The following is a 52,339-nucleotide window of genomic DNA, read 5'->3' as shown; positions in this document are numbered from 1 at the left end:
ACCGACCAGAGACGGGCCGCGCGCAGAATGTCGAGAGCGATCACGGGCGTATCCAACCGCTGCGTGAACCTTCTCGCATCTGCCTCGACCAGTGGCTTGTCGTGCTCGTGGGTGGTGGTGTCGTCGTCCATGAAAGCCTCAAGAACTGTGGGTGTGCTCCCCAGAGATTGGAGCAATTCATGTCCGTAGTTTCAGAATACTTTTCCGCCGTGGCGGAATTCGATGCGTCTCACGCCACGCCAGAAACCGTGACGGGATATTGCAAGGCAATGGTCCGCACCATGAGCGAGCAGGACGCTCCGTCCGCTCCACAGAAAGAGAAATTCCACCGTCTCGCCCGGGCAACGGGTCTGACGGAAGGACAAGCAAAGCGGCTGTTTTACGGCGAGTGGTCGGCGATCCCGGCCCACGTCTTCCTGGCCGTCCAATCTGCCTATCGGCACCACCTCGACCGCGCCAGACGACGAGCCGAACACCAGGCCGCGCTGTACCGCGATCTTTCCGAAAGATGGGATAATGAATGCGCTGGCTCATCCTTCTCCACGCAAGCGAATTGCAGTGGATTGCCTGCATCCTCTTACGCGCCGCGCTCTCGCTGAAATGGGCGTCGGATCGCCTGAACAATATGGCGCTACGCCTGATGGCTTTCGCCGATCGAAAAGCGAGCCCGGCCAAAAATCTTCCACCGTCTGCTGATCCGGAGGGCTGAGATATGACTGTTTATCTTGCTCAAGGATGCGAGACGAAGCTTGTAAAAATCGGTTTCTCTCAACAGACATGGGAGCGTGTTCGCACAGTAACTTGTGCAGGAACAGACAAACTAACGCTCCTGCGTGTGATGCCCGGTGGTCGTGTCGCTGAGCAGTGGATGCATCGTGAGTTCAAGCACCTTCGGTGTCACGGTGAGTGGTTCTCCTTTGACAGCCGCATGATGACTGTCGAAATCCCTCATGAGCTCTCGCAGGACTCGGACCGCAACGAGTTTTCGCCGCGGTCACTGCGCATTGATGTCGAGAGTGAGATCTATTCTCTCCTCGCCGAACATTATCGACCCCTGCGAGGCGCGGCGTCAAAACTTGCCAGCGACGCAAACTCGACGTCGAGGGCAGCCAAAAACTGGCTCGACAGGCGGAATCTCCCCTCGGCTGAGGCGCTTCTCAATCTCATGTCTGAAAATCCCTCATTCGAGTGTGGGATCAAAGCAATCGTCGCAGATATCCGCCTCGAACACGAGGAGCAGCGCAAATGAGCCGCTCCAACCAGATCGACGAAATCGACGTGCTGCGAATAGTAAAAGACGCTGTTTACCGCGCCGGAAGCCAAGTCAGGTTTGCGGAAAAAGCCGGTGTCAGCAAGCAGACGCTGAATAGCCAAATCCATTCCCGCGATGATCGAAACTTTACTCCTGAAGTTCTCCGGGCCGCTGGCCTGCGCCGCGTCGTGACCGTCCATTACGAATTTATCGAGGGGGCGGAATGACGTGCGTGTCCTCTACAATGAATGGGACGAACCCACGGCAGCATGGCTGCGCGAACTCATCAATGGACGTCATCTGCCCTCCGGGGCGGTCGATACCCGGTCAATTGGAGATGTTCGGGCGAACGATCTGCGAGACTTCGACCAGTGCCATTTCTTCGCAGGGATCGGCGGGTGGCCCCTCGCCTTGCGCTGGGCTGGTCTTGAAGGAACACCAGGCGTTTGGACCGGATCACCGCCCTGCCAGCCCTTCTCCGTCGCTGGAAAAGGGCTTGGCCAGGCTGATGAACGGCACCTTGCCCCCGTCTGGCTCGACCTCATCCGCGAGCAAGAGCCTGTCCTCATTTTTGGGGAGCAGGTTGAAGCAGCAATTCGGGTCGGCTGGCTCGATGATCTATTCGATGCGCTGGAAGGATGCGGCTACGCCTGCGCTGCGGCAGTATTGCCAGCTTGTAGCGTCGGCGCGCCGCACATCCGCAAGCGACTGTTCTTCGGAGCAGTCAGGCTGGCCGACGCCCACCAAGACAGATTCACAGCGTGGCGAGAAATACGATCCATTCGCCCCGAATATGACGCTGAACATGGCGGTGCAGCGCGCGGGCTGGCCTACTCCCGCCGCTCGGGATTGGAAGTCGGAGAGTGCCTCGAAAGACTTCCTGGAGAGGCATATGGCCCATTCAAGAGGGAAAACGCTCCCGATGGTTGTGACGCAACTGGCAGCATGGACGATGCAGGACGGGCCGATACGGATCACGGCTTCTGGTCAGGTGCTGACTGGCTCGGATGCAGGGACGGCAAGTTCCGGCCAGTTGAACCCGGCACACAGCCGCTGGCTCATGGGATACCCGCCCGAGTGGGACGCCTGCGCGGTTACGGCAATGCAATCGTGCCCCAGGTCGCAGCGCAATTCATCACGGAATTCCTCGGCGCAATCGCCGACATGCAAGACGAAGGGCTGACCCCATGACCAACGCAACCGACATGACAGGCCACAACAGTGACGACGTGGGCGGGATTGCTGCCGATCGGCTCCGCTCGGTCATTGAGCGCGTGGAACGTTTGGAGTCCGAACGGGCCGCGCTCTCGTCCGACATCAAGGACATTTTCTCGGAGAGCAAATCGGCGGGTTTTGACGTACCGACGATCAAGCAGATCATCAAGATCCGCAAGCAAGACCCGGCGAAAGTGGAAGAGGCAGAGTCACTTCTCGACATCTACCGGAGGGCGCTCGGATGCTAGATTTCCTCTTCCCCCGTCTCCGCCGCTTAAAGGCCGAGAATGAGTGGCTGCGTCAGGAGCGCACAGAGGCCATGGCGAAGCTATGGGACGCTGCCGCCAACTCCAGAGCTGCTCAACGCGGCTCTGCCCGAACGCTGGCCCTCCTGGCAGCAAAAGACAAGGAAATTGACGAACTCAGAAAGACGGTTCGCACCCTCTGGCGGGAGCGGGACCGGGCCGGGAGGTTTACTCATGAAGCGCCCTGAGGACACCCTGCACGAAGCGGTATGGCTGGCGCTCAAGCTGGCCCTTCCGCCCGAAGCCGTAGCGATCAGCCACGAGAACCGACAGAACGGCCCGCGTGAAGGTGCCCGACGCAAGAAACGCGGCTGCCTGCCCGGCTGGCCAGATCTGGAGATCGTCCATGCCGGCCGCCATCACCTGATCGAGCTCAAGACGCCCGTAGGGACGCTGAGCAAGGCGCAACGCGAGATGCACGCTCGTCTGACGCAGGCTGGCGGGTCAGTGGCCGTCTGCCGGTCTGTGGATGCCGTGCTGGCGCATCTGGTGGCCTGTGGCGTGCCTGTGAGAGCGAGGGTGGCGGCATGAGCAAACCAGAACCCCTGACGCCCGAATATTGTGACCTACGCGGCTACGAATTTATGCCGCTTTTCGGTCACAAGCTATTCGCGAGCGAATTTTATACCGAGGCAAGCGCGGATGAATTCCGTGCTGGTCTGCGTTTGTGGTGGGCAGCATGGAACCAGGTGCCAGCCGGAAGCCTACCGAACAGTGATCGCGCACTCGCAACACTGGCCGATTTCGGGCGCGATATCGAGGCTTGGCAGGACGTAAAAGAACGCGCTCTGCACGGCTTTATCGAGTGCTCCGACGGGCGCCTTTATCACCCCATGATCTGCGCTGAAGCCATTGATTCATATGAGGAAAGGCTACGCAAGAGTAAGCGCCGGAGTGACGACAAGGAGCGCCTAAAACAGTGGCGTGAAATGCGCCGCAATCAGGAGCGAAACGAGTCTCATGCGGATGACACAGAGAGCAGTGAAACGGAAGTGAAACGCGTTTCAGGCGCATATCAAACCGAGGAACGAAACGCCTCCGTACAACGCGCCGCGCGGCGTGACAGGGACAGAGACAGTAATACCCCTATAGTCCCCACAGGGGACGAACCGACGCTCGACCTCGAAGCAGAAGACGCGAACGCAGGAAGCGAGACAGAGGGTCCGGCCAGGGACTTCGAAGCCTTCTGGGCGGCCTATCCTCGGAAAGACGGCAAGGCATCTGCTCGCAAGGCCTACGACAAGGCCCGGCGCAAGATTGGGCACGAGGCGATCATGCGGGCCGTCTCGGCGTGGCCCTTTGGCGAGAACGTCCGCAACGGGCAGGACTTCCGCCCTCACCCGGCCTCCTGGCTAAACGGCGAGCGGTGGAACGACGAGAGCGTGACCGCCGTGGTCGCGGCCAAGCCCACGGCCTCACAATACCCGCCCGAAGTCGAAGCGGCATTCGTGGCCGCTCGCCGGGAGTGGGCCCGAACTGGTTGCGAGGGAAGGCCGCCGATGCGTGATGATTTTCTTGGAGTGCCCAAGCCATGATCCCTCACATTGCCGAACCCTTCTTCACGAACCGGCAGCGCATGAACAGCACCTTCGCCGACGCGATCGTGCAAGGGGCCTTGAGCCGAGACGAGATCGAGGAAGAGATCCAGGCAACAGCCAGCGCCCTGCGCCTGATTGCCGACCTGCAGTTCGGGAGGAACGAGCGTGAGTGAATCGATCTTCCTGCCGCCCGTCCGATCGCTCGACACGTTCGAGGCTGAGTGCTCGGTACTCGCCGGCGTCCTGCTCAACAGCGCGATGCTCGAGCTCGTGGACGACATCCTCACTCCCGAGGCTTTCACCAGCGAGGCGGTAGGAGAGCTCTACCGGATTGCTCGTGATCGCGTCCGTGCCGGTCGCCCGTGTGATCCGATTACGATCAGGAGCGAGGCAGAGACGAACCCGAAGACCGCAGAGTTCTGGAAGGCGTCGGGCCCGAAGATCCTGACGGCTTTCGTCGGCAAGCCCGTGATGCGCGGTTATGCCCATGCGATCGCCGACGCGGCATTGCTTCGTTCGCTCAAAGACGAGGCTGAGAACCTGATCCTCGACGTGACCCATGCCGGAGACAAAACCGGCGCGGTCTTGGTTGAGGAATTGCAGGAGCGGATCGAGCGTCTCGCCCTGACTGGCGACACCGATCGGCCGATGAAGACCTCGGCAAACGCGATAGACATGCTCCTAGAGGCCACAGAAGCCTCGTGGAAGGCAGGTAACGCCCTCTCTGGTATCGATACCGGGTACGAGGGCTTGAACGGCCTCCTGAGCGGCCTGAAGCCGGGCGGTGTGTATGTCATCGCGGCACGACCGGGAGTCGGCAAGTCGTCCCTCATGCTCGGACTGGCGATGCGTGCAGCACAGACCTCTGGGCGGGGCCTGATCTGGTCCGGCGAAATGTCGGCCGAGGAACTGATGAGCAAGGCGATCGCGGGCAAGACTGGCCTGCCGGTCGATGTGGTCATGACAGGGCACTGGAAATTTCCGAATGGCGAGCGCCGGCCGGTATCGCGCGAGGAGATGGACCGGATCGTCGCGGCCGGAATGGCAGCCCGCGATATCCCGATGATGGTTGACGACCGCGAAGGCGCAACCGTTCAGCAGATCCTCACCCGGGCCCGGCGCATGAAGCGGCAGAAGCAGGGGCTCGCGTTCATCGCCCTCGACTATCTCCAACTCATGGAAGCAAGCGCAGCCGTGAAGCGATCGGGCAACCGCACGGCGGAAGTGACCGAAATCAGCCGAGACGTGGCACGCATGGCTCGCGAATTGAACGTTCCGGTGATCGCACTCTCCCAGCTCAACCGGCAGTCCGAGAACCGCGAAGACCGCCGCCCATCCCTTGCCGATATCCGCGACAGTGGCGCGATCGAGCAGGACGCTCGTTGCGTAATGGCGCTCTACCGCGAGGAAATGGCGCTCAGGCTACGCGTGGGGGCAGATGGGCAGGTGAGCCGGAACAGCGGCGAGAGCGATGCAGCCTACGAGAAACGCGCCGCCGAAGTGACCGAGCGCTTGGCCAAATCGGCGGGGACGGCCGAAGTGATCGTGCTTAAGAACCGAGGCGGCCGGACCGGCATCGTCGGGATGCAATTCGACGGACCCTCGACATGGTTCCGGGGCGACGACGAGCGCCGGAGTAGTGCGGCTTGGTAGGCATCGATTTTTGTTGAAAAGCGCTCAAGATCGCTGGGATAGTCCAGTCGTTCAAATTGAGAGGGTAGCGAATGCAGACGAAAACTTTGCGGAACGCAAAGCGCATTGGAACCGAGTGTCGGTTGATGGGCGGGGATAAAGTTTTCATCGATAAATATTCGGTAGGATTTCTCTCACATCAAGGCCAAAACGCCACATGTGTGGATAGTGCCTCCAGTAGTGCTATAACATTGCAATTAAATGATGGCGATGTAGTAACCGGATCAAGTAGGGGGCTTATACTTACCGGGTATTACACCGGAGCCGCACCTGACGGTAGTGTTGAGGCAGAATTCGATCTGCCGGAGTGACGCTATGCCGACGCTCATCGAGCGAACTTAGACCGCCTCCCCTTCCCCATCTGGCGCGACCTCGCCAGCACGCCGATACGCCACACGGAAATCGTCAAAGCCATGGCCGATTTTGATTGCAATCTGCGAACAAATTAACGCAGATTACCGATACAAAATCAGGATCATAAAAATGCCCAAAAATCAGATCCCTGCCATAGCACTGTTCTCCGTCTGCCTCGTGATCGTCAGCTTGCGAGCGATGGAGATCGAGGTCGATTATAGCACCGAGGCGATGCTCTACATGGCCGCCAGCCTCTTCAGCCTCGCCTGCATTCTCCAGTTGAGTTCACGGATCATCAAGGCGCATCGGCTTCGTAACCGGTATTAAGCGGCTAGAGCTTTCCGTAGCAGCAAGCCGAGAATACTGAGCAATTCGCGCTTGATACTTGCGGAGGGTGAGCGCTTTTCGTTGTACCTCGGGGGCGGTTTCTGCGATAATTCGGGTATGACGACAGCCCCAAAAATCCACGAAACTGTTGCTCAAATGGCGAGGCCGAAGACGGTCAAACGCCCTTCGCCCCCGAGGCTCGAAACGGGGCTCGTCGCGACAATCGAGCGGATGGCCAAGGACGATTATTTTGGCGCTCACGACGCTCGCAAAAGGTGTCGAAATCTATTCTCGCTGCGACAATCTGGCGATATCGACAGCGAAGGCGAAACCATGGCCGAGCGCTGGCGCAACGATTACGAATTCGCCGGGTTTGGCTATGCGGATTTCATGCGCGAGCCGATGGGCGCCGATTACGTGAAGGGTGACGCCATCACATTCGCGGTCTCACGCGGCATTGCGGGCGAGAGGGTAGCGATAGTGCGCGAAATCCTGGGCAATCCCGCGCACGGTTTGCTCGTTCGTCTCCTGCACCATGATCATTCCTTCGCAGCTATTGCCCGCGATCTGCTCCCTGCGGCGGACACAACCACTGCAAACAAGGCTATCCGACAGCGCGCCGTACAATTGCTTCAGATCCTGCCGGGCGCGTACAAGGCCGCCCGCAAGATGCAGAAAGACGGCAGAGTTGCCGTCCGCAAATAACGCTGTACATTGGCCAAACCGCGCGGTAGATCTGGATAAGCTTCCAGAAATGCGCGGTTCGTTATGCTCCCTCGGTCGGTTCGATTGGAGAGGGGCGACGTACTGCGCGTGAATGATGCCCGATTTATTGTGGTGGCGGTCAATGGCGACGACGCTGCCGGGTGCATAATCCTTGCAGATCCTGCGAACCGGCACCGCTCAGACATGCCGCTCCATTGGGTGCAGGCTTTCCGTCTGGGCATCCGTGGCGAGTGTGTCGTGCGATGCGCGCCTGAGATGATCAGGATGGCAGGCCAACAAGAGCGCATCGGAAAAGTGGCGCTCGTTGTTGCCGATCAGGTGGCGTCATTCGTGGCGCGTGAGATGCAGATACAGGCGAGAGAAGACGGATGGCGAAGCGACCGGGAAAGGTAGCTGGGCGGCCCTCGTCATATTCGGCGGCAATCGCCGATGAGATTTGCGACCGGATAATGGACGGCGAAAGCTTGCGGCAGATCTGCCGCGATCCTGGAATGCCTGGACAGCGCACCGTTTTCGAGTGGCTTGAGGCACCGACGAACGAAGATTTCCGCAGCAAGTATGCGCGCGCTCGTGCGCGTGCGGCAGAGGCCTTTGAAGACGAAATTATTGACGCGGCACGGGGCGCTACTCCTGAGGATGCGGCGGCTAGGAAAGTCCATATCACCACGATGCAATGGGTCATGAGCAAGCGCGCCCCGAAAGTCTACGGCGAAAAGGTGACGCAGGAACTGACGGGGGTGGATGGAGCGCCGTTGCAGATGCCGACGCTGGTGATCGCGCCTTTCCAATCAAGAGATGAGCCAGACGAGAATTGAAATCCCGCCTGCGTTCGGTGATTTCGGGCGCGGGTATCGTTACCGGGTCTGGTACGGCGGGCGCGGCTCGTCGAAATCATGGACCGTAGCGCGCGTTCTTGTGGCCTTGGCTGCAACCAGACCGATCCGGGTCTTGTGCGTTCGTGAGTTCCAGAACTCCATCAATGATTCGGTCAAGCGGCTCTTGGCCGACCAGATCGAGGCTCTGGGCCTGACGCCATGGTTTAAGGTGCAGGAAACGAGCATCTCATCCAAGGCGGGCGCGGAGTTTCTGTTCAAAGGCCTGGCCCGCAATATCCAGGGCATCAAGTCGACAGAAGGCGTTGATATTTGCTGGGTCGAGGAAGGCCAGACGGTCAGCCAGTCGTCACTCGATATCCTGATCCCGACGATCCGAAAGGCCGGATCCGAACTCTGGTTCACCTACAATCCTGAGCACGACGACGACCCCATGCACCGGCTTATGCTGATGCTGCAGGACGAGGACGGCGCGCTGGTCCGCAAGGTCGGCTGGCAGGATAACCCGTGGTTCCCGCCTGAACTGAACGCCGAACGGCAACTGCTGCTCAGGCACGACCCGGAGGCTTACGAGCATGTCTGGGAAGGAGAGTGCAGGACGATCAGCGAGGCGGTGGTGTTCCGTCATAGCGTATCGTTCGAGGAATTTGAGACGCCGGATGATGCCCGGCTCTATTTCGGGGCCGACTGGGGCTTCTCACAAGATCCAACGGCGCTCATCCGGGCATTCATTGATGATGACGTGCTTTACGTCGATCAGGAAGCGTTCGGTCTCGGTGTCGAAATGGATGAATTGCCATCCCTGTTTGATCGGGTGCCGGGGTCGCGTGACTGGCCGATCCTGGCCGACTGCGCGAGGCCAGAGACGATCAGCTACATGGCAAACCGGCATCGCTTTCGCATCATGCCGGCCGAGAAATGGAAAGGCAGCGTTGAAGACGGTATCGAGCGCATCAAGGCGTTTCGCAAGATCGTGGTGCATCCACGGTGCGAGCAGATCGCCAAGGAATTCCGCATGTATTCCTACAAGGTCGATCCCCGAGACGCGCGCCTGATCCTACCCAAGCTCGAGGATAAGTGGAACCACGGCATCGACGCCCTGCGCTATGCCCTATCGCCCTTGATCCAGAACCGCCGCAAGGCTCCCGACTTCTCCGCATTCAACGCCCTCCCCAACCGCAGACGATAGGCCCATTCATGGCAGCTTGGTTTACCCGCAAGGCCGCACCACCGGCAGTGCGAGTAGAGCCGCGTCCTGCCGAGAGAAAAGAGCCGCGCATTTCGTTCGCTGGGTTTGCTCAGGAGGCTCACCTTGCCGAACTGGCGCGGGTCGAGGCGGCCGCACAGTCGTTCCAGCCCTACCAGCCCCCGGCTGGCGTGCGTGGCGCCGATATCGCGATGGACGATGCCATGTCCCTTCCCGCCGGATTTGGCGCGTGGGTTGGCGAGAACATTGGGATCATCGAAGGCTACATAGCCGACGGCCTGAGTTTCCAGGGCTATCCATATCTTGCCCAGATGATGCAGCGGGCCGAATTCCGTAAGCCGGTCGATGTGCTGGTCAAAGAGTGCACCCGCGAGTGGATTAGATTTCGCAGCGAGAAGCAGACTGCCACGCCGGGCGACGACAAAGCCGCAGCCAAGCGCATTTCCGAGATCGAGACGGCCTTCAAGTCATTCAGCATCCGCGAGGTCATCCGCGAACAGATCCGGCACGGCCTCGGCTACGGCATTGGCCACGTCTGGGCTGATGTTGGTGATCTCGGTTATGGAGCGACGGATCAGGAAAAGCCCCTGCGCGTCAACAAGACCGGCATGGCCAAGGGCGCCCTTCGCAGATTTGCGAACGTAGAGCCGATCTGGACGACCCCGGCCAATTACAACGCCGATACGCCGCTGCGTGATGACTTCTACAAGCCCTCTGTCTGGTGGGTCCAGGGTTCGCGGGTCCATTCGTCCCGCATGAAGAGCATGGTGCCCTTCCCCGTCTCGCAGATGCTTGCTCCTGCCTTCAACTTCGGCGGCCTGTCGCTCACCCAACAGCTCAAGACCTACGTTCACAACTTCCTGCGCCTGCGCAACAGCGTGTCGAGCATTGCGGCCAACTTCTCGAAGCTGGTCCTGCTGACCGACATGTTCGGGAATATGGCCACGCCGCAGCACGCGGACTATGGCGATATCAATCCGGGTTCGCTGACCGGGCGCGCCAATCTGCTTCAGTCCATCTCGGATGGGCAGGACACGATTGTAGCGGACAAGGAGAAAGAGGACGCCAAGATCCTCGCCACACCGCTTGGCGGCCTGAACGAGCTACTGGCGCAGGCCATGGAGGCCATGGCGTCCATCCCCGGCATCCCGCTGGTGAAGCTGTTCGGCATCCAGCCTACCGGCCTGAACGCCTCGTCTGACGGCGAAATCCGCGTCTTCTACGACGAGATAGCGGCATGGCAGGCGGACCAGATCGAGCCCACGCTGCGGTGGATGTTCAACCTCGTTCAGATCCATCTCTGGGGCGATATCGACCCGGATATTGATTACGAGTTCGTTCACCTCTGGCAGATGGACGAGAAGCAGGCTGCCGAGGTCGAGAAGCTGAAGGCGGACACCGATGCCGTGAACATCGTCTCGGGCAAGATATCGCCTGACGAGGCCCGCGAACGCGAGGCGACGGACGACACCAGCATCTATCGCAACGTGAACCTGACAGGCCCCGCGCCCGAAAAGCCAGACGACGATCTGGATGACGGCAGCATGTCGGGTCTGCTGAGCAAGGCGGAGGGCGAAGAGTGACGAAACTCCGGTGCGACAGCGCGAAAGGGCGAACACTCGCCCCGCAGCGCCCGAACGCCGGAGTGGAAGCCGCTTATCGCAAGGCCCTGACTGATCTGGTCGAGGAAATGGCGGCGAGCGTCGATTACTGGGTCAAGGCGAACTACCGCAAGATTGAGCCGCAGGTGGCGCAGGACGCCTCCCCTGCCTCGGTGCTTCAGGGCATCATGAACAAGCTCACAGCGCGGTGGCGGACCCGGTTTAACGAGGTGGCAGACGAGTTGGCCCGTCGCTTCGTGAGGCAGGCTCAGGGCCACGCAGATCGGCAGTTGAGCCTCGACCTGCAGCGCAACGGGTTTGCGATCAAGTTCAAGCCGACGCAGGCAATGAAGCAGACGGCGGCTCTCTCGGCAGCCGAGAACGTGACGCTGATCAAGTCGATCCCTGAACAGTATCTCTCGCAGATCGAGGGGGCTGTAATGCGGTCGGCTCTGGCTGGCGGCGATCTCGGGACCCTGACGGCGGACCTCAAGCAGCGATACGGTATCACGCATCGGCGCGCTGCCTTCATCGCCCGCGACCAGAACCGCAAGGTGGGCGAGGCCATGACCCGCACCCGTCAGATGGGGCTTGGGATCACGGAAGCGATCTGGCAGCATTCACACGGCGGCAAGCACCCGCGAGAGAGCCACGTCAAGGCGGGACGCGACAAGCTGCGCTACCGGCTCGATAAGGGTGCCTACATCGACGGGCAGTGGATTTTCCCCGGCTCCGAGCCGAATTGCCGGTGCGTTTCCAAGCCGATCATCCCAGGATTTGATGACTGATGACAAAGCAGGTCATGGCCTTCGACCGATCCGTTCGACGGGTCGATGATGACGGCCATCTACACGTCGAGCGGTGCATTCTCAGCGCAGCGGTAGTCTCGCCCTATTGGGGCAGCGAGATCAAGGACGCCGAACGTCTCGGGCTCAAGCCTGACGTGCTGTATCAGGTCTATCGCGATGCCGATGCCCTGCGCGATGCCGCAGCGAGCATGAATGGCAAGCCGCTGATTGAGATCCACCAGCCGATCAGTGCCGACACTCACCCTCGCGAAATCACGGTGGGCGCAGTCAACAACGTCTCATTCGATGCGCCCGATCTGATTGGCGAATTGTCGATCTGGGACGGTGACGCAATCGCACGAATTCAGGACGGCTCCAAGCGCAGCGTATCCGCTGGATATGCCTACGATATCGTCCCTGAAAGCGGGTCCATCAACGGGCAGGAATACAGCCTGAAGATGGTCAATATCCGCTTCAACCATCTCGCCCTGGTCGAGAAACCCCGCGTTGACACCGCCATCATCGGCGACAGCGCATCCCCCACATTGGAGAGAAAGAGCATGGCTGGACACAAGCCCATGTCACCGGCGGCGAAGGTTTCAGCCGCTCTGAAGGCCGGTCGCCTCGCACTCGATGCCTCGGAAGAGGACGTGAAGAAGTGCATGGACGAGGAAGAGGACGACCGCAAGGAAGCCGAGGACGAGGAAGAGGAGGACAAGGACCGCAAGGCCGAAGACTCTGACGACACGGACGATGACGACGACGACACTGCCGAGGACGGTGAAGAGGACGACAAGGACGACCGCAAGGCCGCTGATGCCGCTCCCCGCATGATCTCGCTTGCCGACGCGCGCCGCATGGCTCGTGATGAAGCCGCCCGCGCCGTAGCCAAGCAGGAACAGAAGACCGCGGCCCTGCGCGTGGCCCTCGATGCCGTCCGCCCGGTTGTGGGCGACGTGCATGGCATGGACAGTGCCGCGTCGGTCTATCGCTATGCGCTCGCTGATCAGGGTGTGGCCTTTGACGGCGTTTCCGATGCCGCTGGTCTGGCCGCGATCTGGCGTGTCGTCACGCAGCGTCAGGCGGCCCCTCGCCGCATGGCCGCCGACAGCGCCGTTGCCACTGATTCCCCGATTGCGGGCAAGTCTGCTCGCATCAAGGCATAAGGAGCCTGACCGATGGGTTTCCCCAACAAGATCAATTACAACTGGGCGGTCGGCTTCCCTGGCGGCATTGCCTCGGCAAATCCCCGCCGTTCGGCCATCCCCGGCTCGCTCGGCTTCCGCGCTGGCTCGGCTGGCGTGGCGGTCGGCGCGTTCGGCTGGGTGCAGGCTGACGGCGTGACCGTGCTCAACAAGCCGGTCGGCTCCGAGGCCCCCACGGGCTTCGTTCTGCGCGATCAGCAGGCCCTCATCACCGCCTATCTGGCCGAGAGCACGATGCTCCTGCCGAGCGGCTTCAACGTGCAGCTCATGTCGGGCGGCGACTACTTCGCCGTTGCCTCGACCGCAGCGACGGCAGGTCAGTCCGTCTATGCCTCGACCACTGACGGCAGCCTTCAGACGGGTGCGGCTGGCTCGGCTCCGAGCGGCACTGTCGCTACGGGCTTCGTCGTCACGCAGGGCGGCGCTGCTGGCGCAACCATCATCATCTCCGGCGCCGTTGCGCCGATCTCCGGGAGCAACGAATAATGGCATCGTTTCGCGCTGAGGCCACTCGCCTTGCGATGGATTGGGGCATCAACCTTCGCGGCGTCACGCATTACACCGACGAAAAGGGCGTGGCGCTCGACGCTGCTCCCATGTTCGGTGCCGTAACCGCCCCGAACAGCGGCATCCCGGCGATCCTGAACACGACCGTCGATCCGCAGCTTATCCGCCAGCTCATCACTCCGACCAAATCCGAAGAGATTTACGGCTCGGAGAAGAAGGGCGACCGGACCAACAAGACCGTCATGTTCCCGGTCATCGAGTCCTCGGGCTACGCCGTGGCCTTTGGCGACTTCGAGGAAGGCGGCGACAGCAGCGCAAACGCCAACTGGGTGTCGCGCCAGTCCTTCCACTTCCAGACCTGGGCCAAGTACGGCGACCTTGAGTCGGAAATGATGGGCACGGCAAGCATCCCGTGGGTAGCTGAGCAGCGCACGGCTGGCGTGTCGGTCCTCTCCAAGCAGCAGAACCTCATCAACCTGTTCGGCGTCTCCGGCCTAGAGAACTACGGTGCGTTGAATGACCCGGCCCTGCCTGCCGCCATCACCGCATCGCTCAAGAGCGGCACGGCCACGTCATGGCTGAGCACCAGCGATCCGAACGCCGTCTATCAGGACTTCGTGAATCTGTTCGCGGCGCTCAACAAGGCGCTGATGGGCAACATCGACAATCAGACGCGCCTCAAGGTGGTCGTGCCGTCTGAACTGTCGGCAGTCATGACCTACACAAACAGCTTCGGCATCACCCTTGAGGACATGCTGAAGAAGTCATGGCCGAACATGGAGATCGTGTTCCTGCCGGAAGCAGGCGTCACCATGTCCGGCGGCTACACCAGCGCCAATGTCATGCAGATGTTCGCTCCCGAGATCGACGGCGTTGAGACGGTTTCGACCGCCTTCACCGAAAAGCTGACGATGCACCGCATCGAGCAGTATTCGACCAACGCGCGCCAGAAGATGAGCCGTGGCGGCTGGGGCACGATCTGGAAGCGTCCCATGGCTGTCGCGCAGATGGTGGGGATCTGATCATGGCTGATACCGTCACCGTTCTCTGCCGCCTCCCCCATGGCTTGGAACTGCGCATTACCCCCGTGGGCGATGTAGAGCGCCGCGCCAAACTCAGCGAGGCTGGCACGCCCGACCGCAGCCCGGTCGGCTACGTCAAGAGCGTCACCGTCAACGGTGCCAACCGTGCGCCGGACTACCACCCCAAGGATAATGTCCTGCTGGGTCGTGTCGGGCGAACGCAGGTCGAGAAATCGTTCTGGGACACCTGGCTCGCCCAGCACAAGGACAGCGACCTCGTGAAAAACCATTGCGTCTTTTCGGAAGTGACCGAGCGTGCCGCCGATGCGAAGGCCCGCGAGTTTGCGACCGAAAAGACCGGGTTCGAGGGCGTCAGCCCTGGGGATCTGAAGCGCAAGGGTATGGAAGCGGAGACCGCGACCCGATGACCGACACCACGCCGCAACCGGGCGTTGTCACGTTCGACTATGCGGCGTGGTCAGCGGCCTATCCTGAATTGGCGTCCTCGGTCACGGAGGCCGCCGCTCAGGCCCGGTTCGATATGGCAACCGCCATTCTCGATAACAGTGCCTACAGCCTCGAGCCGGACGTGACCAAGCGAACGCGTCTGCTCTACCTGCTGACGGCCCATATCGCGTTCCTGTTCCTGCCCCAGTCCCAGGGCGGGCGTGGGGCCGATAGCGTCGGACGGCTGGCCTCGGCCACTCGTGGCAGTGTCTCAGTCTCGTTCGACACCGGATCAACTGCGGCCAATCAGTCATGGTTCGCCCAGACGCAATATGGCCTCATGTTCTGGCAGGCGACGATCTATCTCAGACAGATGCGGTTCGTTCCTGGACGCTCCGCACGCGCAAGGAGCTGGCCCTGATGGCAAAGCAGGTACTCAGGGGCGGCGACAAGCTGCGCAAGGCTCTGGATGACCTCGCAAAGAAGGTGGCGCGTGGCGGCACTGTCGAGGCGGGGTTTATCGACGGTAGGACATACCCCGACGCCGCCAAAACCAGCGTCGCGCAGGTTGCACAATGGAACGAGTTCGGAACCGCGACCTCGCCCCCGCGCCCTTTCATGCGGCAAACGATCAACGATCACCAGAGCGGCTGGGGTAAGGCTCTCGCAAGCTCGCTCAAAGCGACAGATTATGACGTGCATCAATCCTTGGATTTCGTGGGCGAAATAATCGATGACCAGATCAGAACCAGCATAAGAGAAGGCAGCTTCGCGCCAATCTCGGAAAGAACCCTTGAAGCCCGTCTGGCGTCCTCCAAACGCACAGGCACACTCAAGTCGGTGAACATGGAGACTGCAAGCAAGCCGCTTGTGGACACGGGGCTCATGCTTGGCTCAGTCAGTCACGAGGTGTCCGATGATTGACGTGTTCGGCATCGCCTCTGGCGCGCTGGGGATCGTCAACCCCGCCACCACGGTTACGGTGACGTGCTCGGACGGGCAAACCATCGAGCCTGACGGATCGGTCACGCCCAAGACGTTCACCCTCACCGTGGAGGCCGACATTCAGGCGGTCTCGGCGGGTGACCTCGAGCATGTGGCCAGTATCAACCAGCAGGCTGATATGCGCGCCGTCTATATCCGGGGCGGCCTCAAAGGGCTTTCCCGTCCGCTGCAAGTTGGCGGCGATCTTCTCAATTTCTACGGCTCTGACTGGCTCGTGACGCAGCCGGTCGAGGAATGGGGTTTCGGCGAATGGTCCAAAGTGATTGTGACCCGGCAGACAGCGGCCCCCTGTCCCATGTGACGCTCTCTCCGACCGATCGAGAGATAAACACCGCGCTCCGGTCCTGGCTCCTGACGGTCGTGCCGAATGGTGTGCAGGTCATGCAGGGACAGCTTAACCGGGTGGCAGCCCCGCCCGGCCCTTTCATCGTCTTCACGCCGCTCTTTCGCCGGCGCATCGCTACCAACGCATCACGCTACACCAGCACGACGCGTGAAGTGGTCGAGCCGATGGAATGCACGGTCCAGGTATCGGCCTTCGGTTCGGTGTCTGGCGAGGCCGTGCAGCGTGTCGTCTCCCTCTGGCGGGACATGTACGCAGCGGACTGGCTGCGCAACGCCACAGGCGGCGCCATGGCCCCTCTCTACGCCTCGGAGCCGCGTCAGACCGGCTTCATCAACAGCGACAAGCAATACGAGGACAACTGGACGGCGGATCTGAAATTCCAGGTCAACTTCACCGTCTCGACCCCTCAGCAATTTGCAGAGTACATCACCGTCGATCTCCGCGAGGTCGATGCCTCTTTCCCCTCACCCAAGGAGTGAACGCCCGTGGCGGTCGGAACACCTATCTCCCTCGTCGTGTCGGTCGTGCCGGGCACAATCCCGGCAAACGGCACTCTCGATTTTCTCAATGGCCTGATCCTTACGACGAACGTCACGGCTATCCCTGACGGCACAGTGAAGGCGTTCACGACGCTTGCCGACGTGGGCGTGGCTTTCGGCACCGGCACGAACGAATACAAGATGGCGGCGGCCTATTTCACGGGTTACGACAACGCCTTCCAGCTCCCAGCCACGCTGTATTTCGCTGGCTTCGTGGATGGCACCGATACTCCGGCCACCTTCATGGACAAGATGGCCGCCGCCTCGCTTCAGTGGACCGGCTTCAGCACGGCGTTCGAGCCTTCCCTGACCGAGAAGCAGGGTTTCGCCACATGGACCGGAGCGCAGAATGCGAAATACTGGTACGTCCCCTGGGATACTGACCCGGCTGCATCGACGCAGGGCAGCACGGCGAGTTTTGGCGCGTGGCTGGTCGCGCAGGACCTCACCGGCACTTCTCCCGTTTACATGGACCCGGCTGCGGCGGGCGCTTTTCTGGGCTGGATGGCTGCCCTGAATTTCGATCAGGTGGACGGGCGCCATAACCTCGCCTTCACCTCGAACGGCCAGGTCACTCCTGCCACCTACAGCGCGGCAACGGCGCAGATCCTGCTCGCTAACGGATACAACTGGTACGGCCAGTTCAGCGGGCGCGCCGGGTCGTTCAACTGGGTCTATAACGGCAGCGTATCCGGTCCTTTCCTGTGGGCAGACAGCTACATCAACCAGATCTGGATCAATGCGCTCTTGCAGTATGCCGACGCCTCGACGCTGACGAATTTCGGCAACGTACCGTTCAATACGCAGGGCGATGCGATTATCTCGGCCGGGCGCAAGTCGGTCATCAGTCAGGCGCTCAGCTACGGCGCGATCCAGACCGGTGTTGCGATCAGCGACAGCCAGAAGCTCGCCATCAATCGCTTCTTCGGCGTGGATGGCGCTGCCGACGCAATTGTGAACCAGGGCTATTACGAGCAGCCCGGCGCTTCCACGGCCACGTCTGCCAACCGTGCGGCCCGCACCATTCCGGCGTCCAAGTTCGCCTATGCGGACGGCCAGTCCGTCCAAATGATCACCCTTCTATCCCGTGAGGTCATCTGATGTCCTTTATCACTTCGGCTGACGCCATCTTCATGCTCACGGTGCAGACGCTGTTCAATGCACCGGTACGCCTCGAAAACTGGTCGGCAGATCGTGCGTGGGAGGCCGCCGCGATCGAGCAGGCCGAAACCCGCATGTCGATCGACGGCAAGCTAAACGCCGGCTGGGTGCCGAACCCGGTCGAAATGACGCTGGGCCTTCAGCCAAATTCCGATAGCTGCATCATGTTCGAGGGCATCTCCACATCTCAGGCTGGCGCGCGCACCCTTTACAGCCTCGGCGGCGAGATCACGCTTCCGGGGCTGGGACGCAAATACACGCTCGTGACCGGCTATCTCGTTTCGGCCTCCCCCCTGCCGAGCGCCGGACGCCTGCTCGAAGAGCGCCAGTTCACCATTCGTTGGGAGCGGGTCTATCCCGTTGGTATCTGATGGCGCTACGAGAAACGACTTACACGATCCCTGACGGCGAGGACGCGGGCAAGGTATTCGTGATCACCCGTATGCCTGCCATGCAGGCCGACAAATGGGCGCGGCATCTGGTCAAAGCGCTGACCCGGGCGGGTATGGCCCTGCCCCCGGATGCGATGGAGATCGGCCTGTCGGGGTTGGGGGGCATGGCTCAGGCCATGTTCGGTCAACTCGAGGACGAGGCCGCCGACAAGGCGCTTGATGCCCTCATGGCAACGGTGAAGATCCAGCGTGACCCGGCAAACCCGGGCTCGCGTGGTCAGATCATCGATGCCGATCTGGAAGATCCCGAGACGCTGCCCCGCCTGCAAGCGGAGGCGTTCCGGATGCACCTGGGTTTTTTCAAAGCCGCCGCGTACCTCATTTCCCCGCTCGTGCAAATGCTGGTGCCTCAGGCGGCAAGCGACAAACCCCAGCCCGCTGTGTGAACGTGTCCCGCCCGATCGCTTATGTGGTCGGGTCGGGCCTCGCCACGCTGCACGAACTCAGCACCATCTACGACACCGAGGACATGCTTGACCTCATGGAGATCGGGATGGTGCGGGACTATAATGGAGGGTGAAGATGCAATCTGATAAACGTCAGATCGGCGTCAATCCAAGCGCCGCGTTTTGGCAAGAGCTTGCCAGTCTATGTCCAGACTTTGCGCCGCTTTCTGAAGATCGACCGCAAGCTTTCCTGCTGCTGCCGGCGTTAGAGAAACCCGAACCACTGTTGCCAGGTCAGTGCCACCAAGAGCCCCACAAGGGCAATCGAGCACTACTCCTCCTTCGGGGGTAAAAGCGACCTGCATTGTCTGGTCGAAATCGAACGCTATGACCGGTTGCCCAGATGCGGCCCGGTCATAGATGTCTTGAAGCTTCTTCTCAGTTGCGTCGCTCATCCCCCGACCTCAGCGCACCGGATCGAGTCCCGTCAACGGATTCAGTTGAAGGAGAGAAACCAGGACGCGACAGCTGGGATATTACCAAGGCCGAGCTCAACTACCTTACCCACAGCAGCCTTCAGCCCTTCCTCTTTCAGGCCCAACAGACGCTTCTTCGCTTCGGCCTTCTTTTCCTCAGGCTCAGAACTGGCGTCGATCTTGGCGGCGATGAGCGCCCTCAGCGTGTCCGCCTCAAAGCGTACCGTGACCACGTTCTGGATCGCGCTCAGGCCGCCGTCATCTTGGAGGAAGTCGAGGCCTCTTGTTGTGATTTTCAAATCATAGAAATGCTTACGGTTCGATATATTGAAGCCACCATCATTAGCAGATGTGCATAAACCACTATCGATAAGATAGCTCACGTTTCTATGCAAAAATAGAGTGTCAAGTCCGTCTTCTCCCCCACTGCTAAACTTTATAGAATTGGTGTACGCAGCGGCCATTTCGGTCAGTAGCTTGCGCTGATAGTCTCTATCCATCCATTCAATCATAACCCTCTCCTCAATTCAGATACTTCACCACAACGAAGGTCGGGGCGACCGTCTGCGCGCCTAGGACTTGAGTCTGTTAGCCTGTTGTGTGGTATAGCTCCAGCATGTCGAAGCGCTCCGTGTCCTTGGTCGTATTGTTGGCAGCTCTTTGTGGCGCTTACGAGCTCAATAAGAGCGACCAGCCCCCGACTGCTGCGGATGGCGGGGATGCGCACGAGACCTGCGAAAGTGATTGGCACGTGTGCAAGAGCGCAGAAGATCTAATAGAGCATAACCGCAAAGTCTCTTTCTACCGCGCCTCGTGCAAGATCAAAGCCAATGAAACGGCTGAATACGGGCCGCCGGAGTGGCAAAAGGGCTTCGGCATTTATCCCTTTTCTTCCTACTTCGCTGGCGACGATATTAAGGCCCTGGGGATCGTTTTGATCGAGGATCACGCCTTAGTGCCTAACAAATTTGGCGGCAAAGAGCGGTCGCGCATCTCCTGCCACTATGATTTGGCCAAAGACGAAGTATCAGAGGTAATGATTACACCTCTGGCTTCCATGCGGTAAAACAAGAACTATGGCACGCCGAAAAACATTTCTGGAGAAGATCACGGAGTGGGGCAAATTAATACCTCCCAACAACGATTATTCTTTCGTGGACTTCATCCCCATAGAAGACATAGACGCTGCAATCGACAAGCTACAACACATGCGTGTTTTTCATCCTGACAGTACAAACCAGAGTATTCAGTCCGAGATAGAACGGCAAAATAGTTTGTTAAAAGCCGCTCTTCCTTTGAGGCAATGGAAATGCAGTCTCCCAAGAAGATACGAAGCCGAGTGCATCGCAAGATTTTTAGAGAAAAATAACAAAAAATAGGGCTTAGAGCCACTTTGATGACTGAGATTCTACATTCACCAGGAGTTTGGGGAATTGTAGTTCATTCCTTGCGCTTCATACACAAGGTCGGCCCGGTTACTTTCGTAGAACGCCCGCGTGTAATTGTGCCATCTAGAGGTATGTTGAGCGTGTCTGCGCAGTTTTACTTGCGCCGGTAGGTGAATCGCTTTCCTAGCAATTTCATAACTGCCTCGTCGTCTGCCGATATTATGTACATTTCGGCAGCATCTAGATACGATTCATCCAACTCTTCTGGCGCCATAGGGGCGCTATCGTCCGAAAACGAAGCCTCCAGCCTCTGAACGATCTCGGCGTTCATCGAGTGCGAGCGGTCGTTCGCGGCCTGCTTCAGGCGCTGCGTGAGATCTCGCGTCATGCGAATCGAGACAGAAAGACGTTCTTCAGACATTCCCACGCAATAATCCATTTTAGGCGCACATTCCACTTGCATCCATTTTGGGCGCACCGTAAGAAGGGTGTGCGCTCATAATAGGCGCACACACGAGGAGCATATGGCAGACACAGCATCTCTCACAATCCGTGTCGATCGTGCGCTGTTACGGGCACTAAAGGTTCGTGCAGCACAGAATGACAGATCTGCAAACGGAGAGCTGACTTCGATTTTGCGGAATATTCTCCAAACAGAAAAGGCGTCGGACCAGCCTGGCAGCAATTCCGACGCCTCTGAACAATGCCCCTGAAAGGACACTGCGATGACCGCAGATAGCACAAACGCGCCTGTAATTGCCAGCGCCATCACGCCTCATATGCGGGACGGCGAAGCGCGCATTCTGGATATCGATCTTGCCGGCCGCTTGGGCTTCGCGAAGCCCGTAAAAATTCGCGACCTCATCAAGCGCCACATAGAGAATTTAGAAAAGCTCGGCACCCTCCCCACGGTGGGGAGGGTCATAAAGGGAGGCAATGCAAAGGAATACTACCTCAACAAGAAGCAGGCGATCTTCATCACCGCCAAATCGGAGACAGACGAGGCGACGGCGGTCACGATCGAGATCATCGAGCGCTTCGACGCTTACGAACGTGGTGAGGCCTATGCCCCCGCCCTCCCCAAAACCTACGCCCAAGCCCTCCTTGCGGCGGCTCATGCTGAGCAGGAGCGCGAGCGCCTGGCGGGGGAGAATGCTGTTCTCGCGCCCAAAGCCGAAGCCCTGGACAAGCTTGCAACACTCGATGGGGTGCATAACCTTCGCAGCGCGGCTCAACAGTGCGGCTGGCCTGAGAAGATCTTCATTTCTCGACTGATGGAGCTCAAGTGGCTCTACTCCCACACCGTCAGCGGTCGGAAGCTAGCTTATGCTGACAAGGTGAAGGCAGGGCTGATCGAGGTCAAAAACGTCGAGGTCAAGCGGACCGGCTACGTCGAAGGCGTGGGACAACCGATGATCACGCAGAAAGGCCTCTCTCAGCTTCGCATTCTGCTCGGCACCTATATCGCGCCCGGCAAGAGCGCCCCCGTCCCTTTCTCCCGCCCGAAGGAGGCAGCGTCATGAGCGCACTGTCACTTGCGGGTGCGGCGGGCTCGAACAACCACGTCAAGCGGATCGATCACATGGGGCTATTCCCGACGCTGCGCCGGGGCGACTATGTGATCTGGCAGGACGTGGCGGGCTTTGTCGAGGAAGGGCTCTATGTCGTCTCGGCTGGCGGCGCGGAGCAAGTCTATCAAGTGCAGAACTGCGGCGGACGGCTGCGGCTACTCTGGCCAGAACGCGATATTGACCCGAGAACGCGATCGCTGAAGCCAACCGCGAAGCCACAGGAGATCGAGATAGACGCGTTTGCGACGTGCTGCCTCGGCTTCGTGGTCGCCTCGGTCGCCGTTCACAAGGAGGCGGCGCTCATGGGGCGAGAAACGTTGACGCCGGTGCAGAGGAAGCGCCCTGCTCTCGCGTAATTCTTGCCCCACCCCGTTCCTCACGCTATCGTGAGGCGTCTGTGGTAGACATTCGCCCCCGCGTCATCCGCGGGGGCGTTTTGCGTTTTGGTTTAGTTCGTCGGGTTCTCGGGCGCATCCGGAAGCGGCACGTTCTCGCCCGGCTTGGGCTCAGGCGCCGGATGGCTGGGATCGTATGTCGGTGTCGGTTTCGAGGTCATGCGGGCTTCCCTCCGTCCTCGGGATGATCAGGGTGCTCGGGCGCGTCGTCCTGCTGCGGGCTCTTGTCGGGATATGGCTCAAATGGCTCGTCGCTCCCCGGCTTGGCTGGGTTCGGCTTGTTTGTCATCGTCGTTTTCCAGAGGTGAGATGACTCAAGGCAGGCGGGGCGCAGGAGTTCCGTTAGCCGCGTGAAAACCTGCATTTCCAACGATGTTGCTATTTTGTCCAATTCGAATCAGTGAATTCATTTGCCAAAATGGAAACATACGCCCATATCAGCGATAGATCGGAAACAAGCGACGCGGCCCTCGACGTGCGAGGTGTGTTCGCGTTTGTGCGAACGCTGATCATGTTTGAACCCTAGCCGGAGGAAAGAGCATGTCCAACGTGTTCAACCATAATCCCCGCGTGAAGGGGGTGTATGATGGCAGCATTTAAGGCGCGCCATGTCGCCAACTCCTTGTTGCAGAGAGGCTTCAAGGAAGCTCGTTCAGATATGTCGCCTATGAAAATTCAGAAGCTGATGTTCTATCTGAATGGTTGGCACCTTGCTATGCATGGCACCCGAGCGATAGATATCTCGTTCGAGCCGTGGCGTTTCGGTCCTGTGGTGCCGTTAATCTATGACGATTTGAAGTGTTTTGGTTCGTCGAGTGTCAATAGATACATCTCAGAGCATGACCCAGTGTCAGGCGAGATGAAACCTTATGTAGTAAATTCAGCGTGTGAAGCCTTCTACGAAGTGCTTGATATTGTGTGGGAGAAATACATCGGGATTAATGCAATCAATCTCTCTGCGATGACGCACGAGCCTGGATCTCCTTGGGACCAGGCTATCAAGGAGGGATTGTCGGAAATACCCGAAGATAAAACTCAAGCATATTTTGAAGCGCTTGCTCGAACCCCGTCATAAACCGACCGAGGCGCAGCATCCCGCTGGCGATACTCAACGCACGCTTGTCACTGCGGAGGATGCACGGCGTGCGAGTCCACAAATCAAGCCACCTGATGACTTGGCTTTGCAAGAATCCCAGCACGCCCATGCACAAAAAACTCTATGGGCGGAGCAAGGATGGATTGGACACTTTCTTGGATCGCGAACGGAAAAGCCCGGGAATGTTGCCGCGATCGTCATCATGCTGTGCTTTGTGCTTCTAGCTCTATCATTCCTATGCCTCAGGGGCGCGGACGGTAAAAACGACGATTTCTTCAAGTTCGCAGCCATGATAACTGGCATTATTGGCCTCGCGTTAGGCTACCTTTTCGGCTCCACGGGCAGCTCTAAGTAACATTCAACGCCGCTCACCCTTCTCCTTGCCCCGTTTGACCAAACTCCCTACTGTGATCTGGTCTGATGCCAGACTGACGCCCCCATGGTTCGCCCTGGGGGCTTTTTTCGTTTTGGAGCCCTGAAAATGTCCATCATTGATCGCCTCGTCATTCAGCTTGGCATGGACACGAAGGGGTTCTCGGGCGAAGCGCGCAAGTCGGTCGAGCAGTTGCGCGAAGTCGAGAAGCAGGCCCAGGCCACCGGGTCGGGCATGGAGCGCGATGGGGTCAAGGCCGCGTCGTTCTTCTCCGGCGTTCGGCGCGAGGCGCTGGCTATGTTCGCCGTGTTCACGGCTGGGAAAAGTCTTAAGGCGTTCATTGGCGACACAACCAAGGCGAACGCGCAACTCGATTACATGTCGCAGCGCCTCAATATGGATCCCGCTGGCCTGAACCGTCTCGAAACAGCGGCCAAGGCGGCGGGCGGGTCGTTTGGCGAGGTCACTCAGGCGTTCGGGACGCTTCAGCAGCGCATGACCGACCCGCAGGAACTTGCCAAGGTCTCGCAAGCCTTCGCACGTCTCGGCGTGTCTGACTTCATGGATAAGAGCGGCAATATCCAAGGCGATATCGTCGCCAGACTGAACCGCAGCGTTCATCAGAACCACATCAATAATCAGGTTGCGCTTGGCTACATGCGCGATCTGAACTTTGGCGAGGGGATGATCAATCAGGTTTTGATGGACCCGAAGAAGTTCGAGGATCTGCAACGGCAGCTTAAGAACATGCCCGCCCCCTCAAAGGCGGCAACCGAGGCATCCAGGCAGCTTTATCAAGATTGGAACATCCTCACCCAGCAGTCGGAAAATCTGACGAATGTCCTCACCGCCAAGCTAGCGCCCGGTCTGGATCAGGTCGTTCGTCGCCTGCTTGAGCTTGAACGCGATCACCCGGATATCGCCGGCGCGATTGGTGGGATCACCCTTGCTGTCGGAGAGTTATCAAAGGCGTTCGGCGGACTTGGCGGCATCCTGGCGGGCATGGCTGGGCTTAACATCATCAAGCGCCTGTTCGGCGGCGACGCCAAAGCTATGAGGGCCGCAATAGCCGAGTTGAAGGCCGCCCGAGAGGCAGCCGTTCTGCCAGAGGCCGTTGCAGCGGGCGGGCTTGGCGGCCGCGGCGTATTGGCTCGGTTAGGCCCTTGGGGTTTGGCTGTTGCTGCGGGTGCGGCAGTGATGGCTCCCGGCAAGACGAACGAGGGCGAAGCTGATGTCCTTGCACAAATGCGAGCGGAGGGACGTACAGGAACTCACTCCCGCGGTGTGGCCAGCAAGTCGCCTCTATTCGATCTCTATGCCAGCACGATAGCAGAGAAGGAAAGCGGCGGAGATTACGCCAAGGTCGGCGGCTACAACGGCGCGTACTCAGGCAAGTATCAGATGGGATCGAGTGCGATCAAAGACGCCGCAGCCTGGTTGCGCGAGCCCGTGCCTACACGAGAGACATTCCTTGCAGACCATGCGATGCAGGAACGTTTCTTCCGCGCCTTCACCGACAGTAACAACGCCGTTTTGAGCTCAAGTAGCGATGCATATGGCAAGCTGGTAGACCTTCAGCGCTTCGCGGCCCTCGGATACGCCCATAATCAGGGCGCAGGAGGCGCGGCGGACTGGCTAAAGACCGGAACCAGCAAGGCGGACGGGTTCGGGACTGACGCTCGAGACTACGCTTTGGCAGTGCTGAAGGCAGGAGCTTCGCAGGCTGGGCAGCTCGCCACGAACGTCGATGCTGCGCCAGATCGCCGCCCTTCCACCGTCCTGCGATACGATGCCCCCAAGGCAGCGCAAGACGCGGCAATCAAGCGGCTGATCGACACGCACACGGCCCTCAAAGATCAGATGGCGCAGGCCTCAAAAACGATAGGCACGGGCGGAGTGTCGAGAATGGCCGCGTCTGTGACCGCTGGCGATAGCCCCGGCTCTGTGTCGAAGACGACGAACAACACCACGCACAACGTCAATCTTCATGGTGACGTGATCATTCCGACCAACGCGACCGACGCCAAGGGTATCGCTCGTGATTTCCATGACAGTATGCGCCAGCAGTTGGCAGCCGTAAACGCGCCGGGAGTTCAGTGATGGCTTTCCCCGTTATCCCCCTGCCCTCCGTGTGGGATGTGCCGGTCATGGCTGGCGTGCCTGCCCTGCTCGGCCAGTCCATTGGAAATCGCGTCTCTGCATCTGTATCCAATCTGCTTGGGCAAGAAGTGGCGAACTGGCAGATCACCAGTGCAGCGGCGCAATGGGGTGTATTCCTCAATGGCACCCAGATACTGACAAGCGCGCACGTTCTCGGCGTCGAACATGAGGTCGTCTATCAGGTGCCGAGCGGGCCGACTGAAAACGGCGGCTTCGTATCGTACAACAAAGTCAAAATGCCATACGTCTCACGCATCCTTCTCGTTTGCGATGGTAGCGAGAGCGGCACAACGATCTCGGCGGGGCTCACGCAGGTTTTGGGGGCAATTACCGGATCAGGCCCAGCTTTCGTCAGGAAGGGCTTTTTCGACACGCTTGAGCAGGTCGTTGCTGACACGAACCTGTATGAGATCCACATGCCCGAGCGGAGCTACATGAGCGCCAATATCGTCGGCTATCGCTTCCGGCGAACAGAACGTGAGGGCATCACAATGCCCGTGGCGGAGATCATGCTCCAAGAAATCCGAAGCGGTGCGACGCAGGGGTATAAAAACACCTCCGCACAATCAGTCTCGGCCGCCGTGCCGGTTCAGTCCGGTCAGGTGCAGCTTCAGTCTCTCCCCAGCGGCGCGCCGGACCTCGCCGGGATCATGGATCGGATATCAGGCCTATGACCGGAGTCATTCCACTCACAGCAACCCCCTACCAGACGCTGAACATCGTGCTGGATGGCCAGAACATCCGTCTGGACGTGCAGCAACGCCGGACGGGCATCTATCTCAATGTCTGGCTTAATGATGTTCAAGTGGTGGCTGGCGCTCTTGCACTGACTGACACGTACATCGTGAGAGCGGCCTATCTTGGCCTTCCCGGAGACTTCGCTTTCATCGACCTGCAAGGCTCCGACGATCCTGATTACTCAGGCTTCGGGACCCGCTGGTTCCTGTTCTATTCGGGGGCGTGATGTCTGGTTCGCTCAGTTCCTACGCGAGTTATGGCGGCAGCTTGCCACGCAGCTTCACCAAGAAGAAAATCGACATCACATTCACGGTGCGCTCTGGCGGCCAGGCTGCGGGCGGCGTGGTCGATCAAGAAAAGCTCACCGGTTATCGGTGCCAGGTTGACGTGACCAATGCTGGATTGCGCATGGGATCGGCGGCGAACGTTCGCATCTACAATCTGCCGCTTCCCTTGATGAACCGCATGTCACTCATGCCGTCCCGGATTCCTGGCGTCCTGAGCGATCTGACGCGCACCACGCTAAACAGCATCATGATCGAGGCTGGCGACGATAAGGCCGGAATGACGACCATTTTCAATGGCATCATTTCCTCTGCTTTTGCTGACTTTTCGACAGCGCCGGAGCCCGCCTTCAACATCGTCTCTTATGATGTCATCGGGCCAAACACGAATATCGTCGCACCGCACTCTTTCCCGGCAGGCGCAAGCGTTGCAAGCATGGTTTCTCAGGTAGCCTCCGACGCAGGATACTCGTTCGTCAATTATGGGGTGAACGTGCGTGCGAACGGGCCAACTTATGTGCATGGCTCTGTAAGAGACCAGATCGATCAACTCATGGACGGGCATCGGTTCATCTATGACATTCCCATGATCGGGACCACGGGCCAAGCCAGCCCCTACCAGGTCACGATCTGGTCAAACAATCTTCAGGACCTGAAGGGCAAGACGATCCCCAAGGTCAGCGCCAAGACAGGGATGATTGGCTATCCAGCCTACAGCAATTACGGCGTCTCTCTCGTCACGCTGTTCGACCACCGCCTGCAATTCATGAACACTTTCGCGATCGACAGCGCGTATCTGCCTGCTGCCTGGGTAAACAATCAGGCCGGACAGGTGGCGCCGATGCCGGTCAACGGCACATGGGTCGCGCAGATGGTCACGCACGAACTCGATAGCGAAATCCCGAATGGCCGATGGTTTACGCGCGTAGAAGCGATGAGAACCGATTACGCAGGGAATATCTCGTACAATGGTTGATCACGTCTCACCCCAGAGCACCTTTGCAGGTCTGACCAATGGCACCGCAGTCGATGCTGCCATCAAGCGTGCGATCGGCTCCATGGGCACGCCCATCCTCGTCCAGGTCAAAGCCGTTCACGGCGGCGGTGTGTCGCTGGTGGGTCAGGTGGACGTACAACCCATGGTCCACATGCAGGACGGCCAAGGCATGACGTACCCCCATGGCGTCATAACGGGCGTTCCCTATCTGCGTGTGCAGGGCGGCACCTCGGCGCTGATCATCGACCCCATGGTCGGAGATATCGGCTTCGTCATGGTGTCGGGCCGCGATATTCAGAACGTCATCACGTCACGCCAGCCCTCGGCCCCGGGCTCGTTTCGGATGCACTCCATGAGCGATTGCGTCTATGTGGGCGGGTTTCTGAACGGCGCGCCCAATCAGTTCATCATCATGAACGGTGACGGGATCCGGATCGTCTCGCCGGGCACTGTTCGCATCGAAGCGAACGCCGCTGAGATCGCCTGCAACCTCACGGTTGATGGCACGATCACGGCCACCGGAGACGTGACCGGCAACGGCATCTCCCTCGACAATCATACACATACGGGCGTGCAGACAGGCAGCGGCTCGACCGGCAAGCCACAGTGACCCTGTTTTGCTGTACATTGGCCAAGCAGCATGTCATAAACCGATAGTCTGCCGATAATCCGGCCAGTCCCAAGGAAACCGGCGATGCAATCCCTCCTGCTTGATCGCACGGAATGGGATCTCGTGCTCGATCGCTCGGGCAATATCGCAATCTGTTCGGAGCCCTATTCGGTGCTTCAGGACGTGTCGAATGCGATCCGCGTGTTCCAGGGCGAGTGCTACTACGACACGTCAAAAGGCTTGCCGTATCAGGCTCAGATCCTCGGCAAGCCGCAGTCGGTTCCGATCTTCCAGCGCCTTGCTGAAGCCGCCGCCCGCACCGTTCCGCTTGTCCAAGATGCCTCGTGCATCGTGTCGCGCCTGGGCGGCGACCGGAGCCTCTCCGGTATCATGCAAATCACCCTGACGACAGGCGAAACGCTCGATGTCCAGTTCTAGCGGCACCACCTCGATTCCGGCGCTCACGATCACGAGCGCAGGCGTGGTTGCGCCTGATGAACTGGACGTTTTGACGGGTGCGTTGACCGATATCAGCGCCGCAATGGGCGGAAACGTCAATCAGGATCTGTCCACACCTCAGGGCCAGATTGCCACGTCAGAGGCGGCGGCGATTGGCAACTGCTATGACGCCATCCTGGCGGTAGCGAACGGCGTTGACCCCAAGATCGCTTCTGGCCGGATGCAGGACGCAATCGGCAACATCTATTTCATGACGCGTGTGCCAGCGACGGCCACAAGCGTTGCTGTATCCATCGTCGGCACAGCCGGGCAACAGATCTCCTCCGGCAGCGTCATCGCGACGGACGGAACGTATCAATACGCCCTGACGTCTGACGTGACGATCCCCGCAGGCGGGACGGCGACGGCTACCGTGGCAAACACCCAGACTGGCCCCCTCGCCTGCTCAGCCAATGCACTGTCGCTCTATCAGTACACGGCGGGCGTGGCGTCGATCTCCAATAGTGCGCCAGGCGTGCTCGGGTCCGATGCGGAGAGCAGGATCGCTTTCGAAGAGCGGAGAGGCAATTCTGTAGCTTCGAACTCTGCCGGGCAAACGGCCTCAGTTCTGGGCAACCTCCTTGAACTCAGCGGTGTCACGGACGCCTACACCTACAGTAATGGCACCTCGTCCGCCGTGACCTATAACGGCGTGTCTGTGCCCGCATACAGCCTTTATTGCTGCGTTGCAGGGGGGAGCCCGAGCGATATCGGCCTGGCCATCATTCAGAAAAAAGGGCCGGGATGTGGTCTTGCTGGCGGCACCACCGTGCAGGTCCAAGACCCTGCCCCAGCTTATAACGGGAATGGGCCTGTCTATACGGTCAACTTCGATGTTGCGGCCGCCACGCCCATATACCTCGCCGTCACGCTCAAGACAGGTGCGGATGTCCCGTCAACGGCCCTCGCAGATATACAGGCGGCCGTCCTAGCGCAGTTCGCATCGGGTGGAAGCTCAGGTTTGCGGCCTACCATCGCCAGCTCGATATTTGCCAGCCAGTTCAACTGCGCCATCTCGGCGCTGGGGTCATGGGTGCGGATCGTCTCCATAGCGATTGGCACAAGTGCCCCCGCCTCGCAAAGCTATGTGACGATGACCATGGCGCAGGTGCCCACAATGGCGGCTGGGAACATCTCTCTGACACTGGTGTAGGCCGATGGATATCTACGACACGATCCTGTCGCAATATTCTAACTCGCCCCGCTTGTGCGCCATCATTGAGTCTTTCTCCCAAGCAGTCGATCCAGAAGCATTCCTCAACCTCTGGTATGATCAGGTCTGGAACCCTGCCACCGCAACCGGGTGGGGGCTGGACGTGTGGGGGCGTATCGTCGGCGTTGGCCGAGTGCTGCAGCTTGCGGCCCCCGGGTATATCGGGTTCCAAGAGGCGAGCAGTTCCGGAACTTCGGATGCGGTGCGCAATTTCGGAACCGGTGTCTGGTTTAACGGCCAGGCCGCAACATCGAACTACGCCCTGACCGATGACGCATACAGACGCCTAATTTTCGCAAAGGCGGCTGCCAATATCACAGACGGATCGGTAACCTCCCTCAACGCGATTGTCATGACGCTCTTCGGCGACAAAGGCAGATGCTACGTCGCTGATAACCTCGATATGTCCCTGACATATTCGTTTGGGTTTGAACCCACGTCAGTTGATTTGGCGATCATCTACCGGTCAGGGGTTCTGCCATGCCCCGCGGGTGTTCGATATCAATATGCTTTCGTTCCTGCTGAGGTCGTAGACAACGACTTCGCGGGCGATATCTCGTGAGTGCCCCATGAAACAATCAGATTTCGCCCCGATGTTCCCTGAGGTTTGGGGGGCGTCCGCAGGCGCACAGTATATCCAATTCCCAATTCCCTCGAGCACCAATACCGTTGGTCGCGCGAGCTTGGATTTGGGTTTCCCTCCAAGCACCATGACGCCGCCTGAAGCAGGAGGGTCATATCCATCCGGAGCCGATGTAAACGGTGGATTCCGAATGTGCTCGACCTCGGCGCGAAATTACGAGGGCGGTATCATCCCCCCCTTCTCGTCGTCTTACGCTCAGGAGATCGGCGGATATCCACGAGGTGCCAGGGTGGCAGATGCAACAACGCTAGGCGTGTTCTGGATCTCCACCGTTGACGACAACCTCACGACGCCCGGCGCGTCGGGCGCGTCCTGGCTGAACTTTTTTGCCCCCGTCGCATCTGGCCGTTTGCTCGCCCGCAACTTCTTCACCGCGAACACGACCTATGCGCCTGGTGCGAATGCCAAGCAGCTCTTCATACGCATGATAGGTGGCGGCGGGAGTGGTGCCGGGGCACCTGCGAATGCATCGGGCTCGAACAACTGTAATTGCGGCGGCGCAGGCGCATGCGGAGCCTACGCAGAATTCCACATTGATCTGACTGTCATCACAGGCCCCTTCTCTCTCACAATCGGCCAGGGCGGGGTTGGAAGCCAAGGCATAGGCACGGCGGGAGGCGCAACGATGTTTGGAACACTGGTTACCTGCCAGGGTGGAGCGCCGGGACAATCGAGCGGTAGTGTCACGTCAGGCCAAGGGAATTACGGCAGTCAGTCGCAGGGGGGCACGGTCACTTTCAACGCCCAGTCAGGACTGACGCCATACCTGTTGCTGACAGGTGCAAATGGCATGAGCGGGTTTGTCTCGGCAGTAACGTCAGGGGCGGGAACCCCCCTGCCTCCAGTTGGGCCATCCTCGCAGATGGGCACAGGCGGGGCGAACGGCGCGACATATGATCAGAACCTAGTCTGCTCTTCTGCCTCGGGTTACGGGGCTGGTGGTGGCGCTGGAGCCTCAAATGGCCCAGGGGCTGTGACTGCTGGCAATGGTGCCAACGGCGCAATTGAGGTGGTGGAATACACATGAGCAACGTCACCGCATGGGCGGTTTACTATACCGTTGCGACCCAAGAGACCGTGCCAGCCGCTGACGGCAGTTCGACCAGTGTTTCACGCGCCGCGGGGTACGTGTGGAACCGTGTCCTCTGGGACGGCGCGACGGAATGGTCTGCGCCTTCGGGGAGTGCCTCCGTATCCGATCCCGAGGGTAAGTACCCGATCGGCTCGCAATACGCCGCTTAGCCTAGATTGCACCATCCAGTCTGAAAGATTTTCCCATGACCTGGCGCCCATCAGCTCGGATCGTGCGCCCTGGCGGCTGCGCGTCCGCACAACTGCGCGGTATGGCCCTGCAGCCCCTGCTCGCGTGGCCTGACAGCAATCTCAATGGCGGGGCTGATTACAGCGTCGATTTTGCCGGAGTTCTCTCCCCAGGTGAAACTGTGCAGAGCTTTGCCTTCGATACTGGCGGCTTCGGAACACAGGCATGGACATATCTGTCCGGCACCATCTGCACCGCCTGGTTCTCATGGACGCAGGCGGGAGGTGCGACGGTGAATGTCTGCGCGCTTGGAAGCTCAGGCGCGACGTATCAGGTGGCCGTTTCGATCTCGGTCAGCGGCACTGCTGCCCTGATTGCTGACGTTCCACCAGTTCGTCCCACATGATCGCTTTCCAAACTCTTTCAATCCGCAACAGTCGGGCCGCCCCACACCGGGCGGCTTTTTTATTGGAGGCGACATGAGCGCCCTGAGTGAAGTCCTGCCTACCGAGATGCTCTCTGACCACGGGAGGCGATTGAGCGCAGTAGAGGGCGCTATCGTCGAAATTCGTCTCGAGAACCGCTCACTCTCCGACAAGCTGATGCAGATGCACGGCGAGAACAAGGCCAGTGCAGAGGCGCGGGAAAAGGCAACGCTTCAGGCAATAGGCGAGGTGCGGACCGATTTGCAGAAGATCGGGAGCCTGCGGGGCTGGGCGAGCTGGGCGCTGATCGTGACAGGAGCAGCTTTCGGTTACGTCACGGCGCATCTGGCGGGGTGGGTGCAATGACCGGCATCGACATCGCCATCTCCCTGATCTCACGCGACGATTTCGAGGGCCTAAGCCTCAAGCCATATCTCTGCCCCGCTGACTACTGGACGATCGGCTACGGCAATCGGTTCCTGTCAGACGGATCGCCGGTCACTGCCGCCACGAAACCGATCACCCAGGCGCAGGCTCTGGATCTGCTCCGTCAAACGGTGATGGCTCAGCAGGTCAAGCTGCGCACCTTCGTCACGGTGCCCCTGACGGACTATCAGGAGGGCGCTCTGCTCTCCTGGCAATTCAATGTCGGCAGCAATGCCGCACGCGCCTCGACGCTCGTCAGGTTGCTCAATCAGCGGCGCTATGTGGCGGCGGCGGCACAATTCCTCGTCTGGGACAAGGCTACGGTGAACGGCCAGCTTGTCGTCCTGCCTGGGCTACAACGCCGCCGCAGGGTCGAAAGCGGTGTGTTCCTCGGGCGTAGCGTGCAAGACATAGGTGACGCATGAAGCGTATCCTCCTCACGATGCTAGCCGTGATGGCATCTCCGGCCATGGCATCACCGTCCAATTCCACGCCAGAATGGAAATCCTACCAGCAGACTGGCAACCCGGCCGACATCGTATCGTCCCCGCAGGTGGCTGCCGTGCTCGGTGCTAAGATTGATGCCACCGACGGTCAGGCGCAGAACCTTCAAATCCAGGGTGGCACGCAGACGGTCACTCCGGCAGCCGGTGACAATAGCAACAATATTGCAAACACGGGCTATACCGATCGCGCTGTCGCCAATCTGCTAAGCGTGGTTCAGGCGGGCTTTCTCGCCAACACGGGCGGGACGGTATCAGGAGCCACGACGTTTCAGCAACCAGTCACTTTTACAGGAGGCGGTACACAGGCCGTCACCCCTGCCGCGTCAGACAGCAGCAACAATATCGCCAATACGTCATTTGTCGGTCGTGCGGTCACTAATGCTTTCTCTACGATCAAGGCAAACCCGGCCCTGATCGGATTTCAGGCCGTATTTTCCCAGAACATCACCGTTTGCGCCAGTGGTTGCCAGTTCAGCGACTTCACTGCGGCTTACAATGCCGCGGTGCTGCAGGCTCACCTGATGTACGGCAACAACTTCGTCGAAATCGACGTAGGTAACGGCACATACAACATCAACCACAATTTCTCCACGAGCGATCCGGCCACCGCGCGCGTCCATATTGTCGGCAACACCAGCGATCCAACTCAGGTCGTTCTGAATTTTACCGGCACGAAGGGCACGAATTTCACCGCCTTTCTCGCAAATGACGGTGGCATCTACGGCTACATGAATGGGTTCACGGTTACGCAGCCCGCCGACGGGAGTGGTGCCATGGCATCCACCGATAGTGCCGGGCGACATCTATGGAACGCCAACTCTTACGGCGCTGGCTTTGGAGCCTATGGCGGTGGTTCTACCATTGTCCTTGGCCCGCAGATGATCGTCCGGAACTTCTACTATAGCCTCGTTGCCGACAATAACGGGTTCGTGGACGTGCCCAACGGCAGCGGTGTCTACCTCTATGACGCCGGTGACGTGAATGCCATGGCGCGTGGCGGCGGCACAATTGTCTGCTTAGGGTGTCACGCCTCCGGCGCCTCGGACTACACCAATCCTTCTGTGGCTATCCTGGGGTCCAGTTTCGACGCAGAGCGCGGTGGAACACTCTATATCGACGGCTCCACCTCGGCGAAGACCCTTGAGGCGGGACTACTCGCCCTCTCCGGAGGGGCCGCATGGGCGCATAACATGGCGATTTCCAGCCCCGTCGGAACGGGGCCGGGTGCGCTAATTTCTGGCAACTCGGCTGTAGAGCTGGGAGGTAGCTCGATCACGGGGTTTTCGATTGGTGTGAATGCCCAATATGGATTTGCCGATATCTCGGGAACGACGCTTTCCAACAACAGCCAGGCAGGCGTGGTCGCTGACGGCGGTGTCGTCACTGGCTCGAACGCGACAATCCAGAACAACACGCAATACGGTGTCCAGGCCCTTCATCAAGGTCGTGTGACCTTATTCGCTTCCTACAAGAACATGTCAGGGAACGGAACGAACTTCTCGGCAGCGCCTGCTGGCACAACCAGCGGGTCCGGGTCGTCCTACACCGCTTCGTCGATCGACGTGCAGTGATGCAGCGCATCCCGACGCCATCTCACATCCACCCCATTATGAGGATCAAGGCATGAACAACCTCGCCAAGATCAGCGCCACGACTGGCGGCCTTGCGCTGTTCCTCGATCTCGTCCCGGCGCAATACGCGATCTATCCCGCAGCGTTGATCGTGCTCTGCGCAGTCCTTCGCGCGCTGATCCAGCCGCCCAAAGCCTCGAGCCGATGGGCCGGGGCTTATCAGATCATGTCCGCGATCGGCGCGAACCTCGGCTGGGCACTTCCCCGCCTTCGCCCCGGCATCAGCGTCGTGGACGTGCCCCGCGAGGACAAGGAAGCCGCCAAGCTAGCCATTGCCTCAGCGGGCATCGCACCGCTGACGAGCACCGGCACCCCCAAAACCTGACTGACGACACCGGCAGTTGGGCCGGGATCAGTCCTCACAATCTCAAAGGAAAAGACCATGAGTGAGACAACCACCACCACGGAAACTGCCTCGATCCTTCCCGAGGTCGAGGCCCTGGGCATCAGCCTGCTGCCGACCGTGGCAGCTATCATCATCAAAAAGCTGGCCCCGAATTGCGATGTAGACGGCGCAGTCTCTGCCGTCACCGGCATTGCCAATAACCTCAAGGCGCTGGAAACGGCCCTCGAGACCAAAACCACTCAGGTCGCGTGACGGCTGATCTGATTGCCGGGGCGGTGGCATTCGTTGTCATCGCCCTCGGTACCCTGATCTGGTACGCCAACCGGGCGGGAAAGAATGCGGCGTCTGTCAGCACGTCCGAGGCCGCCAAGACCTCCGCCGATGCGACGACGCTCAAGGCGCAATCCATGGCTCAGGCTCAGGCCGACAAGCCAGCGACAGAAGATGCCGTATTGCGGCGGCTCGGGGGTGGCACGGCATGAGATGGATCGCTCTCGGGGCCCTGCTCGGGCTATCTGCGTGTTCGTCCGTGCGATACGTGCCTTGCCCTACCCTCGTGACTTACAGCAAGGAAGATCAGGCGGCGCTCGCTGCTGAGATCAAGGCCAATCCCAAGCCGGAAACGGTGCGATGGATTGGTGACTATATCGGGCTGCGGGACCAGGTACGGGCTTGTCAGAAGTAAGCGGCTCGGCTTTGAAAAGCACCGATTGCAAGCCGAGCCGCCGTCACGCTTATGCATCGCGCCCGTTCTGTTACCGTGAGTAACGGAGTCGCGTAACGTTAAAATAACGAAATTGAGGACATCCTAGGTACAGTTTTGCTGACGGGCTCAACCGTGGCATCCGGGTGGCGCCTCGCTGGCGGAGGCTATTGTGCCGCACCGTCGAGTGGCCGAAGGTTCCGCATCGATCGCGAGTCCGCACCGCCGCATGTAAGCCATGACGATCTCTGAATCGTCGACAATTTGTGCGAACGAAAGGTCACCTTCTGAAACGCTGCGCCCATTGGCACCGCTGGGGATGGGCAGGAGCGCTCTTCCTCCATCGACCAATAGCAGACTGCGCTTTTCGATAACGGACGCCCCATACAGAACGTCGAACTGCACGTTGAGAAGCGATTTCTCATCAAGATCATCCAGCCAGGGGTAAGCCGAGGTGTCTTTCACCTCGAAACCATGGCCGGATTTGATTTTGAGATGGAGATCCTGCTTGAAGACATAACTCTCCCCGCCGTCAGATTGGAGCCAATCACATCCACTCGAATGCCGCAGGATGTCTGTAAGTTCGTTGTGGGTCATTTATATATCCCAAATATTTATGGTTATTACGTGTAGAAAATTGGCACACTCAACGGAATGTTTATATTTATACAAATTGTATGTCGATGAATATTTGTATAGAAGATCACGGACTATTGAGCGTCTGCCCTCGTCATCAAGAGATTACCCACTACTCATGCTGGGGAATTTGATTTCGCCAAAACTCCGGATATGGCAAGAAAATGCAACGTTCCGATATCGTACCGTTAATAGGGCGATAACCTTTGATTTCAGGCTTCCACAATGTGGGTCAAACGATTAACAGCACCCGCATGACAAGAAACCTGGCACTTGCAGCAATCGCAGCATCCGTATGGTTGCTTTCGGCAACAATGAACTCGGTCGATGGGCTTGGACAAATGTCTGACCTGCTTGCCATCCTAGCTCAGGCCCTCTGTCTCGTCTGGGCTCTCCATGGGGTCTTCCTGTTCGTCCGCCGTGCCGCCTACCGGGACGTCGCCTGAGGGGAGATCCTTTCGTCAGGCCACCGAGTAATCGATCGCCTGGTGCGCCGGGGCTCCTGGCCCCTTGTGGGGCCATAGGTTCCACCGCTTGAGATGCTCGGTGATCTTCTCGGCGAGCATGTCTATATTAGCCGAGGTCATCTTCGCATTCACGCGCCGGGGTCTGCCGCGATAGTCGTGGCAAATCGACATCCGGATAGCGAATGTCACGTCTTCTTCGGTGGCTGGGGTCAGGTCTGTCATAAGCGAGAACAGAACGCGAACAAATGTGGGAGTCTATTAAAACTGCTCGCCTAAGCAAAGGGCGGCCCGAAAGCCGCCCCTGCCTATCACCACCGCGATGAACCGAATGCCAGAAAAAAGCAGGATTGCAGTCCCGCCCTTCTCAATCTCACGAGCGACCGAACCGCCTGTGAGAACACCTTCCGCACGTCGAAAGAATCGCACGATCTGGCGGGGCAGTACAAGGGGAAACGACTCGCGCCCTATGAGAACAAGCCACGAACAAACTGCACGGATTTTGCACGGATCGGGCCGGACGACTCTAGGCCGTAGTAGATCGGCTTAGACCGAGAAGATGCGAGGGTGATACCCTGAGATCTTCAAAAAACGGCTGATTTCTGCGGGTAAGGATGGTGGGTGCGACAGGGATTGAACCTGTGACCCCTGCCGTGTGAAGGCAGTGCTCTACCGCTGAGCTACGCACCCATCCTGCGGTGTCGCGTCTCTAGCAAAGGCTCAGAGACGCGGCAAGGTGCAAAACGAGAAAAACTTCTTAGAAGCCGAACATGTGGTCGAGGGAGAAGCCACCGGAGGCATTGCGCTGCCCGTGATAGCCAAACAGGCGGCAGGAAAGATCTCGAATGAGCACGTACCCCCCTGTCCCCGCTTCATCGAGCTTCGCTGATCCAAAAATCTCATGCGGCCACACCATGAAGGAACCTGACGGGTTGATACTGACACGGCGCCTCTCCAGTTCCACACCGTCCTTTGAGTACAGGTGCAGCAACGTGTCTGAGGGAGCAGTGCCCTCCACCGATGCGGGATGAATAAGGAAGGAAAAGCTCTCATGACCCTCCTGCCCCAATTTGAGGAAAAGGCGTGTGGTCAGGCCGGGCGGCGGTCCGGCGTAGGATTGTGGCTCAGACCGCCAAGTCATGAGCGTGTTGAAGATATGCCCGCCAAAACTTGTCTCGGCCGCATGGCCGTTTTCCAGATTTTCATAGCGCATAAGGGCGTGCATCCAGCCATCGCCTTCCCCCCCATCGCGGAAGTCGTAAACAAGGTCGGCGTGGCCCGCGCGATCGGTCAGTTCGTGCAGGGCAATCGCCGTGTCATGGTTGCGCGGCAGGTTGCCAAGAAATCTCTGGGTGACCAGAGTCCCCTCATCATCGAAGATATCCAGACGCAGCGGCAGGCTGGTTATCTTTTCTGACATGGGGCTGGGCTGCACGATGCTGGTGAAGCGCTGTGGGTCGAGAATCGGGAATGGCAGCACAAAACCGCGGCCCATAGATGCTGGCAAGTTACGCAGCGCAGGTTCGGGCAAGAGGTCACGCCGCTCCACGTTTAGATGCGCGATGCGCGTCAGGGCCCCTTCGGTTATCTCGTAGCGCGGGCGGACAATGTGATTGCCTGCACGCAACTCAAGCTGGGCTGGCCACGCGATGCCGCGCACCAACTGCCCGACATCGAGTGCGTAGGTCGAGAAGGCGCCAATCTCCACCGAGAGAGGGAAAGCCTGCTCCTCACCCATCCTGTTGATCGTGATCGCCCCGGCAGGGATCGGTGTAGAATGGCTGTTCTGAATCCACAGAATCAGCTTCTCCGCCGGACGTGGAGCCGGGAGCGTCGCAAAGCGTGGAGACGGCCATGCATTGGCGTCGTGCGTGACTGACAGGCTCAGCTCCCCGGCTTTGCCATAGGTATCGAGAGCATATTTCACCACATCATGCCCGCGCGCACCCAGAACATGAATGAAGAGCTGCCCGCAGAACGCAGGGAGATCGAAGCGTTCACGTATCACGGCGCTATCGATGACGATCCCGGCCGGCGCATCGGGCACTTCTTCTTCCCACTCCGCCAGGATCTCACCCGCCGCATCGTAGAGGCGCATCCAGTAGCGCACATCCGTCGCGTCGTAGTTGCACCAGTAATTTGCTGTCACAAGACGCGTGCTGAAACGCTCATCGTCGCGGAAAAACGCAAAATTCGTCGCGAAATTATGCTTGTCCAAATACTGGCGCGGATTACTCAGCATGGTGTCCGGCAGCTTGGCGGGCTCGAGAGACAGGATGCGCTGATCCGGATGGGTCACACGAGACAGGCGGGCAAGCATTTTCTCATGTTCGAATGAAAGCGCGAGCACGAGTCTTGCCTCTCCGGATGCCAGATCCGTCAGGGCGCGCTTCTCTCCACCTATGCCATCAGCCTGGCCGATCTGCTCGCTGTCATGCGTATAGACGCCGGCGTTAGGCGTGAGCCCCGGATAAAGAGCGACCAGTGTGCGCAGCACATTGCCCGGATCATAGACTGCGACAGCATCTTCCCCTGCCAGTGTCGCTTCCAGCCGCCTCAGGGCCTCACTCGCCAAGGGATGCGCGAGCGCCTTGTAGAGGATGTTTCCGCCGCCCTGAGCGTCGAAGGTGATGATATCGAGCATGGTCGTCCTGTACCCGTTTTCTTCATTGCGGAGCTCACGCTCTTTTCAGAGAGCGAGACGCCGAACCATTTCTTCTGCCGCTCTGCCGGTATCGTCAAGCGGCGTGACAGACCACGGGGACCACTGACCGTTAAACGGCCTGACGCGGTCCTCTTTCCCAAGCGTATCAACGAATGACGCGATGCGGCGCGAACGCCCCGGCAAATCGATAATCCACACAGGCGCCGCTGTTGCCGCCGCCTCCGAGATCATCGAGACGCTGTCGGTGGTCACTGCAATCGCGTCCGCACAGGCGAGCAGGCCGTGATAAGGGTTATCCCCCTGACCGTCCCATATCCAGGCCGGATGCCCTGCAAGGCTCTCCTGCAATATTGCCAGTGCCTCCGGCGAGGTCCGACGCGATGGCGTCAGGGCGACATTGACCGCCGAGCTCTTCATGATCCTGACCAGATCGTGAGCCAGTTCACGGGCCTGGTCAGGGCCGAAACTGAAACGCCCATTGGCGCCGCCGATCAGCACCGAGAGCAGCGCCATGCCAGAAATTCGCAGGCGCGATTGCCAGACCTCTCTCGCCTGATCGAGCCTCCGCACCGTGACACCATGCAGGGCGGTACGTGCGGAGACAATATTCGCTCCCTGGATCTCGTCATGGACATTGGCGATGATCAAGTCGAAATGTCTCGCCGCCATGCGAGGGTTCTGGATCTGGACAAGACCGAGCCCGGTTTTCCGCTTCAGCGCTGCGGCAACAGCGCCCCCCGTCCCCCCCACGCTGACAAGAAGCTTCGTATCCTCCGGCAGCTCTATCGGTGCCGAAGCACGCAACGGGACCGGACAAAACCGGGTGGGAATGTGACGCCAGACGCCTTCTATGCGAACCGGATGGAAATGCCAGCTCAAGCCTGCTCGCTCTACAAGCCCGGTCGCCTGGGCACGCATGCCCGCAAAATCTTCAGCAATAATGGCTACACTCATAGATCGGTAATTCCTTCACCGGCAGAACTTTGGCAAGAAGCACGCATGACCGATCCTGACCACGCGCCCGTTTCTCCGTTCGACCCTCTCATCACCGCCGGGCTGAACCAGGTGGGCATCACCAAACCGAATGACGTGCAAAACCGCGTCTGGCCGGAGTTGCTGGCAAGGCGAGACGTTCTTCTTATCGCCCAGACGGGCTCAGGAAAGACCGCTGCCTACGCTGCCCCCGCCTTTCAGCATCTGCTTGCGTGCCGGGGCGAGCGTGAACCGGGCGCGCCACGTGTTCTGATCCTTGCCCCCACGCGCGAACTGGTCACCCAGATTGCTGGTGTCTGCCGTCAGATCGGCAGGCGCCTTCCTTTCCGTACCCGGCTGCTTTGTGGCGGGCTCCCCAAGGATGCCCAGATCGAGGCCCTGGCAGAGGGTGTGGACATCGCCGTGGCGACGCCGGGCAGACTGATCGATCTGCTCACGAGCGGGTCATGCCGTCTGGACTTGACCACCCTGTTGATCGTCGATGAGGTGGACCAGATGCTCGACGAGGATTTCCTGGCAGCAATGGATCAGATCGTGCCGTATCTGCCGCGCGAACGTCAGGCCATGATGTGCTCGGCGACCATGCCCCCTACCGGACGGGCGCTTGCCAACCGCCTCCTCTACAAACCGGTGACGCTGGAATTCGAAAGCCAGACGGTCACCCCTCGCCGGATCAAGCAGCGGGCCATGTTTGTCGAGACTGAGGAAAAACTCGCCACGCTGACCCGGTTATGCGCCGAGACGCAGGGACGTCAGATCGTGTTCATCCGCACGAAAGCCTCGGTGGATCAGATTGGCAAGCACCTGCGCAAGACGGGACTGCCCATAGCCGTGCTACATGGAGATCTCGCCCAGGGCGCAAGGCAGAAAGCTGTGGATGCCCTGCGCAGCGGCGCGGCGCGCATTCTACTCACGACTGACGTTGCGGCCCGGGGGCTCGATATCGACGATGTCGCACTGGTCCTCAATTATGATCTCCCGGAGAAGGCGGAAACCTACGTGCATCGTATCGGAAGAACGGCACGCGCCGGCAAACGGGGGGCCGCCCTTTCCTTTTGCACCCGCGATGAGCGGCTTCTATTGCGGGCCATCGAGAAAGAAATCGGGTATCGCATCAGCATTATTTCCTGACTCTCCCGGTCTTGAGATTTACGCTGCGGGGGAGCTAAACTCTTCGTTATGAGCTCTCCTCTGGCTGAAACAACGGATATCGTCGCGATTCTGCACAAGCTTGTCGCGTTCGATACGACAAGCCGCCTCCCGAATGCGCCGCTCATCGACTGGATCGCCTCATATCTGGATGATCTCGGCGTGGCCTACATCCGTAATCGCGGCCCCGAAGACGGGAAGTGGAACATCCATGCCATTCTCGGCCCCCAAGTCGCAGGTGGATTGGCGCTCTCGGGTCATGTGGACTGTGTCCCGGTAGACGGCCAGGCCTGGTCACGTGACCCGTTCATCCTGACCGAAGAGGGCGGACGGCTTTACGGGCGTGGCGCGGTCGACATGAAAGGCTTCGTGGCGGCAATGCTCGCTGCGATCCCTTCGCTCCGTGCACAGGAGCTCAGGCGGCCGGTCCATCTGTTCTTCACCTTCGATGAGGAGATCACCTGTAACGGCGCACGATATCTTATCGAGGACGTGCGCTCGCGTGGGTTGATGCCCGATCTCTGCGTGATTGGCGAACCAACCATGCTCGCGCCGATCATAGCCCATAAGGGGCGCTTCACCATACGCGTCGATGTGCGAGGGCGCCCTGCGCACTCGTCACAGCCGGGATTGGGGGCCAATGCCCTCCATGCCATGGGACGGGCCATCGTGGAAATTGCGGATATAGCAGACTCCTTCGAACGGGAGGGGCCCTATGTGACCGGCTTCGAGCCCAGCCATACGACCATGCAGGTTGGCCTTGCCCGTGGCGGGAGCATACTCAACATCGTGCCGGAACAGGCGAGCTTCGAACTGGAGTGGCGCGCCGTTCCCGGCGACACCAACGAAGCGATTTTCGAGCGTCTGCGCGAGCGGCTGGCACCGATCGATGCGGCGCTCCGCCAGGTTGGCGAAGAATGCGGCCTGACCTATACGGCACTTGTCGATCTCCCTCCCCTCGACCTGCCCCCCACCGCACCGCTCGTCTCCCTGCTGCAGCAGATCACGGGGCGCAACACAGCAGGATATGTCTCCTACGGGACCGAAGCAGGCATTTATCAGCAGGCGGGGCTCGACACGATCGTCTGCGGACCCGGCGATATCGCTCAGGCGCACAAGCCCGATGAATGGATCGAACGCGATCAACTGGCACGATGCGAAGCCATGATCGCGCGGCTGGTACGGCAGGTTTGTCTCGCCCCATGAGCTGTGGTGCTTCACCGCGCGACCATCACCCAGTGCGCAGGAAACGCCAGCGTCTGCTCCCTACCCTCGCTTTGCCGCGACGCCTTCCCAGTTTCCCGGTTCTGATCGACAAGCCGGATCTGTCACCCTGGCGAAGCGGGAATAACGGTATCCCTGGTGTGATCGAGCGTGACAGCGGTCATCCAGGCCCCGAGATCACCGTCGTCGCGTTGACCCATGGCAATGAGTTTGCGGGCGCCGTCGCGGCCGATCGGCTCCTGCGCGAGGACATCAGGCCGATCTGCGGTGTGTTGCGGGTCATCTTTGCCAATATGGCAGCATTCGAACGCTTCGACCCCGCCAACCCGACAGCCTCGCGATTCATCGGCGAAGATCTGAACCGTGTCTGGTCCAACGACCGCCTCGCCCACGCCCCAGGCTCGGTCGAGATGGAACGCGCCATCGAGATTCTGCCGGTTATCCGGCGCAGCGACATGTTGCTCGATCTGCATTCCATGCTCTGGGAGTCGACCCCGCTCTTCATCTCTCCCCAGACAGAGCGCTCGATCGCTCTCGCGGGACGGCTCTCCTCCCAGGCGGATACGCCCTTCCTGACCCTGACCGATCTGGGTCATGTGGGGGGCTCCCGACTTATCGAGCATGAGCATTTCCTCTCGGCGGCCTCTCCCGGGCGAAGCGTGCTATTGGAGGCGGGACAGCATTGGCGCCCGGAAACCGTGGAGATCAGCGCAAGGGTCATTCGTCACTTCGTTGAAAATGCCGGCTTCGTTCACTGGGGGATGCGCGGGGAAACAGGCACCGCGCCCAGGCAGGCCATGGTGACCGACAACGTTGTCGCACGCAGCGCCAGTTTCGCCTTCATCGAAGCTTATCAGGGGGGCAGCGTGATTGAAAAAGCGGGAACGCTCATCGCCACGGATGGTGATGACGAGATCTGCACACCCTATGATCACTGTGTGCTGATCATGCCCAATCTGTGCGTGAGACGCGGCCAGCTTGCCGTGAGGCTCGCCCGGCGCCTTTGAACACTACTGGTCCGGGAGCGGATTTAGCGATGGAGAAGGCAGAAAAAAGCCCCGGCAGGGAGAACCCCACCGAGGCGAACACCGAAGCCGGACCATTACAGTAAGGCTTAGCTCGGATATGGCTTAATTCAGGCGCCGGGATACGCAACGTCATAAATGGGGAAGCGGCGGCAGAGCGTTTTCACTTCCTCATGCACGCGCTGCTCGACCGCGTCCTGCTCTGAAGTGCCATAGGCGCTGAGCACCTCATCGATCATACGGGCAATGATGCGGAATTCCTCGACGCCGAAACCGCGCGAGGTGGCGGCCGGACTGCCCAGACGGATGCCGGACGTCACGAAAGGCTTTTCCGGATCGAAGGGAATAGCGTTCTTGTTGGCCGTGATGCCAGCACGCTCAAGAGCGGCCTCGGCAATCTTCCCTGTGACTTTCTTGGGGCGCAGATCGACCAACACCAGGTGGCAATCGGTTCCCCCGGTGACGATGTCGAAACCACGCGCGACAAGTTCTTCGGCGAGCACGCGGGCGTTCTCTGCGACAGCGCCCTGATAGGCCTTGAACTTCTCGCCCTGGGCTTCACCAAAAGCAACCGCCTTGCCCGCGATGACGTGCATCAGCGGGCCGCCCTGCAGACCGGGGAACACGGCTGAGTTCACCTTCTTGGCGATCTCGGCATCATTGGTCAGAACGATACCACCGCGCGGGCCGCGCAGGGTCTTGTGCGTAGTGCTGGTCACGATATGGGCGTGGGGGACTGGGCTCGGGAAAAGACCGGCTGCGACCAGCCCTGCGAAATGCGCCATATCTACCATGAGATAAGCGCCAACCTCATCGGCGATGCGACGGAAGCGTGCGAAATCGATATGGCGCGGGTAAGCAGAACCACCGGCCACGATAATGGTCGGCTTGTGCTCGCGCGCGAGACGCTCCATTTCCTCGTAGTCGAGCGTACCATCCTCGGCGCGTACCCCGTACTGTACGGCGTTGAACCATTTGCCGGAATAGTTGGGCGCCGCGCCATGGGTCAGGTGACCACCGGCAGCAAGGCTCATGCCCAGCACGGTATCGCCCGGCTTGCCAAGGGCCATGAAGGCGGCCTGATTGGCATTCGCGCCGGAATGGGGCTGCACATTGGCAAATTCGACGCCGAACAGCGCCTTGATGCGCTCAATGGCCAGATTCTCAACGCGGTCCACGTCCACACAGCCGCCGTAATAGCGCTTGCCGGGGAGTCCTTCGGCGTATTTGTTCGTCAGGACCGAGCCTTGTGCCTCGAGCACGGCAAAAGACGTGATGTTCTCGGACGCGATCAGTTCGATCCCGTCCTGCTGACGTACGAGTTCGGCGTTGAGAATGGCGGCCACCTCAGGGTCGGCTTCGTTGAGGCCGCGGTGAAAGAAATCGTGCTGGGCGGACATGTTCTCGCGAGGGCTCATTCTTTTCTCTCCCAGAGGGGGCGCACAGACGCACAAAATGGCGTATCACGAACGCCAATATCCCAGATTTCCCCCCGCCGCCAACCCGTTTAGCGCGGGCGAGACGTTTTAGAGGAAGACTGAATGGCCGAGCCCCTCGCTGCCCTGTGGCGGCGTAAACCGATCGATATTGCCCCTGACGAACATGCTGAACACGGGCTTCATCGTGTCATCGGGCCGTTTTCGCTGATTGCTCTCGGGGTCGGAACAACCGTGGGCGCGGGGCTTTTCTCGCTGACCGGTATTGCGGCAGCCCATAATGCGGGGCCAGCCGTCATCCTCGCCTTCATCGTGGCGGCCATTGCCTGCGGCTTTGCGGCATTCTGTTATGCCGAGCTGGCGAGCATGATCCCCGCGGCGGGCTCAGCCTATTCCTACGCCTATGCAACACTTGGTGAACTGGTCGCCTGGATCATCGGCTGGGATCTCGTCCTCGAATATACTGTGGGTGCGGCAGCCGTAGCCTCGAGCTGGTCGAGCTATCTGGCGTCCATACTGGGCCAATGGAACCTCCACCCCGACCCACGCTGGATGGCCTCACCGATGACCATGGTCACCCTTCCCGATGGCAGCTCGGCCCATGGATGGATCAATCTCCCCGCCATGGCAGCGCTGGTTGTCATCGTGCTCATGCTGCTACGCGGCATCACGGAATCGACGCGTATCAACGCGGTGGTGGTCGTGCTCAAGCTGGCCGTCGTCGGGGCGTTCGTTGTGTTCTGCACACCCTATATCCAGAGCGCCCATTATGCGCCGTTCATCCCGCCCAATACCGGCGAGTTCGGACATTTCGGCGTGTCCGGCATCATGCGCGCGGCAGGCATGATCTTTTTCGCCTATCTCGGCTTCGACATCATTGCCACGACGGCGCAGGAAGCCCGAAATCCGGGTCGCACAATGCCGGTGGGCATTCTGGGCAGTCTGGCGATCTGCACGGTCATCTATATCGCCTTCGCTCTGGTTCTGACCGGTGTGGTCGATTACCGTCAGATGGAGAATGACGGCAGCCCGGTCGCAACCGCCATCGACGTGACCCATCTGTTCTGGCTTCAGGGCGCGCTCAAATTCAGCATCCTGTTCGGCTATATTTCCGTATTGATGGGGCTCCTCATGGGGCAGGTGCGCGTATTCTACGCCATGTCCCATGACGGGCTTCTTCCTGCCATTTTTGGCAGACTCAGCCCGCGTACCCGAGCGCCTGCCGTCTCCCACCTTATCTTTCTGGTGGTGACATGTTTGCTTGCGGGGCTCGTTCCGATCTCCGTGCTCGGCAACATGACCTCGATCGGCACGCTCCTTGCCTTCGTGCTGGTCTGTGTGGGCGTGCTCATCCTGCGTGTGCGCGAACCGGAGCGGCCGCGCATTTTCAAGGCGCCGGGCGGGCTGGTAATGCCGATATGCGGCATTCTGAGCTGTGCAGCCGTCATGCTGTCCCTTGACGGACTGACCTGGCTGCGGCTGGTTCTCTGGCTGGGCGCGGGGCTGTTTGTTTACGCCGCCTATGGGATCAAGAAGAGCAAACTCACCTCGAAGGAGATGTGATGATGATCACCGGGGCATTCCCAACAACGAGGCCGCGTCGCAACCGTTTCGACGGCTTCACGCGTCGCCTGGTGGCTGAGACCACGCTGACCACCGACAACCTGATCTGGCCGATCTTTGTCTGTGACGGCCAGAACCAGCGCAGTGAGGTGGCTTCCATGCCCGGCGTCGCGCGCGTCAGCGTCGATCTGCTCGAGGCGCATCTGAGCGAAGCTGTCGGATTGGGCATTCCCGCGATCGCCCTCTTTCCGATCACCCCCACCGATATACGCGATGCCACAGGTCGCGAGGCCACAAATCCGGACAACCTGATGTGTCGGGCGGCACGGGAGATCAAACGTCTCTTCCCCGACCTTGGTCTGGTGGGAGACGTAGCCCTGGACCCCTACACCGATCACGGCCATGACGGCCTTATCGAGAACGGGTATGTGGTCAATGACGCGTCGGTAGAGATACTGGCATTGCAGGCGCTCAACCAGGCCGCGGCCGGGATCGACATCATCGCCCCGTCAGACATGATGGACGGACGTATCGGCGCAATCCGCACGGCGCTGGACAAGGCGGGCCATGAACATGTGCGCATCATGTCCTACGCTGCAAAATATGCCTCTGCTTTTTATGGGCCGTTCAGGGATGCGCTCGGCTCCGGAGGGCTCCTGAAAGGCGACAAGAAGACTTATCAGATGGACCCTGCCAATAGCGACGAAGCCCTGCGTGAGGTCGCCCAGGACCTGCAGGAAGGCGCCGACATGGTGATGGTCAAGCCAGGAATGCCCTATCTCGATATCATCAGGCGCGTCCGTGACAATTTTGCAGTGCCGACATTCGCCTACCAGGTCTCAGGCGAATACGCGATGATGATGGCGGCCATCCAGAATGGCTGGCTCGACCGCGACCGTGCCATTCTGGAGAGCCTGCTGGCGTTCCGACGGGCCGGATGTAATGGCATCCTCACCTATTTCGCGGTTGAGGCGGCGCGGCTTCTGAACTCAAAGCTGTGACTTCTACCCGCCATATGCGCGGAAGTGCCGCTCATGCGGCGGGTAAGGAAGCGGAAAGTCATGCCTGTGCGCTCATCGCGCAGCATGGCTTCAGCATTATGGCCAGACGCTGCCGGACGCCCCTTGGGGAGATTGATGTGGTAGCCGCCTCCCCCACCACGCTGATCTTCGTCGAGGTCAAGCAGCGCAGATCCCTTACGGAAGCGGCATTTGCTCTGGCCCCTGCACAGCAGCGTAGGGTTCTGCAGGCAGCTGATTTTCTGATCCACACACGCCCCGAATGGCACAGAGAGGCTATGCGGATCGATCTGATCATGCGTGACGAGCAGGGGAAACTGGAATGGCGCAAGGACGTCTTGCGTGCGTTCTGAGGAACGCTGAGAACGCACCAGTCCATCCAAAATGCAAACGCGGGGCGTGGTATCGTCCCAGCCATGACCTGGCCGCAAAATTGATCGGCTGAGGCCACAGAGCATGGGGGTCACTCAGCAGGCGTTTTCGACGTATTGATCGTTTCCGCAGGGGAAGAGTCATTGATCGTGCCTGACTGGGAGCGTCACGAAACGTCCGCTCATTCTTATAGAGGCACCAGCCACCCCACGAGGCCCCACTTCCAAGGGGCAAAGACTCGCCTCTGCTCAGAAGCGCGGGGCACGACCTTAACGCATATGAAGACGTCAGGCGCTGCGGGAAGCGCCTCGAACCGCTATATCAGGGAAAGGGAAATCAACCGTGGCGACGGGCGTGATGGCTCTTGGCGCTCGCCGGCGCCTTGGCATGATAAACAACCGTGTGAACCAGGGCACTACGCGACTGACCGACGCTGCGGTGCGATGCGACCTGATGAACAGTGACGCTGTGATGAGAATGGGAAGCGGCGGGGCGGTGATAGACCGGGGTGGCGGTCAGGGCGTCGAGCGTCAGCTTGGACGCTTCCCAATCGGTGATCTCTCTTGCACTTGCACCGTGCGAAGCGAAAGCAGCTCCTGCGGCGATGACTGAAGTGGCAAGCTTGAGAACCGAGAGACGCCGCATTTTTACTTCCCTTTGAATGACCTAGGGACAGGTTATGCGGGAGAAATAAGGAGCAACAAGGGGCGTTTGGAGATAATTTTCACTCCATCGGAGCGCGTTGCAGTTCTGCCACAGTTTGGGTCAAAACCATGGCAGAATGCAGAATTTATGGCCTAATCAAGGCAGGATCACGCCACTTTCTTGGCGATGTTCTTCTCTTCGAAAAGAGACTCCAGTTCGCCGCTCTGGAACATGTCCGTCACGATGTCACAGCCACCGATGAACTCGCCCTTGACGTAGAGCTGCGGAACCGTCGGCCACTGCGAGAAATCCTTGATGCCCTGACGCATTTCAGCGCTGGCCAGAACATTGGCGGTCTCAAAATCCACGCCCATATGGCCGAGGATCTGCACAACGCGTGCCGAGAATCCGCATTGCGGGAACAGCTTGTCACCCTTCATGAAAAGCATGACGGGGTTGGAATCGATCAGCTGCTGGATCTGCTGGAAAACGGCTTCAGCCATGGGTCTCTCCTGTGCGCAAAACGCGCTGGGTCTATCGTCGTGAGATTATAGACCCAACCGGTCTCTATTGTCAGGGGGTTAATATACGGGCGTAGTCAGCGCCTCAGGGTGTCTGGGTCTTCAGAGCCAGCGCATGCAGCTCCGTACCCATACGCCCCCCAAAGGCGTCATAAACCAGCTTGTGCTGGCGCACCCGTGGCAGCCCCGCAAAAGCGGAGCTGGTCACGGTGGCAGCATAATGATCGCCATCCCCGGCGAGATCATGGATCTCAATCTTGGCGTCAGGCAGGGCAGCCTTGATCGTACGCTCGATTTCCTCAGCACTCATCGGCATGGGTCAGCGCTCCATCAGCTTGGGGAAGAACTCGGCATTGACCTTGCGCATACGCTCGGCCGAGAGCGACATACCATCGGTCAGAACCAGAGCATCACCCCCCGTGCGACCCAGATGGCGCACAGGAACATGGGCCTTCTCTGCCGCATCGATCAGGGCCGCAGCGTGCTTGGTGGCAATCACGTAGCAGGCCTGATCCTCACCGAAATAGAAGGCGTGCAGGCTCGTGCCATAATGTGGCTTGTCAAGATGACACCCTACGCCACTGGCCATGACCATCTCTGCAACAGTAACCAGCAAGCCCCCATCGGCGATGTCGTGACAGGCCTCGACGCGCCCTTCCCCGATCATCTTGCGTACGAAGTCGCCGTTGCGGCGCTCAGCATGAAGATCGATGACGGGCGGGGCGCCGTCTTCGCGGTGACAGATCTCGCGCAACCAGAGCGACTGACCGAGTTCGCCGCGGATTTCACCGATCAGCACAAGCTCGCAGTGCTCGGGCATGCCAAGACCGATGGCCTTGCTTACATCGTCGATCACACCGATCGCGCCAATGGCGGGGGTCGGCAGGATCGGCTGCGACAGACCACTCGGATGGCTCGTCTGGTTATAGAGCGAGACATTGCCGCTCACGACCGGGAAGTCGAGCGCACGGCAGGCTTCGCCCATGCCCTTGATGGCATCGGCAAACTGACCCATGATTTCCGGCTTCTCGGGATTGCCGAAATTCAGGTTATCCGTCACGGCCAGAGGCAGGGCACCTGTTGCCGTGATATTGCGCCATGCTTCCGCGACCGCCTGAGCGCCACCTGCATGAGGATCGGCCTGACAATAGCGCGGGGTACAATCCGTGGTCATGGCAAGACCGCGCTTCGTGCCCTCAACGCGCACGATGGCGGCGTCAGCTGCGCCAGGACGGCGTGCGGTCTGGCCCCCCACACCGCTGTCATACTGGTTCCACACCCAGGCGCGCGAGGCGAGATCCGGGCAGGCCAGCAGGGTCAGCAGGGCGTGTTCCACCCCCGCGGGATCGGCCACCGTACCCAGACGACCCGGCTTTTCTGCATGGGTCATCGGGCGGTGATAGAGAGGCGCCTCATCAGCGAGCGGCGCCAGCGGGATATCGGCTTCCGTCTTGCCAAGATGCTTGACCGTAATATGCGCCGTGTCGGTCAGCACGCCCACGATCGCGAAATCGAGGTCCCACTTCTCGAAAATGGCACGGGCCACGTCGGTGCGTTCGGGCTTGAGCACCATGAGCATACGCTCCTGGCTCTCGGACAGCATCATCTCATAGGCCGTCATGCCGGTTTCGCGCTGCGGCACCTTGTCCAGATCGAGCTCGATACCCACCCCGCCCTTGCCTGCCATTTCAACGGCAGAGGAGGTCAGACCGGCTGCGCCCATGTCCTGAATAGCCACAATCGCGTCGGTCGCCATCAGTTCGAGGCATGCCTCGATCAGCAGCTTCTCGGTGAACGGGTCGCCCACCTGCACTGTCGGGCGCTTCGAGGCCGCGTGTTCATCGAATTCCGCCGACGACATGGTGGCACCATGGATGCCATCACGCCCGGTCTTGGAGCCGACATAGACCACCGGATTCCCGATCCCGGCAGCGGCCGAGAGGAAGATGCGATCCTGACGGGCGATGCCCACCGTCATG

General features: G+C 59.7%; 70 protein-coding genes and 1 tRNA gene (2 of these 71 running past the window's edge). 58 read left to right on the top strand and 13 right to left on the bottom strand.

Features of this window, described 5'->3' with window-relative positions; genetic code table 11:
• A protein-coding gene (locus AA0535_RS08585) for a hypothetical protein (protein WP_264815558.1) crosses the window boundary here: on the bottom strand, window positions 1-176 show its 5' portion. It extends 85 nt beyond the left edge of the window; only the first 176 of its 261 coding nucleotides appear in the window; it begins with the start codon at window positions 174-176; the stop codon falls past the left edge of the window.
• Between the two features lie 3 nt (window positions 177-179).
• On the opposite strand from AA0535_RS08585, the gene AA0535_RS08580 reads away from it, so the two are divergent.
• The 28 genes from AA0535_RS08580 to AA0535_RS08445 all read left to right on the top strand — a co-directional run bounded on the left by AA0535_RS08580 (window position 180) and on the right by AA0535_RS08445 (window position 19,042).
• On the top strand, window positions 180-599 hold the full coding sequence (locus AA0535_RS08580; RefSeq protein ID WP_264815557.1) for a hypothetical protein: 420 nt from the start codon (window positions 180-182) through the stop codon (window positions 597-599).
• A gap of 113 nt (window positions 600-712) precedes the next feature.
• On the top strand, window positions 713-1,249 hold the full coding sequence (locus tag AA0535_RS08575) for a GIY-YIG nuclease family protein (protein WP_264815556.1): 537 nt from the start codon (window positions 713-715) through the stop codon (window positions 1,247-1,249).
• The gene (locus AA0535_RS08570; RefSeq protein ID WP_264815555.1) at window positions 1,246-1,479 is read left to right on the top strand and encodes a helix-turn-helix domain-containing protein; all 234 of its coding nucleotides are present in this window, start codon (window positions 1,246-1,248) and stop codon (window positions 1,477-1,479) included. The genes AA0535_RS08575 and AA0535_RS08570 overlap by 4 nt, the downstream gene beginning before the upstream one ends.
• A gap of 1 nt (window position 1,480) precedes the next feature.
• Window positions 1,481-2,443: a DNA cytosine methyltransferase gene (locus AA0535_RS08565; RefSeq protein ID WP_264815554.1), complete on the top strand. Its 963-nt coding sequence runs from the start codon at window positions 1,481-1,483 to the stop codon at window positions 2,441-2,443.
• Window positions 2,440-2,715, top strand: coding sequence for a DUF2312 domain-containing protein (locus AA0535_RS08560; RefSeq protein WP_264815553.1), 276 nt, complete (start codon window positions 2,440-2,442; stop codon window positions 2,713-2,715). Before AA0535_RS08565 ends, AA0535_RS08560 begins: the two co-directional genes overlap by 4 nt.
• Before the next feature lie 231 nt (window positions 2,716-2,946).
• Entirely contained in the window at window positions 2,947-3,303 is a 357-nt protein-coding gene (locus tag AA0535_RS08555) for a VRR-NUC domain-containing protein (protein ID WP_264815551.1), read from the top strand.
• Window positions 3,300-4,307: a YdaU family protein gene (locus AA0535_RS08550; RefSeq protein ID WP_264815549.1), complete on the top strand. Its 1,008-nt coding sequence runs from the start codon at window positions 3,300-3,302 to the stop codon at window positions 4,305-4,307. The genes AA0535_RS08555 and AA0535_RS08550 overlap by 4 nt, the downstream gene beginning before the upstream one ends.
• The gene (locus tag AA0535_RS08545; RefSeq protein ID WP_264815548.1) at window positions 4,304-4,483 is read left to right on the top strand and encodes a hypothetical protein; all 180 of its coding nucleotides are present in this window, start codon (window positions 4,304-4,306) and stop codon (window positions 4,481-4,483) included. Before AA0535_RS08550 ends, AA0535_RS08545 begins: the two co-directional genes overlap by 4 nt.
• Window positions 4,476-5,963 carry a replicative DNA helicase gene (locus tag AA0535_RS08540; RefSeq protein WP_264815547.1) on the top strand — a complete coding sequence of 496 codons (1,488 nt, stop codon included), beginning with the start codon at window positions 4,476-4,478 and terminating at the stop codon, window positions 5,961-5,963. The genes AA0535_RS08545 and AA0535_RS08540 overlap by 8 nt, the downstream gene beginning before the upstream one ends.
• A gap of 522 nt (window positions 5,964-6,485) precedes the next feature.
• A complete protein-coding gene (locus tag AA0535_RS08535; RefSeq protein WP_264815546.1) occupies window positions 6,486-6,683 on the top strand; it encodes a hypothetical protein in 198 nt (65 codons plus the stop codon).
• 156 nt (window positions 6,684-6,839) lie between these two features.
• Entirely contained in the window at window positions 6,840-7,388 is a 549-nt protein-coding gene (locus tag AA0535_RS08530; protein WP_264815545.1) for a hypothetical protein, read from the top strand.
• A 108-nt stretch (window positions 7,389-7,496) separates the two neighbouring features.
• A complete protein-coding gene (locus tag AA0535_RS08525) occupies window positions 7,497-7,802 on the top strand; it encodes a hypothetical protein (protein ID WP_264815544.1) in 306 nt (101 codons plus the stop codon).
• Window positions 7,778-8,224 (top strand): terminase small subunit-like protein, encoded by a 447-nt coding sequence (locus AA0535_RS08520; RefSeq protein ID WP_264815543.1) that lies wholly within the window; start codon window positions 7,778-7,780, stop codon window positions 8,222-8,224. Before AA0535_RS08525 ends, AA0535_RS08520 begins: the two co-directional genes overlap by 25 nt.
• Complete coding sequence (locus tag AA0535_RS08515; protein WP_264815542.1) at window positions 8,205-9,431, top strand: PBSX family phage terminase large subunit; 1,227 nt, start codon at window positions 8,205-8,207, stop codon at window positions 9,429-9,431. Before AA0535_RS08520 ends, AA0535_RS08515 begins: the two co-directional genes overlap by 20 nt.
• Window positions 9,432-9,652: 221 nt before the next feature.
• Window positions 9,653-11,032 carry a phage portal protein gene (locus tag AA0535_RS08510; protein ID WP_264815541.1) on the top strand — a complete coding sequence of 460 codons (1,380 nt, stop codon included), beginning with the start codon at window positions 9,653-9,655 and terminating at the stop codon, window positions 11,030-11,032.
• A complete protein-coding gene (locus tag AA0535_RS08505; protein WP_264815540.1) occupies window positions 11,029-11,838 on the top strand; it encodes a phage head morphogenesis protein in 810 nt (269 codons plus the stop codon). Before AA0535_RS08510 ends, AA0535_RS08505 begins: the two co-directional genes overlap by 4 nt.
• On the top strand, window positions 11,838-13,004 hold the full coding sequence (locus AA0535_RS08500; RefSeq protein ID WP_264815539.1) for a DUF2213 domain-containing protein: 1,167 nt from the start codon (window positions 11,838-11,840) through the stop codon (window positions 13,002-13,004). Before AA0535_RS08505 ends, AA0535_RS08500 begins: the two co-directional genes overlap by 1 nt.
• A gap of 12 nt (window positions 13,005-13,016) precedes the next feature.
• A complete protein-coding gene (locus AA0535_RS08495) occupies window positions 13,017-13,529 on the top strand; it encodes a structural cement protein Gp24 (RefSeq protein WP_264815537.1) in 513 nt (170 codons plus the stop codon).
• Window positions 13,529-14,572 (top strand): DUF2184 domain-containing protein, encoded by a 1,044-nt coding sequence (locus AA0535_RS08490; protein WP_264815535.1) that lies wholly within the window; start codon window positions 13,529-13,531, stop codon window positions 14,570-14,572. The genes AA0535_RS08495 and AA0535_RS08490 overlap by 1 nt, the downstream gene beginning before the upstream one ends.
• 2 nt (window positions 14,573-14,574) lie before the next feature.
• Complete coding sequence (locus AA0535_RS08485) at window positions 14,575-15,000, top strand: hypothetical protein (protein ID WP_264815534.1); 426 nt, start codon at window positions 14,575-14,577, stop codon at window positions 14,998-15,000.
• Window positions 14,997-15,440, top strand: a complete 444-nt coding sequence (locus AA0535_RS08480; RefSeq protein WP_264815533.1) for a DUF4054 domain-containing protein — start codon at window positions 14,997-14,999, stop codon at window positions 15,438-15,440. Before AA0535_RS08485 ends, AA0535_RS08480 begins: the two co-directional genes overlap by 4 nt.
• Complete coding sequence (locus tag AA0535_RS08475; protein WP_264815532.1) at window positions 15,440-15,943, top strand: hypothetical protein; 504 nt, start codon at window positions 15,440-15,442, stop codon at window positions 15,941-15,943. Before AA0535_RS08480 ends, AA0535_RS08475 begins: the two co-directional genes overlap by 1 nt.
• Complete coding sequence (locus tag AA0535_RS08470) at window positions 15,936-16,325, top strand: hypothetical protein (protein WP_264815531.1); 390 nt, start codon at window positions 15,936-15,938, stop codon at window positions 16,323-16,325. Before AA0535_RS08475 ends, AA0535_RS08470 begins: the two co-directional genes overlap by 8 nt.
• Complete coding sequence (locus AA0535_RS08465) at window positions 16,274-16,849, top strand: phage neck terminator protein (protein WP_264815530.1); 576 nt, start codon at window positions 16,274-16,276, stop codon at window positions 16,847-16,849. Before AA0535_RS08470 ends, AA0535_RS08465 begins: the two co-directional genes overlap by 52 nt.
• Before the next feature lie 6 nt (window positions 16,850-16,855).
• On the top strand, window positions 16,856-18,010 hold the full coding sequence (locus AA0535_RS08460; protein ID WP_264815529.1) for a DUF3383 domain-containing protein: 1,155 nt from the start codon (window positions 16,856-16,858) through the stop codon (window positions 18,008-18,010).
• Window positions 18,010-18,441, top strand: a complete 432-nt coding sequence (locus AA0535_RS08455) for a phage tail fiber protein (protein WP_264815527.1) — start codon at window positions 18,010-18,012, stop codon at window positions 18,439-18,441. The genes AA0535_RS08460 and AA0535_RS08455 overlap by 1 nt, the downstream gene beginning before the upstream one ends.
• Window positions 18,441-18,908 carry a phage tail assembly chaperone gene (locus tag AA0535_RS08450; RefSeq protein WP_264815526.1) on the top strand — a complete coding sequence of 156 codons (468 nt, stop codon included), beginning with the start codon at window positions 18,441-18,443 and terminating at the stop codon, window positions 18,906-18,908. The genes AA0535_RS08455 and AA0535_RS08450 overlap by 1 nt, the downstream gene beginning before the upstream one ends.
• A 2-nt stretch (window positions 18,909-18,910) precedes the next feature.
• The gene (locus AA0535_RS08445) at window positions 18,911-19,042 is read left to right on the top strand and encodes a hypothetical protein (protein ID WP_255424149.1); all 132 of its coding nucleotides are present in this window, start codon (window positions 18,911-18,913) and stop codon (window positions 19,040-19,042) included.
• Between the two features lie 30 nt (window positions 19,043-19,072).
• Here the strand turns inward: AA0535_RS08445 and AA0535_RS08440 are convergent, their stop codons facing one another.
• A complete protein-coding gene (locus AA0535_RS08440; protein WP_264815525.1) occupies window positions 19,073-19,363 on the bottom strand; it encodes a hypothetical protein in 291 nt (96 codons plus the stop codon).
• A 41-nt stretch (window positions 19,364-19,404) separates the two neighbouring features.
• A complete protein-coding gene (locus tag AA0535_RS08435; RefSeq protein ID WP_264815524.1) occupies window positions 19,405-19,896 on the bottom strand; it encodes a hypothetical protein in 492 nt (163 codons plus the stop codon).
• Between the two features lie 104 nt (window positions 19,897-20,000).
• Between AA0535_RS08435 and AA0535_RS08430 the strand changes: the two genes are divergently transcribed.
• Window positions 20,001-20,450: a hypothetical protein gene (locus tag AA0535_RS08430; RefSeq protein WP_264815523.1), complete on the top strand. Its 450-nt coding sequence runs from the start codon at window positions 20,001-20,003 to the stop codon at window positions 20,448-20,450.
• 476 nt (window positions 20,451-20,926) lie between these two features.
• Here AA0535_RS08430 and AA0535_RS08425 read toward each other — a convergent pair whose 3' ends face one another.
• Entirely contained in the window at window positions 20,927-21,193 is a 267-nt protein-coding gene (locus tag AA0535_RS08425; protein WP_264815522.1) for an Arc family DNA-binding protein, read from the bottom strand.
• A gap of 103 nt (window positions 21,194-21,296) precedes the next feature.
• Here AA0535_RS08425 and AA0535_RS15765 point away from each other — a divergent pair, with 103 nt between their 5' ends.
• From AA0535_RS15765 to AA0535_RS08320, 22 genes are all read left to right on the top strand, one after another.
• Window positions 21,297-21,485: a FitA-like ribbon-helix-helix domain-containing protein gene (locus tag AA0535_RS15765; RefSeq protein ID WP_373319301.1), complete on the top strand. Its 189-nt coding sequence runs from the start codon at window positions 21,297-21,299 to the stop codon at window positions 21,483-21,485.
• 12 nt (window positions 21,486-21,497) lie between these two features.
• Window positions 21,498-22,295 carry a phage regulatory protein/antirepressor Ant gene (locus tag AA0535_RS08420; protein ID WP_264815521.1) on the top strand — a complete coding sequence of 266 codons (798 nt, stop codon included), beginning with the start codon at window positions 21,498-21,500 and terminating at the stop codon, window positions 22,293-22,295.
• Window positions 22,292-22,699, top strand: coding sequence for a hypothetical protein (locus AA0535_RS08415; RefSeq protein WP_264815520.1), 408 nt, complete (start codon window positions 22,292-22,294; stop codon window positions 22,697-22,699). The genes AA0535_RS08420 and AA0535_RS08415 overlap by 4 nt, the downstream gene beginning before the upstream one ends.
• A 622-nt stretch (window positions 22,700-23,321) precedes the next feature.
• The gene (locus AA0535_RS08410; protein ID WP_264815519.1) at window positions 23,322-23,813 is read left to right on the top strand and encodes a Panacea domain-containing protein; all 492 of its coding nucleotides are present in this window, start codon (window positions 23,322-23,324) and stop codon (window positions 23,811-23,813) included.
• A 586-nt stretch (window positions 23,814-24,399) separates the two neighbouring features.
• Window positions 24,400-26,307, top strand: coding sequence for a hypothetical protein (locus tag AA0535_RS08405; protein ID WP_264815518.1), 1,908 nt, complete (start codon window positions 24,400-24,402; stop codon window positions 26,305-26,307).
• Window positions 26,307-27,041 (top strand): hypothetical protein, encoded by a 735-nt coding sequence (locus AA0535_RS08400; protein WP_264815517.1) that lies wholly within the window; start codon window positions 26,307-26,309, stop codon window positions 27,039-27,041. The genes AA0535_RS08405 and AA0535_RS08400 overlap by 1 nt, the downstream gene beginning before the upstream one ends.
• The gene (locus AA0535_RS08395; protein ID WP_264815516.1) at window positions 27,038-27,331 is read left to right on the top strand and encodes a phage baseplate plug family protein; all 294 of its coding nucleotides are present in this window, start codon (window positions 27,038-27,040) and stop codon (window positions 27,329-27,331) included. Before AA0535_RS08400 ends, AA0535_RS08395 begins: the two co-directional genes overlap by 4 nt.
• On the top strand, window positions 27,331-28,365 hold the full coding sequence (locus AA0535_RS08390; protein WP_264815515.1) for a baseplate hub protein: 1,035 nt from the start codon (window positions 27,331-27,333) through the stop codon (window positions 28,363-28,365). Before AA0535_RS08395 ends, AA0535_RS08390 begins: the two co-directional genes overlap by 1 nt.
• Window positions 28,358-28,996: a Gp138 family membrane-puncturing spike protein gene (locus AA0535_RS08385; RefSeq protein ID WP_264815514.1), complete on the top strand. Its 639-nt coding sequence runs from the start codon at window positions 28,358-28,360 to the stop codon at window positions 28,994-28,996. Before AA0535_RS08390 ends, AA0535_RS08385 begins: the two co-directional genes overlap by 8 nt.
• A gap of 84 nt (window positions 28,997-29,080) precedes the next feature.
• Window positions 29,081-29,434, top strand: a complete 354-nt coding sequence (locus tag AA0535_RS08380) for a hypothetical protein (RefSeq protein ID WP_264815513.1) — start codon at window positions 29,081-29,083, stop codon at window positions 29,432-29,434.
• The gene (locus tag AA0535_RS08375; protein WP_264815512.1) at window positions 29,421-30,647 is read left to right on the top strand and encodes a baseplate J/gp47 family protein; all 1,227 of its coding nucleotides are present in this window, start codon (window positions 29,421-29,423) and stop codon (window positions 30,645-30,647) included. The genes AA0535_RS08380 and AA0535_RS08375 overlap by 14 nt, the downstream gene beginning before the upstream one ends.
• A gap of 4 nt (window positions 30,648-30,651) precedes the next feature.
• Entirely contained in the window at window positions 30,652-31,269 is a 618-nt protein-coding gene (locus AA0535_RS08370) for a DUF2612 domain-containing protein (protein ID WP_264815511.1), read from the top strand.
• A gap of 310 nt (window positions 31,270-31,579) precedes the next feature.
• Entirely contained in the window at window positions 31,580-32,377 is a 798-nt protein-coding gene (locus AA0535_RS08365) for a glycine-rich domain-containing protein (RefSeq protein ID WP_264815510.1), read from the top strand.
• Complete coding sequence (locus AA0535_RS08360; protein WP_264815508.1) at window positions 32,374-32,592, top strand: hypothetical protein; 219 nt, start codon at window positions 32,374-32,376, stop codon at window positions 32,590-32,592. The genes AA0535_RS08365 and AA0535_RS08360 overlap by 4 nt, the downstream gene beginning before the upstream one ends.
• Before the next feature lie 35 nt (window positions 32,593-32,627).
• Window positions 32,628-33,017 (top strand): hypothetical protein, encoded by a 390-nt coding sequence (locus AA0535_RS08355; RefSeq protein ID WP_264815507.1) that lies wholly within the window; start codon window positions 32,628-32,630, stop codon window positions 33,015-33,017.
• Window positions 33,018-33,090: 73 nt separating this feature from the next.
• The gene (locus AA0535_RS08350) at window positions 33,091-33,402 is read left to right on the top strand and encodes a hypothetical protein (RefSeq protein ID WP_264815506.1); all 312 of its coding nucleotides are present in this window, start codon (window positions 33,091-33,093) and stop codon (window positions 33,400-33,402) included.
• On the top strand, window positions 33,399-33,887 hold the full coding sequence (locus AA0535_RS08345) for a lysozyme (RefSeq protein WP_264815505.1): 489 nt from the start codon (window positions 33,399-33,401) through the stop codon (window positions 33,885-33,887). Before AA0535_RS08350 ends, AA0535_RS08345 begins: the two co-directional genes overlap by 4 nt.
• Window positions 33,884-35,539 carry an autotransporter outer membrane beta-barrel domain-containing protein gene (locus AA0535_RS08340; protein ID WP_264815504.1) on the top strand — a complete coding sequence of 552 codons (1,656 nt, stop codon included), beginning with the start codon at window positions 33,884-33,886 and terminating at the stop codon, window positions 35,537-35,539. The genes AA0535_RS08345 and AA0535_RS08340 overlap by 4 nt, the downstream gene beginning before the upstream one ends.
• A 52-nt stretch (window positions 35,540-35,591) precedes the next feature.
• A complete protein-coding gene (locus AA0535_RS08335; protein ID WP_264815502.1) occupies window positions 35,592-35,924 on the top strand; it encodes a hypothetical protein in 333 nt (110 codons plus the stop codon).
• 57 nt (window positions 35,925-35,981) lie between these two features.
• Window positions 35,982-36,197: a hypothetical protein gene (locus AA0535_RS08330; protein WP_264815500.1), complete on the top strand. Its 216-nt coding sequence runs from the start codon at window positions 35,982-35,984 to the stop codon at window positions 36,195-36,197.
• Window positions 36,194-36,427, top strand: a complete 234-nt coding sequence (locus tag AA0535_RS08325; RefSeq protein WP_264815499.1) for a hypothetical protein — start codon at window positions 36,194-36,196, stop codon at window positions 36,425-36,427. Before AA0535_RS08330 ends, AA0535_RS08325 begins: the two co-directional genes overlap by 4 nt.
• Window positions 36,424-36,630 (top strand): hypothetical protein, encoded by a 207-nt coding sequence (locus AA0535_RS08320; protein WP_264815498.1) that lies wholly within the window; start codon window positions 36,424-36,426, stop codon window positions 36,628-36,630. Before AA0535_RS08325 ends, AA0535_RS08320 begins: the two co-directional genes overlap by 4 nt.
• Before the next feature lie 147 nt (window positions 36,631-36,777).
• Here the strand turns inward: AA0535_RS08320 and AA0535_RS08315 are convergent, their stop codons facing one another.
• Entirely contained in the window at window positions 36,778-37,245 is a 468-nt protein-coding gene (locus tag AA0535_RS08315; RefSeq protein ID WP_264815496.1) for a hypothetical protein, read from the bottom strand.
• A 293-nt stretch (window positions 37,246-37,538) separates the two neighbouring features.
• Here AA0535_RS08315 and AA0535_RS08310 point away from each other — a divergent pair, with 293 nt between their 5' ends.
• A complete protein-coding gene (locus AA0535_RS08310) occupies window positions 37,539-37,730 on the top strand; it encodes a hypothetical protein (RefSeq protein WP_264815495.1) in 192 nt (63 codons plus the stop codon).
• 633 nt (window positions 37,731-38,363) lie between these two features.
• Here the strand turns inward: AA0535_RS08310 and AA0535_RS08305 are convergent.
• The 3 genes from AA0535_RS08305 to AA0535_RS08295 form a co-directional block, all read right to left on the bottom strand.
• Window positions 38,364-38,438, bottom strand: a tRNA-Val gene (locus tag AA0535_RS08305).
• Between the two features lie 67 nt (window positions 38,439-38,505).
• Window positions 38,506-40,392, bottom strand: a complete 1,887-nt coding sequence (locus tag AA0535_RS08300) for a hypothetical protein (RefSeq protein WP_264815494.1) — start codon at window positions 40,390-40,392, stop codon at window positions 38,506-38,508.
• 45 nt (window positions 40,393-40,437) lie between these two features.
• Window positions 40,438-41,367, bottom strand: a complete 930-nt coding sequence (locus tag AA0535_RS08295; protein WP_264815493.1) for a mitochondrial fission ELM1 family protein — start codon at window positions 41,365-41,367, stop codon at window positions 40,438-40,440.
• 45 nt (window positions 41,368-41,412) lie between these two features.
• On the opposite strand from AA0535_RS08295, the gene AA0535_RS08290 reads away from it, so the two are divergent.
• The 3 genes from AA0535_RS08290 to AA0535_RS08280 are packed head-to-tail and all read left to right on the top strand — an operon-like array spanning window position 41,413 to window position 44,786.
• Window positions 41,413-42,537 carry a DEAD/DEAH box helicase gene (locus AA0535_RS08290; RefSeq protein WP_264815492.1) on the top strand — a complete coding sequence of 375 codons (1,125 nt, stop codon included), beginning with the start codon at window positions 41,413-41,415 and terminating at the stop codon, window positions 42,535-42,537.
• 48 nt (window positions 42,538-42,585) lie between these two features.
• On the top strand, window positions 42,586-43,761 hold the full coding sequence (gene argE, locus AA0535_RS08285; protein WP_264815490.1) for an acetylornithine deacetylase: 1,176 nt from the start codon (window positions 42,586-42,588) through the stop codon (window positions 43,759-43,761).
• The gene (locus AA0535_RS08280) at window positions 43,758-44,786 is read left to right on the top strand and encodes a M14 family metallopeptidase (RefSeq protein WP_264815489.1); all 1,029 of its coding nucleotides are present in this window, start codon (window positions 43,758-43,760) and stop codon (window positions 44,784-44,786) included. Before argE ends, AA0535_RS08280 begins: the two co-directional genes overlap by 4 nt.
• A gap of 128 nt (window positions 44,787-44,914) precedes the next feature.
• On the opposite strand, the gene glyA is transcribed toward AA0535_RS08280, so the two are convergent.
• Window positions 44,915-46,222: a serine hydroxymethyltransferase gene (gene glyA / locus AA0535_RS08275; protein WP_373319300.1), complete on the bottom strand. Its 1,308-nt coding sequence runs from the start codon at window positions 46,220-46,222 to the stop codon at window positions 44,915-44,917.
• Between the two features lie 123 nt (window positions 46,223-46,345).
• Here glyA and AA0535_RS08270 point away from each other — a divergent pair, with 123 nt between their 5' ends.
• From AA0535_RS08270 to AA0535_RS08260, 3 genes are read left to right on the top strand one after another with little or no spacing between them, the layout of a single operon-like run.
• Window positions 46,346-47,803 carry an APC family permease gene (locus AA0535_RS08270; protein ID WP_264815487.1) on the top strand — a complete coding sequence of 486 codons (1,458 nt, stop codon included), beginning with the start codon at window positions 46,346-46,348 and terminating at the stop codon, window positions 47,801-47,803.
• A 2-nt stretch (window positions 47,804-47,805) separates the two neighbouring features.
• Window positions 47,806-48,804: a porphobilinogen synthase gene (gene hemB, locus AA0535_RS08265; protein WP_264815589.1), complete on the top strand. Its 999-nt coding sequence runs from the start codon at window positions 47,806-47,808 to the stop codon at window positions 48,802-48,804.
• Window positions 48,801-49,175: a YraN family protein gene (locus AA0535_RS08260; protein WP_264815486.1), complete on the top strand. Its 375-nt coding sequence runs from the start codon at window positions 48,801-48,803 to the stop codon at window positions 49,173-49,175. The genes hemB and AA0535_RS08260 overlap by 4 nt, the downstream gene beginning before the upstream one ends.
• Window positions 49,176-49,530: 355 nt before the next feature.
• On the opposite strand, the gene AA0535_RS08255 is transcribed toward AA0535_RS08260, so the two are convergent.
• The 4 genes from AA0535_RS08255 to purL all read right to left on the bottom strand — a co-directional run.
• A complete protein-coding gene (locus AA0535_RS08255; protein WP_264815485.1) occupies window positions 49,531-49,839 on the bottom strand; it encodes a hypothetical protein in 309 nt (102 codons plus the stop codon).
• A gap of 167 nt (window positions 49,840-50,006) precedes the next feature.
• Window positions 50,007-50,342 (bottom strand): Grx4 family monothiol glutaredoxin, encoded by a 336-nt coding sequence (gene grxD, locus AA0535_RS08250; protein ID WP_264815483.1) that lies wholly within the window; start codon window positions 50,340-50,342, stop codon window positions 50,007-50,009.
• A 103-nt stretch (window positions 50,343-50,445) separates the two neighbouring features.
• On the bottom strand, window positions 50,446-50,676 hold the full coding sequence (locus tag AA0535_RS08245) for a BolA family protein (RefSeq protein ID WP_264815482.1): 231 nt from the start codon (window positions 50,674-50,676) through the stop codon (window positions 50,446-50,448).
• A gap of 3 nt (window positions 50,677-50,679) precedes the next feature.
• Window positions 50,680-52,339 carry the 3' portion of a phosphoribosylformylglycinamidine synthase subunit PurL gene (gene purL, locus AA0535_RS08240; RefSeq protein ID WP_264815481.1) on the bottom strand. It continues 539 nt past the right edge of the window, so only the last 1,660 of its 2,199 coding nucleotides appear in the window; its start codon lies beyond the right edge, outside the window — the gene reads right to left on this strand; its stop codon occupies window positions 50,680-50,682.

The sequence above is a fragment of the Asaia krungthepensis NRIC 0535 genome, from assembly GCF_025995175.1.
GTDB classification, from domain to species: Bacteria; Pseudomonadota; Alphaproteobacteria; order Acetobacterales; family Acetobacteraceae; genus Asaia; species Asaia krungthepensis.
The sequence above is the reverse complement of the archived record's forward strand: the minus strand, read 5'-3'. Positions and strand labels throughout refer to the sequence as shown.

Coding starts and splice junctions, on each gene's coding strand:
- AA0535_RS08310 (WP_264815495.1), top strand. CDS start 37,539: ATGACAAGAAACCTGGCACTTGCAGCAATCGCAGCATCCGTATGGTTG.
- AA0535_RS08455 (WP_264815527.1), top strand. CDS start 18,010: ATGTCCTTTATCACTTCGGCTGACGCCATCTTCATGCTCACGGTGCAG.
- AA0535_RS15765 (WP_373319301.1), top strand. CDS start 21,297: ATGGCAGACACAGCATCTCTCACAATCCGTGTCGATCGTGCGCTGTTA.
- AA0535_RS08370 (WP_264815511.1), top strand. CDS start 30,652: ATGGATATCTACGACACGATCCTGTCGCAATATTCTAACTCGCCCCGC.
- AA0535_RS08385 (WP_264815514.1), top strand. CDS start 28,358: ATGGTTGATCACGTCTCACCCCAGAGCACCTTTGCAGGTCTGACCAAT.
- AA0535_RS08335 (WP_264815502.1), top strand. CDS start 35,592: ATGAACAACCTCGCCAAGATCAGCGCCACGACTGGCGGCCTTGCGCTG.
- AA0535_RS08380 (WP_264815513.1), top strand. CDS start 29,081: ATGCAATCCCTCCTGCTTGATCGCACGGAATGGGATCTCGTGCTCGAT.
- AA0535_RS08320 (WP_264815498.1), top strand. CDS start 36,424: ATGAGATGGATCGCTCTCGGGGCCCTGCTCGGGCTATCTGCGTGTTCG.
- AA0535_RS08495 (WP_264815537.1), top strand. CDS start 13,017: ATGGGTTTCCCCAACAAGATCAATTACAACTGGGCGGTCGGCTTCCCT.
- AA0535_RS08245 (WP_264815482.1), bottom strand. CDS start 50,676: ATGCCGATGAGTGCTGAGGAAATCGAGCGTACGATCAAGGCTGCCCTG.
- AA0535_RS08550 (WP_264815549.1), top strand. CDS start 3,300: ATGAGCAAACCAGAACCCCTGACGCCCGAATATTGTGACCTACGCGGC.
- AA0535_RS08570 (WP_264815555.1), top strand. CDS start 1,246: ATGAGCCGCTCCAACCAGATCGACGAAATCGACGTGCTGCGAATAGTA.
- AA0535_RS08270 (WP_264815487.1), top strand. CDS start 46,346: ATGGCCGAGCCCCTCGCTGCCCTGTGGCGGCGTAAACCGATCGATATT.
- AA0535_RS08510 (WP_264815541.1), top strand. CDS start 9,653: ATGTCCCTTCCCGCCGGATTTGGCGCGTGGGTTGGCGAGAACATTGGG.
- AA0535_RS08255 (WP_264815485.1), bottom strand. CDS start 49,839: ATGCGGCGTCTCTCGGTTCTCAAGCTTGCCACTTCAGTCATCGCCGCA.
- AA0535_RS08485 (WP_264815534.1), top strand. CDS start 14,575: ATGGCTGATACCGTCACCGTTCTCTGCCGCCTCCCCCATGGCTTGGAA.
- AA0535_RS08450 (WP_264815526.1), top strand. CDS start 18,441: ATGGCGCTACGAGAAACGACTTACACGATCCCTGACGGCGAGGACGCG.
- AA0535_RS08355 (WP_264815507.1), top strand. CDS start 32,628: ATGACCTGGCGCCCATCAGCTCGGATCGTGCGCCCTGGCGGCTGCGCG.
- AA0535_RS08395 (WP_264815516.1), top strand. CDS start 27,038: ATGACCGGAGTCATTCCACTCACAGCAACCCCCTACCAGACGCTGAAC.
- AA0535_RS08430 (WP_264815523.1), top strand. CDS start 20,001: ATGTCGAAGCGCTCCGTGTCCTTGGTCGTATTGTTGGCAGCTCTTTGT.
- grxD (WP_264815483.1), bottom strand. CDS start 50,342: ATGGCTGAAGCCGTTTTCCAGCAGATCCAGCAGCTGATCGATTCCAAC.
- argE (WP_264815490.1), top strand. CDS start 42,586: ATGAGCTCTCCTCTGGCTGAAACAACGGATATCGTCGCGATTCTGCAC.
- AA0535_RS08575 (WP_264815556.1), top strand. CDS start 713: ATGACTGTTTATCTTGCTCAAGGATGCGAGACGAAGCTTGTAAAAATC.
- AA0535_RS08400 (WP_264815517.1), top strand. CDS start 26,307: ATGGCTTTCCCCGTTATCCCCCTGCCCTCCGTGTGGGATGTGCCGGTC.
- AA0535_RS08470 (WP_264815531.1), top strand. CDS start 15,936: ATGATTGACGTGTTCGGCATCGCCTCTGGCGCGCTGGGGATCGTCAAC.
- AA0535_RS08425 (WP_264815522.1), bottom strand. CDS start 21,193: ATGTCTGAAGAACGTCTTTCTGTCTCGATTCGCATGACGCGAGATCTC.
- AA0535_RS08330 (WP_264815500.1), top strand. CDS start 35,982: ATGAGTGAGACAACCACCACCACGGAAACTGCCTCGATCCTTCCCGAG.
- AA0535_RS08360 (WP_264815508.1), top strand. CDS start 32,374: ATGAGCAACGTCACCGCATGGGCGGTTTACTATACCGTTGCGACCCAA.
- AA0535_RS08345 (WP_264815505.1), top strand. CDS start 33,399: ATGACCGGCATCGACATCGCCATCTCCCTGATCTCACGCGACGATTTC.
- AA0535_RS08490 (WP_264815535.1), top strand. CDS start 13,529: ATGGCATCGTTTCGCGCTGAGGCCACTCGCCTTGCGATGGATTGGGGC.
- AA0535_RS08280 (WP_264815489.1), top strand. CDS start 43,758: ATGAGCTGTGGTGCTTCACCGCGCGACCATCACCCAGTGCGCAGGAAA.
- AA0535_RS08435 (WP_264815524.1), bottom strand. CDS start 19,896: ATGATTGAATGGATGGATAGAGACTATCAGCGCAAGCTACTGACCGAA.
- AA0535_RS08340 (WP_264815504.1), top strand. CDS start 33,884: ATGAAGCGTATCCTCCTCACGATGCTAGCCGTGATGGCATCTCCGGCC.
- AA0535_RS08390 (WP_264815515.1), top strand. CDS start 27,331: ATGTCTGGTTCGCTCAGTTCCTACGCGAGTTATGGCGGCAGCTTGCCA.
- AA0535_RS08290 (WP_264815492.1), top strand. CDS start 41,413: ATGACCGATCCTGACCACGCGCCCGTTTCTCCGTTCGACCCTCTCATC.
- AA0535_RS08515 (WP_264815542.1), top strand. CDS start 8,205: ATGAGCCAGACGAGAATTGAAATCCCGCCTGCGTTCGGTGATTTCGGG.
- AA0535_RS08535 (WP_264815546.1), top strand. CDS start 6,486: ATGCCCAAAAATCAGATCCCTGCCATAGCACTGTTCTCCGTCTGCCTC.
- AA0535_RS08545 (WP_264815548.1), top strand. CDS start 4,304: ATGATCCCTCACATTGCCGAACCCTTCTTCACGAACCGGCAGCGCATG.
- AA0535_RS08530 (WP_264815545.1), top strand. CDS start 6,840: ATGGCGAGGCCGAAGACGGTCAAACGCCCTTCGCCCCCGAGGCTCGAA.
- AA0535_RS08580 (WP_264815557.1), top strand. CDS start 180: ATGTCCGTAGTTTCAGAATACTTTTCCGCCGTGGCGGAATTCGATGCG.
- AA0535_RS08315 (WP_264815496.1), bottom strand. CDS start 37,245: ATGACCCACAACGAACTTACAGACATCCTGCGGCATTCGAGTGGATGT.
- AA0535_RS08350 (WP_264815506.1), top strand. CDS start 33,091: ATGAGCGCCCTGAGTGAAGTCCTGCCTACCGAGATGCTCTCTGACCAC.
- hemB (WP_264815589.1), top strand. CDS start 47,806: ATGATCACCGGGGCATTCCCAACAACGAGGCCGCGTCGCAACCGTTTC.
- AA0535_RS08475 (WP_264815532.1), top strand. CDS start 15,440: ATGGCAAAGCAGGTACTCAGGGGCGGCGACAAGCTGCGCAAGGCTCTG.
- AA0535_RS08465 (WP_264815530.1), top strand. CDS start 16,274: ATGGTCCAAAGTGATTGTGACCCGGCAGACAGCGGCCCCCTGTCCCAT.
- AA0535_RS08300 (WP_264815494.1), bottom strand. CDS start 40,392: ATGCTCGATATCATCACCTTCGACGCTCAGGGCGGCGGAAACATCCTC.
- AA0535_RS08500 (WP_264815539.1), top strand. CDS start 11,838: ATGACAAAGCAGGTCATGGCCTTCGACCGATCCGTTCGACGGGTCGAT.
- AA0535_RS08480 (WP_264815533.1), top strand. CDS start 14,997: ATGACCGACACCACGCCGCAACCGGGCGTTGTCACGTTCGACTATGCG.
- glyA (WP_373319300.1), bottom strand. CDS start 46,222: ATGAGCCCTCGCGAGAACATGTCCGCCCAGCACGATTTCTTTCACCGC.
- AA0535_RS08555 (WP_264815551.1), top strand. CDS start 2,947: ATGAAGCGCCCTGAGGACACCCTGCACGAAGCGGTATGGCTGGCGCTC.
- AA0535_RS08375 (WP_264815512.1), top strand. CDS start 29,421: ATGTCCAGTTCTAGCGGCACCACCTCGATTCCGGCGCTCACGATCACG.
- AA0535_RS08410 (WP_264815519.1), top strand. CDS start 23,322: ATGATGGCAGCATTTAAGGCGCGCCATGTCGCCAACTCCTTGTTGCAG.
- AA0535_RS08295 (WP_264815493.1), bottom strand. CDS start 41,367: ATGAGTGTAGCCATTATTGCTGAAGATTTTGCGGGCATGCGTGCCCAG.
- AA0535_RS08520 (WP_264815543.1), top strand. CDS start 7,778: ATGGCGAAGCGACCGGGAAAGGTAGCTGGGCGGCCCTCGTCATATTCG.
- AA0535_RS08560 (WP_264815553.1), top strand. CDS start 2,440: ATGACCAACGCAACCGACATGACAGGCCACAACAGTGACGACGTGGGC.
- AA0535_RS08415 (WP_264815520.1), top strand. CDS start 22,292: ATGAGCGCACTGTCACTTGCGGGTGCGGCGGGCTCGAACAACCACGTC.
- AA0535_RS08420 (WP_264815521.1), top strand. CDS start 21,498: ATGACCGCAGATAGCACAAACGCGCCTGTAATTGCCAGCGCCATCACG.
- AA0535_RS08440 (WP_264815525.1), bottom strand. CDS start 19,363: ATGAGCGACGCAACTGAGAAGAAGCTTCAAGACATCTATGACCGGGCC.